This window comes from Sphingomonas sp. S-NIH.Pt15_0812 (assembly GCF_003951315.1).
GTDB lineage: Bacteria > Pseudomonadota > Alphaproteobacteria > Sphingomonadales > Sphingomonadaceae > Sphingomonas.
Genome location: NZ_QLJH01000022.1, coordinates 1 through 57,671 on the forward strand (window position 1 = coordinate 1; position 57,671 = coordinate 57,671).

Consider the following 57,671-nt stretch of genomic DNA (forward strand, 5'->3'; position numbering starts at 1 on the left):
GCCCGGCGAGGTGTTCGAGATCCGAAGCGAAGCCGATGCCCGGGGCGCTCGACCAATCGAACGTGGCTGGTGCATCTTCACGACCAGCGGGATAGCCGAAAAGCGCATTGCCGACCGCATAGAACCAGGTTGGTCGGATGACCGGTCGCGGCTGCTCGCTGTCGTCGACGGTTGGATCATGATCATAGGCGGATACGACATGGTAGGAGACGGTCAGCAACTCGCCTGGCGCGGACCGAATGCGCCAGCGACCATCACCGTTCCTTTCAACAGTAGTCGCCCCCGCAAACTTCAGGTTGTGCGCCCACTGCCAAAGTTTCCGCTCTCCTGCCCATCCATCAGGCCAGCCGAAGTTCGTCGTGCCCGAAGGATCGGCGTGGAAGCGAACCTGAACTCGCAATCCAGTAAGCGCACCGTCGGAAAGTTCAGGCGTGAGCGTAAATTGCACAGGTCTGCTTACTGGATCGGGCGGGGCGGCAGCGCCTAGGAGAACTAAAGAGAGGCTTAGCAAATGCAGACGCATATGGGCATCCTAGCGATCAATGAACGTCCGACAACCTGTCGAGCTCACCCAACTGGGAACGGCAAGCGAGACGGCTGAAGGCATTCCCATTGGTGTGGTGCCTTGGAAATGTCGGGCTGTGGGATGTTCGGAGGCAGCCAGCGATGATCAGGGTGTCTTCCCAAGTGGCATACGACGATCCCATGCCGCGCGCTGTTTCTCCTGCACAGCTAAAGGTGGAACATTGCTGGCCTTGCGAATGGCATCAGACAATAGGCCGCGTTGATACGGCTCCTGCGTGAAATTCGTAGCCGGCCGGGTAAACTGCGTGCCGTAGACCTGCGGACGGCCGCTGTACTGAAGATAACGGTCGAGTGTCGCCGCTCCGATCCACGTCGCGTCTGGGCGTCCGCGTGCAATGGCGATCATCGCCAGTGCGTGTGCCCTCATAAAGTCGTCGGGTTCATCACCATGCTGAAAGACAAACGCTGCATGATAGAAATCATCGCCGCTCGACAATTGCCCACTATCGAGCAGTGCTTGCGCCTGTTTTCGCCGGGAACGATCTGCGGCGGAGACGATCTTCCACTCAATGTGTGCCGGATCGAGGCGGTCGGCTTGATCTGCATTGAAGATGGCAGTCATGGCATCACTGGTCGATCGAACCATGTCAGGTATATACCCCCGATCAGGTTGCCACGGACCCAACTCAGTTCGTGACGCTACCCGCGTCAATTGATAACGGGTCGAATTGAAGGCTGCCCAATGCATGCTGGCGTGGCCCGTGTCATCTACACGAACGGTGATATGATCCGGCGCGCCCCCAGGCCAAGGATTATCGAAAACAAGCTCGATGCCATCCTTGATATTATGCACCTCACGAGAACGCCGCACGGTAGTACCAGCTTTGATGTCGTTGAAATACTCGCCGTTGGTGTCGTACCCGCTTGGCTGCGTCCACGATCCAGTCCAACCATCCCGGCTGCGCGACACCTCGAAAAGCATTAGCGTAGAGCCTTGTGCGCGGAGCGCCCATATACCGGCAACCTCCGCTGCACACGTGGGTGCGGCAGCCACAATCACTCCCAAGAGGATAACGTAAAATCGGATGATCATTTTCACAGGATAAATCTCGAACAAATCACCAAGACCGTCAACATCGATGCATCACTGCTGTTTCGCTTTGGAAGGCTGCTGAACGACCGCTTCCAGTATCCCGCGGTTCGTAAGCAACAACGACCGGAGACGGCGGGGAATGATTCGACGTCATTTTTCGGGAGCACAGTTTGCTCACTTCTGCATCAGGATCTGGGTGAGATCAGCCGCCCTGCTCCTTCACTGAGAAGACCCAAAATCGGTCATTCGCGGCGTCGGGTTGTTTATCCAAGTCCGGCCGCCCATTCATGTTGTGCGGAAGGCACTCAAGCGCGTTGAGCTTGTCTTCTGGCCATCACCACCTTTTCCAAAAACGATGGTGAAGCAGGGAACCCGAAAAGCGTGCACAATCGGTGCCGCTGCACGCCCCCGGTATTTCCGGGGGCGCTTCACGCTCACAGGCTCGGATGTAGGTTCCGCACGGTGCTGGCGCCTTCGAGCAGCGATGCCACATGCAGAATGGTCGACTCCGCCAACCAGCTACCGACGATCTGCACGTTGATCGGTAGGCCTTCCTTGCTGGTGCCGAAGCGCATCGAGATGCCAGGCAGGCCGGTGACATTGAGCGGCACGGTCGCGCCTTGGAGGTACATCGCATCAACGGTCTGCCCATCGATCACGAACTGATCGACGCCATGCTTGTGCGCCGGGATTGGCAAGACATGTGTGATAAGCGCGTCGAAGCCGCGGAAGTATTCTGCATATGTGCTAATGCTGACGCCGGGCAACGTCAGCGACGTGAAGGCCGCACCAGCCCTCCTCGAACGCGCTGGCGCATGCGCTATTTGCTCGGCGACAAAGGCTATGATGCCGACCGGCTGCGCCGCCTCGCCCGTGATGTGGGTGCCATCCCGGTTATCCTCGGCCGGCGGAACCGCAAGCGGGCAATCCGCTACGACAAGCAACGTTACGCCGGTCGCCACCTCATCGAGAATGCCTTCTGCCGCCTTAAGGATTTCCGCCGCGTGGCCACCCGCTATGACAAGCTTGCTGCCAACTTCCTCTCAGGCGTTGCCCTCGCCACCGCCTTGGCGTTCTGGCTCTGAATGAGTCTGGGCCCTACGACATCGTTTGCGTTGAACGCCTTTTACTGTACACTCTGAACAAGGCGGCTGCTATCTCAGTCTGCTGGTCCCTTGTTACGCCGGGTCAACAATCGGCAGCATTCGAGCGAAGAGAGTAGACCCTAGATGACAAAGGCTTCCGATGAGTTCGAACAGTTGAACACGCGCATCTACGAGCTAATCTCTGAGGCAGGCGCTAGCGTTGAGTGGAACGCCCAAATTTCGGACCCCGACAGTCCGACAGAACTGCGTCAAATTGATGTTCTGATCACCACGCCGGACGGCAGAAGGATTAGCGTCGAATGCCGTGACCGCGACAAGCCGCAGACCGTTATGTGGATCGAGGAATTGGCCGGTCGAAAACTCAGCATGGGTCTCGACGGCATGATCGCCGTTGCCAGGAAGGGGTTCACTTCCCTCGCAGCCAAGAAGGCCAAACGCTTCGGGATTGCGCTCTACGATCTCATCGCACTGTCGGATGACGAGATCCGGTCATGGTCCGGGTCGGCAGAGGTCTCCGCGAGCTTCATCGTCTTTGATCAACTTTCGATCGTGGCGGCTCTTCCAATGGCGATTGCCCAAAGCCTCCCCCCTGAGGCCGCGTTCTCGCGCAATGGCGCGGATGGCCTAGGGGCCGTGATGGTGGACGTGCGTGAGACACTGAAGGACGTGCCATTTCCGTGGAGCAAGACCCTCACGCTAAATTTGAAAGATTATGTCATCGGAGGGCATCAGCCTTTGATGATAGCCTGTGCCGTCAACGCCCACTTAGTGCAAATGTCCGCTACGTGCGACACGGTTCTCATGCACGATCACCCTGGGAAGCCGTCATTGCTCCGCGACACCAGCATCCAGCGTTTCGATCACTCGGTCCGGGAACTAATTTCCAACGGGAACGACCTTTATTTGCAGATTGCTGTGGACAACATTCAGCAACCCGAAAATTCGATCCTGCACGAGATCAATGTACATGCTCCGACAGTGTCTAACCTCAAGAAGTACGAGTTGGTAGGAGATCGCATGCTGAAGGCCGCAGTGACTTCTATCGACTTCGTCGTCACCGGAGTCTGAGGTGTCTGATGTTTCGTCGAAGCTGGCCACGCCCCTGCTCGGGGCAGGTTGAGCTGCTGCCGGTTTCCTGGACACCGAAATAAGGTGTTTTTGGAACCTGAGGATGGAGATGCAACGAGGGAAGTTCAGTCGTGAGTTCAAGCCCGAGGCGGTGAAGCTGGTCCGGGAACGCGGGGTGTCGGTGTCGCAAGCGGCACGCGATCTGGACCTGCACAAGAATGTTCTGCGCAAGTGGGTGCGGGAGCAGGCGGCGGACCCGGGGTCGGCGTTTCCCAGGCATGGCGTGATGAAACCGGAGCAGCAGTAGATTAAGCGGCTGTGCCGCAAGTTGACCAGGGTGAAGGCGGAGCGCGACATCCAAAAAAAGCGGAGGCCTACTTCGCCAAGGACTTGATATGAGGTTCGAGTTCATTGCGAAGCACCGAGAGATCTGGCCGGTGTCATGGATCTGCGAAGCGCTCGCTGTTTCGCGCAGCGGCTTTCACGCCTGGCTGGTTCGAGCACCCAGTGTCCGTGCTCGCAGCGACGAGGAGTTCAGTGCCAAGGTCCGCGCCAGCTTCATCTCCAGCTATCGGCCATAGGTGACCGCGTGAAGTACCGCTGGCGCAACCGCATCGAGCGGCTGTTCAACAAGCTCAAGAACTGGCGCCGCATCGCCACGCGCTACGACAAGACCGCCGAGTCCCACCTCGGCTTTGTCAACCTTGCCTCGGCACTGCTCTGGTTACCCTTTGTCCACGCAGCCTAGAGCAAGGCGAGTTCGCTTGAGAATTTACGCGCAGTCGCCGCCCAACTGTATCGGGCGCTTAGTGATTGGCGGATCTGCCCTGCCCGTTCAAAGGCTGCTGCACGGTCAGTCATCACTAATTCAACTTTGGTTTTCCAGTCCGCTATGTTTGCGTCCATTGTCAGGGTGACGGGTGCGATGCACGGCTCGATGAGCGCTTCTGCGAGAAACCCAGTCTTGGTCTCCGCGTCAAGAAATTCGGCCAGACCGCTTTGCGCGGACAGGATAACGGGTATCCCCGCGGCGAGGGCCTCTAATCCCGTCAGACCGAACCCTTCCGCCTTGGAAGGCATGACAAAAAGGACTGATCGCCCGAGCTCAACTTGAAGCATGGTGGCATCGGTTGAATAGCCGAGGGGAGTTGCAAAGCTCCCATATTCGCTTCTGAAATCCTCAATCTCCGCGATTTCGTCGTCGGCGTGCTCCAAACTGAACCCACGAAGAAGGAGTTTTGGATCTTCGCCGATAGGCCATCTTCGTCCCTCAGTCACAGCCTTCAGGACTTCACAGGCCAATCGGACTCCCTTCACACCGGCGTCTTCCATTCGGCCGATCATTAGGCATTGATTGACTTTGATCTCGTCTGGCTTCGGCCGAATTTTAAGCAGAGACTCGTTGAGCCCAGGAATAAAAGTGGTGATTTTCGGGCATCCAAATTCGACCTGGTCGAACATACGCCGGATGCGCGGCCCCACCGCGACCACAAGGTCGGATAACGACGCGAGCCTGATCTGGGCATCCGATTTTCTGTTGCCGGACAATATCGGGCGCGGAATGTCGCCGCGATTGCTCTTCATCCCCTCATTTTCCTGTGGGATTGTGTGAAGAAAATGAACATATTTTGAGTCGAACCGGGATGCGAGGGCGCGCCCGAACTGACCTGTGATGTGATCATGACCGATCACAACCTGAGGGGGCGTCGCGATGTGCCGCTCGTCGCACAGCAGGTAGGCGCTGCGCGGATCGATGCCTTCGGACGTCGGGCAGGCGATCAATGTGATCCCCATCGCTTTGGCTTCGTCAATCTCGAAGGTCGTTGCCGTTTGCACCAGACATGCGACACCGTGGCCTAAGGCCGCAAGAGCGACGCAGAGTTCCCGGTTTAGCGTCGAGATGCCGCCAGTCGCGGACGACCATTCGGTCGCGACCGCAAGGATGATGCGGCGATCCTTCTCGGGGAGTGGTCCCTCCGGCTCTGGCACCGGCGCTGCCAAGTCCAACTCGACAGAAACATCGTCGGTGTCGTCCTGAAAGACCGGCTCCGAAGTGTCCGGCAAAACCGCATCAGGTGCTGCGCTCTGCCCCATCGCGCCAATGTGGAGGAGGATGTCAGCCGGGTCCGGCCTTGTCGCTGTCCTTGCTCGAACATTGCGCCGCGCTTCGTTGATCCTCCAGCGCAGGGCCTCGCGATCGGCGGGGATCGCCGTTGCAATCCGTTCAAGCTGCTCGAGAGCGGCGTTCGTCCCCATAGCGACCAAGCGGCCGATAATCATCGCGCGAAGGCGTTCAACGTGATCGGCCACGCCTAGGACGCGCGCGCCGCTCTCGACCGGCGGCCGCTCCGGAAGCAGCTGGGCAAGATCGATATACCCTTGACCGAGCGAATAAGCATCAAGCAGGTCAAGCAGCGGCAGCTGATCGAATGCCGTCTCATCCGCAAGCGTATGCCAGATTTCGGTAGCTAAAGTGTCGTCCCGCCCGCGCAACTGGAGCAACAGCCCCCAGACTTTGAGCGAGCCGCGCAACACTAGCTCCGCTGCCGCGCGAGTAAGCGACGCCCTATCCGTGGGGGCGGAAACATCAATTTCAACGGGAGCACGCTCAAGCGCGGTCGTAACCTCGCCGACCGCCGCGGCGACCCCCATGCGGACCAAGAAGGAGAAGATCTCGGAGGCTGCACTGTCCCCGCGAAGGTTGGGATCAGTGCGCAGTTGCTCAAGCAGCTTCACGACGGCGGGTGACAGGATGCCTTCGAGCAGTTCGAAGATACGGGGGGTCAGCCCACGCGATCGCTCGCCCAGCGCGATGTCTCGAACTGCGCCCAAGACCGCGTCTGGAGCGCGCCGATAGGCTTCCTCCACCAGCTTGCACTGGGCTTCTCCGGTTTCGTGAAAGGCATTGTCGAAGAAGCCGAGAAGGGCGGGCGCCCATGCGGCCCAGGTTTCGGCAGGCAGCGCTGACAGCTGTTCGGGGGCCGTGTCGTGCATGAGGCTGAGCGCGCGCACGCCCGCATTAGCCGCCCGATTGCTAGTGTCGGATCCGAGCCAGCTCGTATCGGCGAGCGGGGCTCGGGTTAGATAGATGGGCGCTGTGGCGACGATGCGTTCGCGCGTTACGCCATCGAGCAGTTTCCAGCCCGGCGTCGCGTCAAGATCCGATCGGAACTCGAAGTCGGACCGATAGCCCGATGCGTCGCGCATGAGGTCGTAATTGACCCGCCACCAAAGATCGGGTTCCCCGGCCTCTATGCGATTGAGCAACGTGGTGATGTCCTCACGCCAGCGCGCCTCGGCTTCGGCGGAGCCTTCGCGTTCTGCCTCGCGTTCGCGGGCGCGCATGGCTTCCTCGCGCATGCGGTCAGCTTGTTCAGACGGCCATTCGACACTGTAGCGTCGCTTGAGCAAAACATGCAGCTCGGACTCGTGTGCCGCCACCTCCCAGACAGCCGTCAATTCGTTGATCGGAGACCGGTCGCACAGGAAGACGATGATTTGCGCGAGGGCTGTTCGAACCGCGCTGCTCTCGACCCCAGGCAACGCAACGAGGTAGTCGTCGAGGTCGTCGAGGCTTACGAGATCAGACAGAAAGTAGAGGATCGTGCTGGTCGTGCGCGCCGGATCAGCGCTGCGGCTGATCGTGTCGATGACCAGAGTTGATCGGGCATGAGGTTCTGGCGACCAACCCCTATCGTCGTCGCGGCCGGACACCAGCACATGGGGCAGGTCAGACCCGGCCTCCAAGATCAAATCGCCGAAAGCGGTCCGTACCTCGGCGAAATTAATCTTCGCTGCAGCGCTCCAGAACAAGCGGGTCGCGATCTCCTGAAGCCCACTGTCCCGCCTGCGGACGGACGCGATATGGTTCTGAAGCCAACGCACCGCGTCCACCGCCATTCCGGGCATCAGATCGACAAAACGGAGACGATGCAGGAAGAGGTGATAGGTGCCGATCTGGTTGCGCTGCTTAGGCGCGGTGAGCGCGTTCAGCAGTTTCTGAAACTCGAGATGGGCGGGCCAGCACAGCCGAAGCAGTGCACCGCGGAGCCGGTCGTCTTCATCGGCGCTTAGATCCGAGGTCAAGATTGGAGCCAACGCCCCGATATCATCGTCCGAGCCCAGCCGGCCGATCGCGCGCACCGCCCAGGTGCGCACCAGAATGTCCGCAAATTCGTCGCGCGCAACCGTTGAAAGAGACGGCACAAGCGTGGTTTTCCCGGTTAAACCGGCGATGTCGATCGCGGCCATACGCAGGCTGCTCGGTGCTTCCGCATCAGCGATGAGGGGCTTCAGTTGCTCGGCCAAGGCATCATGATCGAGGCGGAGGAAAAGCGGGACCAGCGTCGCGTGCTGGTCGAGCATGTCCTCGTTGGCGAACCGCTGCAGCACGGCCGCAGTGAGACGCGCCCGATCAGCCGCCGTCATCGCTGCAGTGTCCGACTTCAGCAAAATCGCAGGTTCACGCGCAATCAGGAGATCGAACAAGTCGGGCGCCATGGTGGCCGCCCAAGCCGCCACTTCCTGCAATTGCGGCGCCACGCCGCCCGGGCCGTTCAACTCCTGAACGGAGAGGAGCGACATCATCTGGTCGCCGGTCAATCGATGGTCGACGAGATAACGAGCGGTCAAATAGTCGCGGAAAGCGCGATGGCGAAATTCATAAGCGCCTCGGCTGATCTCGACAAAAAGGCCTGATCCGAGCACGTCGAGCAGGTCGACGGGCGTGACCGCGAAGCGTCCGCGTGATGAGCGCTCCGTCCCGCCGGCGATATGATTGACAATAAGGCTGTCGGCCGTGTCCGGCGTCAGGCTCGTTGCAATCCGCGTGTAACCGGAAAAGCTGCTCGCGGCTGCGATCCTCCCGGCAAGCAGGAGCTTCTGCGATACTGTCGGAGCCCCGTCGCGCTCGTCCCCACGGCTGAGCTGCGCGTCAATCACGCCTTGAAAGAGCGCGCTTTGCGTGACTGGCAGAACCTTCTCGGTGCGGTAGCGATCGAGAATCATGCCGAGCAGCAGAGGCCGACCGGCGATCGCGCCGAGATTGTCGTCGATAAGCAAGCTGGCCAGCTGCTCGCTTTTCACCGGATCGGGTTCGACCGAGGCAATCCCGATTCTAACATCGGTGTCGTCCAGGGGATCGAGCGCAAGTTTGCGGACGAGGTTCGACGGCCAGCGCGCATCGATCGCGGCGTCCATTTCCGTCGACCAGCTCGCCATCCTGCAGGACATCGCGACACACAAGATATGCCCCGGTCGGGCGCGCGCCTGCAGCTGGTCGAGCAACGCGCTGAGAAGAGAGGCCGCGGCCCCCTCGCCCGCACCGATCTCGTCGATGCCGTCGATAAGAACATGCCAGGGTCCGCCGTCGCGCTCCCAGCGCTGGAAGGCGCCGGACGGGAAGAGCCTGCTGAGATCAGGGTCGTGGCTGATCGCCCGCCCGGCGATCAGGTCAACCGACCGAGCGCTTTCTCGCAGCTTGCCCTGAAGGCGTTCGAGTTCCCAGCTTTTGCCAGATCCGGGTTCGCCCAGCAGGATTAGACAGGGCGTATCCGCGACGTCGAAAAGGTCGACATGGTCCGCCTCTCCCCGGCCGCCCGCCGCGAGCGCACGGTACCCCGCATGAGCATCGGCGGATGACCAGTGACGTGGATATCGAGAGGGAAACTCGCGGGTCTGATCGGGGCTATTGCTCATCGGTCAGCTGTTAGCCGATCGTTACGGACGGACAAACGACAGACCGCGCAATGACGGCTTGTCGAGGCGTTTCTTGCCAACGATCCGTCAGTCGCCCGATCATCTGCCGCTCAAACAAACGGCTCCGGAGTTGATTTGTGACGCGGACACGCATCGGCGAACTCATGATTGATGGTGATGCGCGATTGCGGGGGGACGGCCCACCCCCTCGTCGCACTCCAAATCGGCGATAAAGTGTCTGACGGACGCGTCCTCGATCCGGCCATTGTCGTGCAGTAGAAGACCAATCGGCCATTCTAGTTCGAGCCGATGGATACGGCCCGGAAGGCGATGCGTGCGTAGCTGGAGCGGCCCGGCGGCACGCTAGACGACTATGTCTTTCCTAGTCGCGACGACTACATGGGCCATATGGGCACCCGCCAGTATGCCGGCTTGTTTACGAGTGGATTGCCGGGATCGGCATCCAGCCCCACGATTACGGAACTCACTCGCTCCGACGAACAAAGCCTTCGATTATCTACAAGGCGACGGGCAACCTCAGAGCCGTCCAGATTCTGCTTGTTCACGCTAAAAGCGACAGCACGGTGCGTCATCTCGGGGTTGACGTGGAGGACGCGCCAAAGTTGGCGGAATGCACCGAGGTCTGAGCAGACCCAGGTCCAGCCTTAAAGCCGCCCAGCTGCCGGGGTCAGATCGGCGGGTCAGACCTCCCAGTCGCCTCTGATCCAAAGAGAGAACAACTCGTGGTCAGGAGACGAAGGCTGGCTGGGATCGCCGTACACGGCCGTCTCGACGTACGGAATGCCCACGTCCAGCCGCTGGCCTGGAACGTCGCCGAATCGGTGATCGTAGCAGGCGAGAAGCACGGCGATCGACAGGAGCTTGCTCGAGATCGGGGAGACGAAGGCCTTGCAGCCCTGCAATGGCCGAAGCGCTCGCCTGTACCGATCCATGGCCACGAAAATCTGCTTGTACGCCTCGAACGGATTGTACTCGCACGCCAGCAGGATGTTAGCGGGTTCCACATGGAAGTCGTCGAACAGGATCGCGCGGTGCTCGTCGACGATCTCATCGCCCCTCCGTGGCGCCCGGCTGGGGAACGGCACCACGGGACAAATCTCGTCCGGATCGATGAAGGTCTGGATCAGGTCGAGCCGTTCCTTCTGGTTCTCGCCGAGCACCGGAAACCAGATCCGCGGCCAGTTCTCGGTCGTCTGTGCGGTCAGCTGCCCCGAAAAGCCCACGACCTGCGTCACCGCTTCCCGAAGCGTACCCTTGGCGGCGCCCAGGTCGGCGGAAACGCTCTCGGCGACCTGCACATGGAGATTAACACTTCTTCCGCCCTCGGCCGCGGCAAGGATGTCCAGGCGTCGAAGGAGAACGGCGATGATCGTCAGCGCCACCATACGAGGCATGGCGCTGATGTCCACGACGATGTCGTCGAACTCGGCGAGATCGCCGGCATCGCGCAGTGCGCTCTGCGTGTTGCGCGACGTCATCGTCGAATTGGCCGGTCCACCGATCTCGACCGGCACCTCCTGGATGGCGTCTCGGGGGAGCAACCCGAGGAGTTGGCCATGGTTTGCCTCCGTCAGTGCCGCCCTCGCGAGGCTGTCGTCGAGTCCGTTGTCGAAGGCCAGCAGCCATACCCGCAGATCCGCACCGACCCCGACCAGTCCCTTCGCTGTCTCCAATGCGCGGACATCGAAGCCGCGCCCCATGACGAGCAGCACACGGCGCTTCCGCTGCGAAAGGTGGCGACGCCAGAACACGTCGACTTCCGCTCCCTGGGACAGGACGTACGGATCCCACCGCATCTTCGCACGATCGTCAGACAAGCGTCCTCTCCTCCGCCTTCGCCTCGGCTGCGGCGCCCACCTCCTGCCAGTGGATCAGATCGCGGAGCGACTTGGCCCGCCAGCCGCCATAGGCGAGCGGCAGGCCGAAGTGCACGCACAGAAGCCTGTTGAGATAGAACACGACGTAGGATCTGCCGTTGTTCTGGTGATCCAGCCTCGGAACCAAGAGGTTCTGCGACACGAGCGAGGTCAGCACATCGCGGAGCGGCAGCAACGGCCTGATCTCGTCGTCGGGACTGTCGATAAGCTGCTTCCGGTCGTCCATCGTGATGGCTATGCCGGTCACGCCGGGCGCATACGGAGCGTTCTCCTGGAACGTCTGGTTGCGGCAGAACGCTCCGATAGCCTCGAGCAGTCGCCTCGCCTCGTACCCCCGCGGCAGCCGTCGGACGAGTTCCTCCCACCTGCGCGCCGCGACCTGACGGATTAGGGCGTCCTGCCGTTCCGGCGAAAGAGGGATCACCGCGTCGCGCTGGAGGCGGATCTTCGCGCTCACCTCCTCGAACAGTTCGCCCGCCACCTCGAGATACTGGTCGACGTTGTAGGACGAGACGGCGCTCAGCGTCTCGCGACCGAAGTAGATCGGGGCCCCGATCTCGGTGCGCAGGAAGTGGTCCGCTGCGCGATCCACCCCGCTGCTGCCCCGCTTGCCGAGTTCGTCGCCAGCAAGCGCGTCGAAGTCGAACGACACCTGGGCCCGTCGGCCGTCGCGCGCTACCAGGATCCTGGTCGAACGCCAACGCAGCGCCTTCTCGTGCGCCGTCCCTCCACCCGCGCGGCACTCCGCGATCCAATTGTTGTAACGACTCCCCCGACCGTTCGCCGTCACGACTACGGCCTCGGACTCGGCTGCCGCGGCTTCGAACCTGCCCTGCCAAGCCGACATGTCGTCGACCTCGCCAATGAGCGAGAAGAAGTCGCGATCGCCGAACCCATCGGCTTTGCTCGCCCGCAGGTTCGCGATCGACTCCACGAACCTCGCGTACGTCCTCGCGCGAGCGCCGCTCCAACGCCGCTCCAGCTGGATGACGCCTTCGTAGTCGCGGTCCTTCAGGGCACCCTCGGAGAGGAGATCGCGATGCGTCAGCGCCTCCAGCCGCTCGGCGACCCAGATCCCGCACTGCTCCCTGGCATTGGTGACGAAGTCGAGCAGGGCGATGCGCTGCGGAGCCGCGAGCGTCTGCAGCTCGTCGAGCAGCAGCACACGGCGCACCTCCACCGGCCCATGTGGATCCGTGATCCGCGCCTGGGCGAACCACTTCAGGCCGTCCATCCGGGTCTGGCCGCCCGCGAGCGGCACGGGATCGTCCAGCGCGTCCATGCGCTCAAAGAATCCGCGCTCGATGGCGGACGCCCACTCGAAGAGCTGAGCACCGTCCGCCTTGGCGGGGATGGTCGCGCTGGATTCCGGCTGCCATTCGAAGGTGAGCTTCGCGAGATCGTCCGGGAAGGCCCGCTCGGCCCGATCCAACGCGGCACGGAGCGTCGCGATGACGATGCGGGAGTTCACCAGCTCGCGGAACAGGGCGTTCGCCTTGTCGAACTGAGCCAACTCGCGGTACTCGCTGGTGAACGAGACCATGGCCCCGAGGAGGCCCGGCCCGGCATCCCCGATCGCACCCGCCTCGCGCAGTGCGGACTGGGTCGGCTTGACCTGCTGGTGCGTCTCGGCGAGCTGGTTGGCGAGCTTGAGGGGACGCGGCGTGAGCAGCCTCAGGAAGGTGGTCTTGCCGCCGCCCGGGGCGCTTCGCAGCAGTACCAGCCCGCCCCAAGGGTCGCCGAGCTGCTGGACGAGGTCGAGGACGCCCGCGCTGAAGAGCTTCACGAACTCCTCGTCGTTGACCGCGCGCTGCGATGCCCGGATGCGGAACGGATTGCGCACCTACTGCCTCCTCCGGTGACGGCTCACACGTGGGAACAGGCCCCGGACCCGCTGCATGTCCTCGGCCCACAGCAGGAAGATGGAGTTGTTGGGGGTGTTGTGCGCGAGCACGAGGGGAAGTCGCCCCTCGGCATAGCCCAGGCGCTTGGACGTGCCGCCGACGGCCGCGTGCTCGTCATCGACCGTCTCATCGAAGTAGCGGTCCTGACCGGCCAGCCCAAGGATGCCGGCATCGCGGACGTCGTCAAGCGGCAGGTCCGGTCCCAGCCTGTGGACGACCGCGAAGTCGATCGTCCCCTTCGAGAAGGGGACCGAACCGATGCGCTGCTCGATGTGCGCGATCGCCTGGTCGGAAGCGATGTACAGCACGATCAGCACCTGCACGTCCCGGGAGGCAACGACCGCGCCAAGATTGTCGTCCCGTTCGAGCAGGGCGATGATCTTTGCGATCTTTCCCTTCCAACCGCCCTTGCCGTCCTCGCGGATGGCGCTCGTGCCGCTTGCCGAGAAGTCGTCCAGGAGCACCACGTACTGGAAGCCGGACTGGTCCTCGTGCGGTTCCCGACCGAGGATCCCCTTCAAGTCCTTCCCGAGTTCCGATGCCATGTCGTCGCTCTTGGCGTCCGATACGTCGTAGGCATGGAAGACCTGCTCGTTCGACATGTCGTCAGGATTTGCCCGCCTAAAACGATCGGTCCTCGCCCCGTCCGACATCCCTAGCACGAGCGTACGACGGAGCCGGGTCCGGTACTCGGGCGTCGACACGATGTGCTTGACCCTCGACGGGTCGACGCCCAACTCGGCTGCGGCATCCGACAGGAGGCGCGGGCGGATCACGGTGGGGAACGTAAGCTCCACCAGGTGATCCATCTCGTCGGCCGACACGAACAGCAGGCGGTCCCGCACGAACGAATAGGCCCGTTCCCGCTCGGCACCCGGGTCAAACTGCTCGAGCCAGAGCGCCAGGCTTTCGATGAAGCGCCGCCCCGGCGCGAACTGCTGATATTCGTCGTACTTGTAGCTGGCGAAGCTCTCCAAGCGTGCCCGTTCACTCGCCTTCTCGGCATCCGACCAGTCCATGATCTTGGCCAAGAGCGTTTCCGCCAGTTCCCTCTTCAACGAAAAACTCCACCGTACCGGCCCCTGGGACCGTCATGGCATGACCGGCCGCCCTGTGCACGTCGCTTTTGGCGCAGTTGAAGGCCTCCGGCGAAGGGTTCAGGCACGTTCCGCATCCGGCACATCCGGCGCTCCACGCAGATCGGCGACGGCATCGAGGATGCGCGCCAGCCGGTCGGCCCCTTCCGGAGTGCGGTCCCACGCGCGACGCATGGATGTCTCCAGCCGGGCCCATTCGGGATCCGCTTCGTCGACCAAGCGACCATCTCCTTCGAGAGCAACGCCCAGCGTCTTGCAAACTTGCACGACGCCCGTGCCAAACCGCTTGAAACGACCAGCCATGATCTTACTGACCTGGCTCGGGTCGAGCCTAGCCCTCGACGCGATCTCCGCTTGTGTAAGAGCAGCGCTTCGCTGAGCGTCGGCAAGCCGCCGAATCAGGTCCCGCAAGGTGCTTTCGGTTGGCGTCATGCGAATTTGCATGATACAAGCATCGTCGGAGCGCAAGACGGAGGCGAGTGCGATGGAAGACATCCGGTTCTACAGGGCAAGCGAGAAGCCCTACGGCGCCTTCAGCAATCTCCACCGACGGCCGGTGGAGTTCGAGGGCGAGACGTTCCCGACCAGCGAACACGCCTACCAGGCCGGAAAGCCCAGGAAAGCGGAGGTGCGGCGTTGGCTAATGGCGGCTCCCTCGCCGGCCCTTCTGGCCATGGCCGCACACGGACTGTACTATTGGGACGTGACGCCGGGTTGGTCCCGCACCAAATTCGACCGGATGCGCGGCGTGCTGTACGCCAAGTTCACGCAGCACGAGGATCTGAGGACGCTCCTGCTGTCCACCGGCGACGCCAGGCTGGTCGAGACTGCGACCGTCGACAACGAGGTCAACCGTCTCTGGGGCGAGGTCAACGGCCAGGGGCGCAACATGCTCGGCGAACTGCTCATGGAGCTGCGCACGCGACTCCGGCTGGAGGAGGCGTCCCAGGACGATCGGGCGGCCGCCTGAGCGGCCGGATCAGCCTTCCGTCAGCACCCGCCGCGCGTACGAGGCGCCGCAGGCCTTGAAGAGACCACGCGCACCTTCGAAGGCGCAGTTCTCGGCCGCGAGCCGCTGGCCGGCCATGACGCCTTTCAGGACGTCCGCGACGTCGGGGCCCGCGCCGTGGCCCGTTCGTGAAGCGACCAGCCAGTCGATCAGGCCGACGCTCACCATGTCTCCGGAGCCGCAGGTGTCCCGAACCGCCGGGGCAGGATAAGGCGCGCACCAGCGTCGATCCGATCCGCGTCGCACCTCCAGTCCCGCCTCTCCATGCGTCACGATGACCACGGCATCCTGGGACACACCCGCCAGATCACCGTTCCCGTCCAATCGATCGGCGGAGAACTTCATGATCGCCGCGGCGGCCGCGGCCCGAGCAAACAGTTCGGAGTCGGACACGTCTGACGGTTCAAAGAAGACGATGGCCCCCGATGACGCGGCCGTCTCCATCGCTTCGACGATCGCGTCCGATATGCGGTCGGTGTAGAAGATGGTGCAGTTCGTCAGAAGGGGCCGCGCATCGTCGAGATCCGAACGATCGATCGGCTGATATCGAGGAAGCTCCTCGTGCGTCTCGGGGCAGGTAAAGGTGAACGAGTGCCGCCCGAGACGCGTGTCGAGATGCTGCGCCAACACCGGCGATCGCAGCGCGGGGCTTCTGCGGATGTACGTCGTCGTCGCTCCTGCGACCGCGAATTCCTCGACCAGCCGGTTGCCGATCTCATCGAGCCCCAATGCGAGCACCGGCGCCACCTCGTGGTGTAGCATGGCCAATGAGATGAGTACGTTCCCGCACGAGCCGCCGAGTGCCTCCTGCCGGGTACTCTCGGGCTCGACGTAGATCCGATCCATGACGGTGAAGCCGGTACCGACGATCGCGACTGGTGCCACATGCCCTCCGAAACGGGATTTGTTCCCAATTTGTACCATCACTGATCGCCTGCGTCGAGGCCCAAGCGTTCAATCGCCAGCCTTGCCCGCCCGTTCTCCACCTCCAAGGCCCCCAGGATCAGGAGGAGCGCGTCGGGACCGGCGCTTGCATCGCCGAACAACGACCAGGCACCGTCGCTCGTACCGCAGCCGCTGCCGACGCTGATCCCGAACGGACCTGCGAGCATCTCGCTGTCGTTGCCGTCCTCGCCACCGCTGTCTCCGATCCGCAGCACGCAACCGTCGTCGGAGGAGAGACCGCTCACGAGGTTTTCAATGACGGCGAGCTTGCTGCATGAGCGGGCGACGACGTCGTGGCTGTGCCCGGAGGTACGGATGAGGACGCCGCCGGAGACCACCGCGGGACAAAGGGCCATCGTCCCCGCGAACGACGCCGGATCGGCGAGCTTCGCCTTGTCGAGCGCGATCTGCAGCCTTCCCACCTTGAGCGTCGCCTCCGGTGCGAGTATGCCCCGTTCCTCGATCCAGCGCCCCGCTTCCAGGACGTTCTCGTCCTGGACCGGCGCGTCGTGATCGATGTCGACATCTAAGGTGCGCAGATGCCCTCCGTTGTAGTAGCCGATCACCACATCGCGATGTAGGTGATCGGGCAGCACCTTCCGCAGCATTTCGCCTGCCGAGCCTCCCCGACCGGTGGCTATGCCGATGCGTATGCCGGCCTCTGCCAAGCGAACCAGTTCGTCGACGATCTTCGTGTCGGGGGCGTCCAGCCGCCTCTCGGTGTCGACCAGGGTACCGTCGTAGTCGAGAACGATGGCATCGAACTCGGCATCGCGGAGTGAATCGAGCCTGCCACGGGCGGCGACGCAGAGCGAGCCGTCCTGGCGGTCTTCCGCCGCGTCAACGGCGAGCCGGGTTCTGAGCTTCTGGCGGACCTGAGGCGTCATGGCCTTCGCCAGATCGTCGAGTGCCCGGCTGCCGTAGACCGCCTCCGCGAAGTCGCCCCGACCGGGTCTGCCCGGATCAATGCCGGCGACCCCGCCGAGATCGGCGATCAGATGCAGTCCGCTCGCTATTCCCTTGGCTACCCGAAGCCGGCCGCCTTGGCCGAATTCGAGAGCGAGCTTGCGAAGCTCGGGCGGCAGAGCCTCGCCCACGGCCGACCAGACGGGCGCGGCATCCAAAGTGGTGAGAGCGGCGACCAGCGTCCGGTCTAGGTGCTTTGCCATCCAGACGTGACGACCGTGGGCGAAGTTGCGGAAGTCGGTGCGCTGAACCGGCGCGATGCCCGTCTCCCATAGCGAGGTCTCTAGCAGCACCGCCACAGCTCTGGTGAAGGCATCGTGGAGGATGATGACGGTGTCGTCGCGCCGGAAAGGCACCGGCTTTCCGAATCGGGCGGAACCTTGCCGGGTGTATGCCGCGCCTTCAGCCAGCTCTTCGATCAGGCGATCACGTCGATCCCACGACCCCGTGACGGATCCGTCAAAGGCGGTCAGGAGCGCGGTCACCATGGCCATCATAGAATGCGTGGCGAGGAAGCCGTCCTTGCGGTCGGCCACCGGAAGCACGTGCACGTCGTCGCCAGCATCCTGCGCCACAGCCGTCACCGCGCCCTCTGCGTTCGTCGTCATCAAGACGATCTGGCTCGGCTTCAACGCCTTCGCTGCGCGATGCGCGGCCATGATGTCGGGGTTGTCGGCTCCGGCACTGAAGAGCCAAATTGAAGCATTATGCAGCTGCAGATCGGACATCACGAGGTCCATGGGCGTCATGACCATGGTCAGCCCATGTCCGGCGGTGCGCCGACAATGCGAAAGAAACTCGGCTGCGACGGCCGACCCACCGGAGCCGATGGCGATGGCCGGACGATCGGCGGCCTTGGTCACGACAGTAGCAAGTGCAGCCGTGGGTACATCGACAGACAAGCGGATCGTCTCCGGAATTCGGCTCAGCTTTTCTTCGAAGACGGTCATCATGCTATCATAGCCGTCCTACCTTGAGGAGGCGAGACGTCGGATCCCAATCCGAAAATGTTCACGCCAAGTGACCAGTCAAGCCGCCAGAACGGCGCGGCACGGCACTCGCGAGAGCGGCTTCCGCAGTGACCATCATGATTGCTCGCGCAATGAGGAACCCGCATCGAACACCGCCTCGACCCCGCTCTCCACCTCGATCTGCAACTACCCGTCCAAACGGTGAGCTCAGCTGCCGACCACCTGAGCCTGAATGAATGGCCGCTTATGTCGATTTAGTGCTCCGAAGCGGCCGGGCCGTAATCCACCGGACGCGGACAGGCGATTGGGTAAGACAAGGTAATCATGCCGTTTCACGAAGGTTGATAAAGTTTGCGTTCACCGGTTCAGCAAACTTCGTCCCCATTCGACGCATCAGCCAAGCGTCGGCCCGCTGAATGCCATCGGCCGTATCGTCGGTCGGCTTGCCGTCGATGTGAATCAGTTCGCGAGGAGACAAGCGGAAGTGGCCGCGCGATTTCGGCTGCGGCAAGATCACAGCGCGGTTTCCCGCCTTGCTCAGCCAGAAGCTGCAGTTGGCGTATACGCGGCAAGAACCGTCGCGTGGCAGGTAGATCGTGATGCCCGTCCGGCCGAATTGACCGTTTGCCGTGATGCCGAACTCCAGCGCGACCATGTCGAGGTTCGATCGCAGTACCGCATGTGCCATCTCCGTCCGCGCTTCGAAATCGAGTTCTTCGCCACCCGTGACGACGACGCCGTGTCGCATTTTGCGCGTGCCGAGCAGAAGCCGGGTCGCTGCGACGGTGTGAGCCTGGAGGATGGCGTCGTCGTCTTGAGTCATGGTGACTTGCTCCTATTTTCATCCCGCAATCCGGGATCGCATTCACCTCCTCCCCATCAAGGCGGGCGGTCAGTGACCGACCCGCCACCATTTAATTGTGGGTGCGGCGACAGTGTCGATCGCACTGCGCAGTTCGCGCAGGTCCTCGAGGCTGCCGCCAAGTCGGTCGGCAGGTGCTGCGCCGCCCAACGCATCGAGCGGTAGGTTCAAGGCATGGCGGATCGCGCGGCTGTCGTGGTTGAGGCGCCATTCCAGGCGTATAAGGATGTTGATGAACAGCCGCAGCCGCTCTGCGCGAACAACCCCTGCTGGCGACCACAGTCGACCAAGATGGATCATATCCTCCGCTTCAGCCCTTTCGATGCCGAGCAGGCGCATGGCGTGGTCCGGATCGATGCCGTGGGTCAGCATGATCCGGCCGGCAAGATCGACCAGCACGGCATGGTCTTCGTCCTGCAGGCCGGTCACCGGAAGCTCGCCAGGTGGTCGGCCCACATCGTCTCGATGATCGCCTGTCCGCGATCATGGATCATATCCTCGTCATATAGGCCCTGCCGGATGCCGAGGCCTGTCACGCGCCTCGGAACGATCAGGGCGTGCGCATGCAGCGGGAAGGCCGCGTTGATCGTCCCTGGTGCGTGCAGGATCAGGACCGATGCGAGATCGCGATCGCGAGCGAACCGTTCGCGCAGGAAGGCTCGCGCGCGTTCCCAGCCGATATGCACCCGGTCGACGTCGCCCAGCGGCAGCGTCAGATAGGTGAGCAGCGCCTTCTCGCGCTCGACGGCATGCGCGTCCATTTGACCCAGCAGTGTTGCCGGATCGGCAAGGCTATCGTCGGCACCTGCGGGGAGAAGCACTTCGATCCGCTCGACATTCGGCGACCAGACGGTGGTGTCTGCACTCGCGAGGACGGCACCGAGATGCGCCTTGCGATAGCCGAACTCCAGCGCACTATTGGTCCGACCGGCATAGGCACGGCGCAGGACGGCGAAGACGGTGCCCAACGGGGAAGGCCCGGACGGGTTGAGATAGAGCCAGCTCTGCGGATCGACGTCGGTGGGCGTCGGCTTGCTTGGCAGCTTGCGGGGCTTGCGCGTAGCCATGTCAGCGGCCTCGCCGGCCGGTCACGATGCAGACGATCTCGCCCGCCGCGCGACAGATTCCGTCGCAACGCTCATCCCAAGTGACGAATGGGGGCGCCGTGTGTAGCGCCAGCCCTTTGCTACTGATCTCGACGAACGCACCAGCCTGGTCTGGCACCAGCCACAGGCCGCCGTCGCATTGCCGCATGAAGGTGAGGCCCTTGATCGTGAATGGCCCGTCGGGCCCGACCAGTGCGATGTCGACCGTGACGGGGTTCAGAGTCTCCGGAAACAACCCGGTCCGTACCAGCATGACGTCACGTTTGAAGCGGGCGCAGGCTGCCTCTACATTGATGTCGAACAGCGGCGCGTCGCACGGCGTCGCTGCCATCAGGAGATTGGCCGAAGCGATATCCAGTGCTCCGGCAGGCAGGCCGGCCAACGCGCCGATCGGCAGGGGTGCCTCGTTAAGGGCAGCGAGGGGCAACGACAGGACACGCAACGAGGGATCGAGCGACGGCTCGATCGGGGACGTCAACATCTTGGGTACTTTCGGCGAGAGGATCACCGGCCCGTCGCGGGTCCGGATCAGGCCGCCTGACTTTTCCTTTGGTCAGCAGCTTCGCTGCACCCCTCATTTGCCCTATATCCTTGACCGCGCTGCTGGCAGCTCGGGCCACATTCACCCACGACGTCCAGCACCGGGCGAGTGCATAAGTTGCTGATTTAGAAAGATACCGGCTCAAAATTCGACTTGCGTGTGTTTTGCGTGAAAAGGACCGCTATTCACCGCCTGTTCTTGTCTCGTTCTATTGTATTTGCACGTTCGGACGAAGCAAAATCAATAACTTAGGCCATCCCATCTTCGTTGACATCGCAGGGGTCGCAAGTTCAATCCTTGCCACGCCCACCAGCTAAGTGGTTCTACCCGGTCACTTTTATCTCCTTGATGAAACGACCGGGTAGAGCCTCTTCGGCGCACTTTCAGCGCGAAGCATCAAGAGCTCTTCCCGCTTCCATCCAATCCCACCGTCAGTGCCCACGCGATCTTTTCGGGTGCGCCCATGTCGCGTGCTATCCGACTGTTCGGTCCGGCACCGGTGAAATCAGCCGGGTGGCAGGGTCATGCGAAACAGCGTCGGCCTGCCGGCCCCCAGGGTCAGCGTGCCGCCATGCGCCAGTGCGATCTGCCGCGCGAGGCTGAGGCCGATGCCCGTCCCCTCCGGCTTGCTGGTGTGGAAGGGACGAAAGATGCGCGCGGCGGCCTCCGGCGGTACGCCCGGTCCGTGATCCTCCACCTCGATCGCCAGGTCGACGCCGCTGCCATGCATCCGCAAGGCCACCCGGGCGCCGCCGTCCGCCGCCTCGACGGCATTCTGGAGCAGCGCCCAAAGGGCCTGGCCGATCTGGTCGCGGTCGAGCGACCAGTCGAGCGCCGGCTCCACCGCGATCGTCAGCGATGCGTCCGGCCAGCGCCCCGCGAACAGCCGCGCCAGATCCTCCGCCAGCGCGCCGAGCCGTACCGCTTGCCGGGACGGCTCGGGCAGTCGCGCCAGCGCGCGATAGGCTTCGGTGAAGCGTTGCAGCCCCTCCGCCCGACGCGCCAGCGTGCCGAGGATCTCGCGCAGCAAATGGCTGTCCAGCTCCGGTCGGGCGACCGCCGCCGCACCGCTTTCCGCCAGCGAGACGATCGGGGCCAGACCGTTGAGCAGTTCATGGCCCAGCACCTGGATCATGTCCGCACTCGCCCGCGCCTCGGCGACCCGCTCTTCCTGTTCGATGTCGATCAGCGCCGCGACGCTCCGCCCGTCCGTCACCAGCACCCGGTCGATCCGCCATCCCCGGCCCTCATGGTGCAGCCGGGCCGCGACGGGATCGGTCAAGGCGGCGGGCGGCGGCAGGATCCGGTCGTCGGTCGCGAACAGGCGGCGCGCCGCGCGATTGAGCGTCCGCGCGGTGGTCCCCTCGATCCCGACCAACGGGGTCGGCGCGGCATCGAGCAGCAGGCGCACCGCCCGCGCGTCGGCATCCGCCCGCGTGACCGTGGCCGGCGGAGTGACGGCCCGCGGCCGGATCGCCGTCCAGGCGTTCAGCGCCGCCAGCCACAGCGCCGCGACCATTGCCCCGGTCAGCAGTCCCCACAGGCCATTGCGCCACGCCACCGCGCCCGCCACGCCGCAGATCACCAGCCCCAGGCTGGCGGCGACCGGGGACAGGCCGCGTCTAAAGCCCATAGCGGGCCATGCGGCGATAGAGCGCCCCCCGGCTCAACCCCAGCGCGGCGGCGGCATGGGTGACATTGTGGCGATGCTCGCGCAGCGCCGCCTCGATCATCGCACGCTCGGCGTCGCTCAGGTCGAAGCCGGTCTCCGCCATGGCGGCGGCCGGTTCGATCGCGACGCTCGGCAGGGCGAGCGCCGCCGCATCGATCCGGCCATCGGTCGACAGCAGCACCGCCCGTTCGATCGCCAGCGCCAGCCCGCGCACCTCGTCGGGCCAGTTCGTCGTGCCGAGCAACGCCTCCGCCGCCGCGCTCAACCGTATCTCGGGCCGCCCGAACCGCGCCGCCGCGTCGCGGGCGAAATGGCGGGCGAGGAGCAGCGCATCGTCGCCGCGCCGGGCCAGCGGCGGCACCGCCACCTCGATCGTCGCCAGGCGTCGCCGCAGCGCCGGTGACAGCGCCGCGATATCGTCGCCGATGGCGATGCAGCGGGCCGCGACCGGGATATGGTCGAGCAGCCGCGCCTGTGCGACGGAATCGAGCCGATCCGGATGACGCAGGATCAGCGTGCCATCGGCCCGGTCCAACCGGTCCCAGGCCACCGGATCGCGCAGATCGACTTTCATGGGCGCATCCGGGGCGTGGCGCGAGGCGGCGTGGATCGCCTGGGCGGTCAACATCCGGCCGCTGCCCGACGGGCCGGTGACCGTGACGCCCGCCGGCGTGGGGCCGACCCGGCGGATCAGGTCGCGCAACGCCTGCATCGCGGGACTGTCCCCCAATAACCGTACCGGCTCCGCCGCGACCGGCGCAGGGGTGGCCGGCATCGACGCGGCGATGGCCCCGCGCGCCGCCGCCGCCTCGACCTTGGCGATCAGCTCGGCATTGCGCCACGGCTTCATCATGAAGTCGCACGCCCCCGCCTGCATCGCCGCCACCGCGATGCGGATGCCGCTATGCGCGGTGATGACGATGACGCACGCCCCCGCATCCTCGGCGACGATCCGGCGGAGACAGGCCAGCCCCTCCTCACCGCGCGATTCCCCGGCGGTGAAGTTCATGTCGAGCAGGATCGCGTCGTAGCGGCGCAGCGCCAACCGCGAGAACGCCTCCTCCGGCCCGTTCGCCGTGTCGAGGCCATGGCCGGCCATGCGGAAGGCGATCGCCATCGCCTGGGTGACGGTCGGATTGTCGTCGATCAGCAGGATTGTCAGCGCGCTTGACGCCCCATCCGGCCGTCCATTTGCGGACACCGTGTCCGCAGCTGGACGGTCACCCGATCGCGTTTCCATGGGAAATGGCTGTTTCATGGTGGTTTAGGCTTTTCGGCTGGTTCCGGCGACACTGTCCGCATGATGACCGAACAGCCCGTACACGCAACCGCTTCTCCCGGTGCCTCGATGGATCGCCGGATCGAGCGGCCGCCGACGCCCTGGTGGCGTCGTCGCGCGGTGGTGCTGGCGGCGGCGGCGATCGTGGCGGCGTTGCTGATCTGGCGGATGCTGCCCGCCGCCGGATCGACCGACATCGCCACCGCCGATATCGAGACCGGCCAGGTCGAACGCGCGCCCTTTGCCGACTACCTGCCGGTCCGCGCGACCGTCGCGCCGCGCGTCACCACGCTGGTCGGGGTGCTGTCGGGCGGACAGGTCGAGAAGCTGCTGGTGCAGGACGGCGCGATGGTGACCGAGGGCCAGCCGCTCGCCACGCTCGCCAATCCCACGCTGAAGCTCGACGTGCTGACCCGCGAGGCGCAGATCGCCAGCCAGCTCGGCAGCGTCGCGGGCGAGAATCTGGGGATCGAGCGCAATCGCCTCGACCGCGCCGGCCAGATCGCCCAGGCCAATTACGACCTGATCAAGGCGCGTCGCGAACTCTCCATCCGCCAGCAGCTGCACGACAAGGGCTTCGTGTCGGACGCCGGGATCAAGAGCTTCGCCGAGGAGGCCGCCTATCAGGAAAAGCGGCTCGCCCAGCTCCAGGCGGGCGGCGCGGCGGAAGCACGGATCACCGCGACGCAGGGGCAGCGGCTCGACGATACGCGGGGCCGGCTGGAGAACAACCTGGCGGCGGTGCGCGCGGGGCTGGATGCGCTGGTCGTCCGCGCCCCCTCCACCGGGCGGCTGACCAACTTCACCATCCAGCCGGGCCAGACGCTGAAGCCGGGCGACCCGGCGGGCCAGGTCGACAGCGAGGGATCGTGGAAGCTGACCGCCGATGTCGACGAATATTATCTCGGGCGGGTGGCGGTCGGGCAGACGGCGCGCACCGCCGATGGCGCGCCGCTGACCGTGTCCAAGGTACTGCCGGCGGTGAAGGACGGCCGGTTCCGGGTCGAGCTGACCTTCGACCGCGCCGCCCCCGCCGGGCTCAACCGCGGGCAGACGATCGACATCCGCATCACCCTGGGCAGCACCGCGCCCGCGCTGGTCGCGCCGGTCGGCGGCTGGCTGGAGGCGGGCGGCGGCACCTCCGCCTTCGTGCTCGACGGCGACGGCGCCCATGCCCGCCGCCGGATGGTGAAGACCGGCCGGCGCAACCCTGAACAGGTCGAGATCCTGTCCGGCCTCCAGCCCGGCGACCGCATCGTCACCTCCAACACCGCGTCCGTGAAGGGCGACATCCTCAACCTCCGATAACAGGGACCTGCCATGATCCGTCTGCAAGGCATCCAGCGCCGCTATGTCTCCGACGAGGTGGAGACGACCGCGCTCCACGATATCGACCTGCATGTCGCGGCCGGCGAGTTCGTCGCGATCATGGGGCCGTCGGGCTGCGGCAAGTCGACGCTGCTCAACACGCTGGGCACGGTCGATCGGCCGACCGCCGGCCGCTATCTGTTCGGCGACCGCGACCTGGCGACGCTGGACGAGAAGGAACTCGCGAAGTTCCGGGGCGCGACGCTGGGCTTCGTGTTCCAGAGCTTCAACCTGATCGACGAGCTGACGATCGAGGAGAATGTCGCGCTCGGCCTCGCCTATCGCAAGGATGCGGGCGGCCAGAAGGGGGGGCGCCGGGCGCGGGTCGCGGCGGCGATGGACAAGGTCGGCATCGCCCATCGCGCGCGCCATTATCCGCATCAATTGTCGGGTGGCCAGCAGCAGCGCGCCGCCATCGCCCGCGCCATCGTGGGCGATCCCAAGCTGATCCTGGCCGACGAGCCGACCGGCAATCTCGACACCGCCAATGGCGAGCAGGTGATGAACATCCTGACCGGCCTGAACGACGAGGGCGCGACCATCGTGATGGTCACCCACTCGCCCAGCCATGCCGACCTGGCGAAGCGCCGCATCGACATGCTCGATGGCCGCATCGTCGCCAACGCCATGCGCGCGATCTGAACGACCGAAGAAAAGGGGAATGACGATGATGAAGCGGATGATGGGCGCGGCACTGTGCGCGATGCTGGGCGGCTGCGTGATCACGGTCGGATCAGGCGGCGCGGCGGAGGCGCAGGGTGTCGGGACGAAGCGTTTCGCGGTCGCGGGTTTCGATGCGGTCGATCTGGCGGGGAGCGACAATGTGCGGGTCGTGCGCAGCGACAGCGTGTCGGTGGTCGCCAGCGGCGATCCGCGGGCGGTGGCGGCATTGATGGTGACGGTCGATCGCGGCACGCTGCGCATCAGCCGCAAGCCGGGGCGCTGGCAGGATCGCGGCGCGACGGTGACGGTCACCGTCCCGTCGCTGCGCGCGGCGACGCTGAGCGGTTCGGGCGCAATGGACGTCGGGGCGATGGCGCCGACGTTCGACGCACGGCTGCCGGGATCGGGCGAATTGACGCTACGCGACCTGCATGGCGAGACGGTGCGGATGGAGCTAGCCGGATCGGGCGACCTGACCGCCAGCGGCACCGTGCGCCAGGCCGATATCCGGCTGGCGGGGTCCGGCGATATCGATGCCCGGGCGCTGGCGGTGCGCGACCTGAGCGTCGACCTGGGCGGCAGCGGCACCGTCCGCGCCCAGGCATCGGACACGGCCAGCCTGTCGATCGGGGGTTCGGGAGACGTCACGGTCGCCGGCCATCCGCGCTGCACCGTCCGCAAGAGCGGCAGCGGCACCGTGCGCTGCGGCTGATCCGATGACCGACCGCTACGCCCTGCTGTCGCTCTATCGTTCGTTGACGCGGCACAAGCTCCATGCCGCGCTCAACATCGGTGGGCTGGCCGTCGGCGTGGCGGTGTTCCTGGTGCTCGGCCTCTATGTCCGGTTCGAGACCAGCTTCGAACGCTGGCTGCCGCATCACGACCGGATCTATCTGATCCAGACCGAGCTGCACCTGCCCGGCAGCCCGTTCAACGGCGCCTATCCGGGCAGCATGGCCGGGATGCTGGAGCAGTTGCGCCAGGACTTTCCCGGCCTGGCCGGCACGCGCATCCGGGGCGGGGCCGGCGCCGGCAGCGTGATGCGGGGCGGCATCGCGCAGCGCGAGGATGTGGCGCAGGTCGATGCGTCCTTCTTCGACGTGTTCGACCTGCCGATGGTGGCGGGCGACGGGCGGCGGGCCCTGGCCGATCCGTCGGCGGCGCTGGTCAGCCGGTCGGCGGCGCAGCGATATTTCGGCAGCGCCGATCCGATCGGGCAGACGATGACGATCGGCTTCGACGGGCCGCAGGTGTTCCGCGTCGCCGGCGTGTTCGAGGATCTGCCCGCCAACACCGATCTGCGCGCGGCGATCCTGACCCCGATCCCGCGCACGCCGCCGCCGATGCGCTGGGACTGGTATCGCTGGGGCACGGCGGCGCTGTCGACCTTCGTCCGCTTCCCGACGCCCGCCGCCGCCCAAGCCTTCGCGGCGAAGCTGCCCGCCTTCCTCCGGCGGCGGGTGGGTCACGATTTCGGGCCGGACCCGAACGCGATCCTGTCGCTGCCGCTGCTGCCGCTGACCGACCTGCACCTGCAACCGCCCGGCGCGGAGAGCGCCAGCCGCGTCGCGACGCTGGTGACGCTGGGGATCGTCGCGGTGCTGGCGCTGCTGATCGCGATCGTCAATTACGTGAACCTCGCCACGGCACGCGCGGGGTTGCGCGCCCGCGAGGTGGCGATGCGCAAGGTCGTCGGAGCCAGCCGCGCCACGCTGGTCGCGCAGTTCATGGCGGAAGCGATCCTGGCGAGCGCGCTGGCGACGCTGGGCGGGCTGATCCTGACCGAGCTGGCGCTGCCGTTCGTCAACGCCACCGCCGGCCTGTCGATCCGCCTTTCCTATCCCACGCTCCTGCCGTGGCTGATCGGCCTGACGATCCTGGTCGGGCTGGTCGCGGGCGTCTATCCGGCGCTGCTGCTGTCGCGCTTCCCGGCCGCATCGGTGCTGGCCAGCGCGCGGATGCCCGGCGGCGGACGCGCGGGCCGGCGGCTGCGCGAGATGCTGGTGGTCGTGCAGTTCGGCCTCGCCACCGCGCTGCTGACCGGCACGCTCGTCCTGACCGCCCAGACCCGGCATCTGCGCCAGGCCGATCTCGGCTTCCGACGCGACGGGTTGCTGGCGCTGCCGTCCTTCGCCGCCGACGATCTCGCGCGCGAGCAGCGGCAGGCGCTGCTGGCGGCGTTCCGCGCGATCCCCGGCGTGGTCGCGGTCGGCACGGCGGATGCGACGCCCGGAAACGGGGTGGGGAACGCGTCCGAACAGGGCGGCGCCGGGGTCGACATCATCGCGATGCCCGGCCGCTCCGGCCCCGGCCTGTCCGTCCTGCGCATCAATACCGGCCCCGACTTCTTCCGCGTCTATGCCCCGCGCCTGCTCGCCGGGCGGCTGCTCGACGACGCGCACCGCCGCGACGACGCGACCGACTGGACCAGGGGCCAGGACGGCTTCAACGTCGTCGTCGACCGCACCGCCGCGGCCGCGCTCGGCTTCCGCTCGGCACAGGCGGCGATCGGCCGGACGGTCGGCGGCGCGCAACCGCGCACGATCGTCGGCGTGATCGAACCGCTCCGCTTCTTCTCGCCGCGCCGCCCGCAGAGCCCGACCCTCTATTTCTATTATCCGGCGACGCCGCCGCGCGGCCTGGCGACGCTGCGCTACACGGGCGACGCGCGCGCCACCCAGATGGCGGTGGCGGCGGCCTGGCACCGGATCGCGCCGCAGGTGCCGCTGGTCGCCGAGCCGGTCGATCGCCGGCTGCGCGAATTCTATGCCGCCGACGATCGCGCCGCGCGGTTGCTGGCGGCGGGCGCGCTGCTGGCGGTGGCGATCGCCTGTATCGGCCTATGGGGCCTCGCCGCCTTCAACGCCGCGCGGCGGATGCACGAGATCGGCATCCGCAAGGTGCTGGGCGCGTCGTCGGCCGACATCGCGCGGCTGCTGACCGGGCAGTTCCTGCGTCCGGTCGTCATCGCCAACCTGATCGCCTGGCCGCTGGCCTTTGTCGGGCTGCGGCTGTGGCTGGCGGGATTCTCCGACCGCATCGCCCTGTCCCCGCTCTACTTCCTCAGCGCCAGCCTGCTCGCGCTGCTGATCGCGGTCGCCACCATCCTGGTCCAGTCGCTGCGCGCCAGCCGCGCCGCCCCCGCATGGGCGCTCCGCCATGACTGACCGGTCCCCCTTCCCTCGCACGGATGCCATCGCATGAACCGCTTCGCCCTGTTGTCGCTCTATCGGTCGCTCACCCGCCACAAAGTCTATGCCGCGCTCAACATCGGCGGGCTGGCGGTCGGCGTCGCCGTGTTCCTGGTGCTCGGCCTCTATGTCCGGTTCGAGACCAGCTTCGAGAAATGGCTGCCGGACCATGACAAGATCTATGTCGTGCAGACGGTGTGGAACCTGCCGGGCAGTCCGTTCAACGGGCGATATCCCGATACGATGGGCGGCCTGCTGGAACAATTGCAGGAGGATTTCCCGGGCACCGTCGGCACGCGCATCTGGGGTGGCGAAGGGGCCGGCAGCGTCCTGCGACGCGGGGTGGCGACCAAGGAGGACGTGGCCGAGGTCGATCCGTCATTCTTCGACGTCTTCGATCTGCCGATGGTGAGCGGTGACGGCCGCCGCGCGCTGGCGGACCCATCGGGCGCGATCATCAGCGAAAGCCTGGCGCACAAATATTTCGGAACCAGCAACCCGATCGGACAAACGATCACCGCGTCATATCAGGGACCACAGACCTACCGGATCGGCGGCGTCTTCCGCGATCTGCCCACCAACAGCGACATGAAGCTGTCCCTGCTCCTCCCCCTTATCAAGGGCGTCGAGCGGGACAATTGGTTCCATTGGGGCAGCACGCACCTGACCACCTATCTCCGCTTCGCCACAGCCGGGGCGGCGCGGACCTATGCACAGAAATTTTCGGCCTTCGTCGATCGTCGCGCGCTGAAGGATTCGGGGCCGAACGCGTCGAAGACCGAGACCCTCGCGCTCCTGCCCCTGACCGAGCAGCATCTCGCCTCGCCCACCGGGAGCGTGTCGAGCAAGAAGCTGACGGTGGTGACCTTGGGGCTGGTCGGCGTGCTGACGCTGCTGATCGCGATCATCAATTACGTGAACCTCGCCACCGCGCGCGCCGGGCTGCGCGCCCGCGAGGTCGCGATGCGCAAGGTTTTGGGCGCAGGTCGCCAGACGCTGGTCACCCAATTCCTGGGCGAGGCGATGCTCATGGTCGGCATCGCCGCGCTCGTCGGTCTGATCCTCGCCGAACTGGGACTACCGCTGGTCAATGCCGCAGGCGGGCTGTCGCTGACCATTCCGTACATGGTGGTCGTGCCCGCCTTGGCGGTGCTGGTGGCGGTGGTCGGCGCGCTGGCGGGCTTCTACCCCGCCCTGCTGTTGTCGCGCGTTCCCGCCGCCGCCGTGCTGGCGTCGTCACGCTCGCCCGGCGGCGGACGGGCCGGGACACGCGTGCGTGAGGCGTTGGTGGTGTTCCAGTTCGGGCTCGCGATCGCGTTCATGATCGGAACGGCCGTGCTGCTGACGCAGGTCCGCCACGTCCGGCAAGCCGATCTCGGCTATCAACGCGATGGTCTCGTCGTCATCCGATCGATCGCGGACGGGAATGTCGCCCCGGCCCAGCGTCGCGCGATGGTGGAGGCGATCCGCGCGCTGCCCGGCGTGCAGCAAGTCGCGCTCGGTGGCGACGGCCCGGGTGGCAGCGGGACGACGAACGCCGACAACGTTCCGCTGCCCGGCGTTCCCGGCGAGGGACCGAGCCTGCGCTGGGTCAGTACGGGCCCGGGCTTTTTCCAGGTCTATGGCGCGCGATTGATGGCGGGACGGATGTTCGACCCGGCACGGCGCGAGGATGACCATCAGCTGATGGATGCGGCACGGAACCACAATATCATCATCAACCGGCTCGGCGTGAAGCAATTGGGGTTCGCCTCGCCCGACGCGGCGATCGGCAAGGTCGTTGGCGGCAACCGCCCGCGCACGATCATCGGAGTCGTGGAGAACCTCCGCTTCGACACGCCGCGCACCCCCGTCGCCCCGACCTACTTCTATTATTCCGGCGATCCTGCGAAAAGCTATCCCATGATCGCCGCCATCCGGTACACCGGCGATCCACGCACCATGCTGGCCCAAATCCGCGCGATTTGGCAGCGGATGGTGCCGCAGGTGCCGTTCGAAGGTGACACCGCCGACAATCGGCTGGCGCGCTATTACAAGGCCGACGAGCAGACGACACGGATGTTCGGGATCGGCGCGGGGCTGGCGGTGCTGATCGGCTGTGTCGGACTCTGGGGCCTCGCCTCGTTCAACACCGCCCGGCGGGTGAGGGAGATCGGCATCCGCAAGACGCTGGGCGCGTCCGCCACCGACATCGTCCGGCTGCTGGTCGGGCAGTTCCTGCGGCCGGTGCTGCTCGCCAATCTGATCGCCTGGCCGCTCGCCTTCGTCGCGATGCGGACATGGCTGGCCGGGTTCGATGATCGGGTGGCGCTGTCGCCGCTGTTCTTCGTCGGGGCCAGCCTGGTGGCGACCGCGATCGCGGTGCTGACCGTGCTCGGCCAGTCGCTGCGCGCCAGCCGCGCCGCCCCCGCCTGGGCGCTGCGCCATGACTAGGCGTTTCGCCATCCTGGTCGCGCTGCTGCTCGCCACCCCCGCCCCGGCGGAGACGTTGCGGGACGCGATCGCGGCGGCCTATGCCGGCAATCCGCAACTCGCCGCCGCCCGCGCCCGGCAGGAGGCGCTGGCCGAGACCCCGGAACAGGCGCGGGCGCTCGGCCGCCCGATTCTCTCCACCGGCGCGAGTTCCGGCTATGACCGGCTGGGTTACGGCACGTCCGGCGCGGCCACGATCGACGCCGCGCTGCCGATCTGGACGGGCGGGCGCGTCCGCTCGGCGGTCCGCGCCGCCGATCGCGACGTCGCCGCCGGGGCGGAGGGGTTGCGCGACGTGGAGGCGGCGGTACTGCAAGGCGTCGTGCTCGCCTATGCCGACCTGCTCTACAACCAGCAGGCGGTGGAGGTCGCCCGCGTCGGCATCGAACGGCTCGACCGGCAGGTGGCGGAGGCCCGCGCTCGCTTCGGCCTGGGACAGGCGACGCGCACCGACGTCGCGCAACTGGAGGCGCAGCGCGCCACCGTCGTCGCCAATCTGGCGGATGCGGAGGGCGCGCTGGCCGCCGCCGAGGCCGCGTATCGCGCCGTCGTCGGACGGGATGCCGGCGTCCTGTCGCCGGAGATACCACCGCCCGCCGCCCTGCCCGAGGATCGCGCGCAGGCGCGTCGCGCGGCCGAGACGGCCAACCCGCTCCTCCTCCAGCAGCGTCGGCTGGTCGAGGCGTCGGCCGCCCGCATCGACCAGGCGCGCGCGGACGGCGCGCCGGCGCTGGACCTGGCGGGCGGTTATGGCCGGGGCGTGCGGATCGGGTCGGGTGACGGGCGCGGCTATCCGGTGGCGGGATCGGTGGGGCTGGCGCTGCGCGTCCCGCTGCTGACCGGTGGCCTGATCCCCGCGCGCATCCGCCAGGCGCAGGCGACCAACCGTGCCGAGCGGTTCCAGGCGGACGCCAGTCTGCGCGAGGCGGTGCGTGCCGCCGATACGGCCTGGGCGTCGCTGACGGCGGCGCAGGCGCGGTTGCGCGCGAATATCGATGGTCTCGCCGCCGCCGACCTGGCGCTGCGCGGCGTGCGGGCGGAATATGGCTTCGGCCTGCGCTCGACCATCGACCTATTGGTGGCCGACCAGAGCTTCCGCGCGGCGCAGCTCGCCGTGGCGTCGGCCCGCGCCGACATGCTGGTCGCGCAAGCCGCGCTGCTGCGCGCGACGGGGCGACTGACGGGCAGCGCCTATGGCTGAGCGGAACCGGGCGACGGCATCGTCACGGTCGCGAAAAACCCGCCGCCCGGCCTCCCAGGCGGTGGGTTTCCCCATCCCGTCCGACGGTGATCAGCCGGTGCGGCGGCCCGACAGGGGGAAGCTGCCGAACGCGCCCGCGCCGACCGAGCCGGTCACCGTGTCGCCATCGATCGTGGCTTCGCAGTCGAGCGTCATCGGCATCGGCACGGTCATGCTCTGCTTCCAGGCGATGGTGTCGCCGTCGACCGTGCCGTTGACGTCCATGCCGCCCATCGCACCGGACACGTCGCCGGTGAAGGTCGCGCCGTCGCTGCGCACGGTCAGCGTCATGTTCTGATCGCCCAGCGGCGACTTGACGGTGCAATCATAGGTGCCGTCGACATTGGCCATGTGCATCTCTCCTTGAGTCCGAAAGCGTCGGTCCGAACGATTCACTTCGCCTTGGGTGCCGTGCCGGACTCCGGGGACGAAGCGACCGACGCCGCCGGCACCACCTCCACCGGCAGGCCGATGGCGTCAAGCTGCGGCTTCACCGTCGCGGCATTGCCGACCACGACCCAGATCGCCTTGGCCGGATCGATCGCCTTCCCGATCGCCTGGTTCAGCTCGGGCAGCGTCAGCGCCCGATAGCGCGCGGTGATCGTGGAATAATAATTGTCCGGCCGCTTGAACAGGTCGTTCGCCTGCATCGCCGACAGCACCGCGCCCGAGGTTTCGAAATTGCCGCTGAGCGAGCGGATGCCCCCCTGGATCGCACGATCGAACTCGACCTGGGTCATCGGCTTGGCCCCCAGGAAATCGGCGATGTCGCTGCGCAGCGCCGCGACCGACGGACCGGTCTGGTCGGCCTGGACCGGGGCGGAGATGCTGTAGGGCGCGGCGAATTCCTGCGTGCGGAACCCGCCCCGGACGCCATAGGACCAGTGCTTGCTCTCGCGCAGGTCCATGTTCATCCGCGACAGGAAGCTGCCACCCAGCGCATCGTTGGCGGTCTCGAGGGGCAGCATGGCCTGGGTGCCGGTCAGCGTGGTGGGGATGGCGCCGACGATGACCGATTGCGGGCTGTCCGGCCGGTCTACCAGCACGATGCGCGGCGACGCGGCGTCGCTGCCCGGCGCGGGGAAGCGCTTCACCCCCGCCGGCGTGGCCGGCGCGCGCCAGTCGCCCAGCGTCCGTTCCAGCGCCGCCTTCACCTCGGCCAGCGGACGGTCGCTGACCACGAAGATCTTGGCCTTGTCGGGCCGCAGCCACGCCTGCTGGAAGGCGACCAGATCGGCACGGGTCAGCGCCGCCACCGCTTGCGGGTCGCCCGCGCCGCGCTGGCGGGAATAGGGCGACTCGGCGCCGTAGAGCAGCGGCGGCATCACCCGCGACGCCAGTCCCGACGGATTGGTCAGCTCCTGCCCGATCTGCGCCAGCTGCTGGGTGCGCACGCGCGTCACCTCCGCCTCGTCGAAGGCGGGATTGCGGACGATATCGGCGAACAAGGCCAGCGCGGGCGCGAGGTTCGCACTCGGCACGCCCAGGCCGACCTGGGTGCGGTCGCCGTTGAACCCGCTGTCGATGCTCGCGCCCAGCCGCTCGCGCGTCTCGGCGATCTGGACCGAGCCCAGCGTCTTGGTCCCCTCGTCCAGCATGTTGAGCGCCAGTTGCTGGGTGCCGAGCTTGGTGGGCACATCCGCCGCCACGCCGGCGTCGAACGACAGCGCCAGTTGCGTGACCGGCACGGCGGTGCGCTGCGCGTAGATCAGCTCGATGCCGTTCGCCAGCCGGCTGCGCTCGACGGCGGGGAAGCTGAGCGTCCCGACCTCGCCCATCGCCGGCAATCCCCCGCGCGTCCCCTTGACCGGCGTTTCCGGCGCGGCCGCGACCTCCGCCTTGGGCGGCACCTTCGCCTCCTCATAGGCGTCGCGCGGGCCGGGCACGACGGTCAGCGTATAGGAAGGCTTGCCCAGCCACTGATCGGCCGCCGCCTTGACGCTCGCCGGGGTCTGGGCGGCAAGCTGCTCCAGTTCCTTCTTGTAGAAGCCGGGATCGTTGGAGAAGAGCGCGCCCTGCGCCAGCGCCACGGCCTTGCCGCCGAAGCCGCCGACCGATTCCAGGCCGCGGATACGGCCCGCCGCCTCGGTGGTGGCGACGCGGCGCACCTCGTCGGCGGTGGGGCCGGTGCGCAGGAAGTCGGCGACGATCTGGTCGATCCGCTTCGTCACCAGCGCCGGATCGACGCCGGGGCGGACCAGCACGCGGATGCCGAACTGGCCGATCTGCGCCGAACTCCAATTATAGGCCGAGGCGCTGACCGCGAGCTTCTCCTGCTTGACCAGGATGGTGTTGAGCCGCGAGCTGGACAGGCCGCCCAGCGCCCCCGCCGCCACGTCGAGTGCGCGGGTCTGCGGGTCGTTGAGGCCGGGCACGGTCCAGTTGCGCACGATCATCACCTGCGCCACCCGATCCGTCATCGTCTCCACCTTGGGCGCGGCGAGCGTCACCACCGGGGCGATGGCCGGCGCGGTCTTCGGACCGGCGGGGATGCCGCCGAAATATTTCGTCACCAGCCGTCTGGCCGTCGCCAGGTCGACATCGCCGGCCAGCACCAGCACCGCATTGTTGGGCGCATAATGGCTGCGGAACCAGTCCTTGACGGTATCCAGCGTCGCCGCGTCCAGATCGGCCATCGACCCGATCGTGTCATGGCCATAGGGGTGGGTTTCGGGCAGCAGGCCGGCCGTCACCTTATAGTCGACCAGGCCATAGGGCTGGTTGTCGCCCTGGCGCTTCTCGTTCTGGACGACGCCGCGCTGCTCGTCGAGCTTCGCCTGGGTCACCGCGCCGAGCAAATAGCCCATGCGGTCCGATTCCAGGAACAGCGCGCGGTCGAGCGCGGCGGTCGGCACCGTCTCGAAATAATTGGTGCGGTCCTGGTTGGTAGTGCCGTTGAAGTCGGTCGCGCCCACCTGCTTCAGCGGCTCGAAAAAGTCGTTCGGGGCGTTTTCGGAACCGTTGAACATCAGATGTTCGAACAGATGCGCGAAGCCCGTCTTGCCCTTGGGTTCGTGCTTGGCGCCGACATCGTACCAGACGCTGACCGCGACGATCGGCGCCTTGCGATCGGTATGGACGATCACGCGCAGCCCATTGGGCAAGGTGAAGCTCTGATAGGGGATGTCGACCGCCTTGACGAGCGTCGCGACGGGCGCGGGTGCCTGTTGCTGCGCGGCGACGGGCGCGGCAAGCGCGACGATGGCGACCCCGGCCAGTGCCGTGATGCGAATGGTCATGATGATCGTCCCCCAATTTTCTCCCCTGGAGCATAGCCATGGCCGGGGCGGACGCAACACGTCACGAAAGGGGCACGCCCTGCCCCCTTGTGTTGCCGATCGGCAACACCATCTTCGCGAATAAGACGAACAGGGATCAGCCATGAACCTAGAGAAATTCACCGACCGCGCGAAAGGCTTCCTTCAATCCGCGCAGACCGTCGCCATCCGCCTCAACCATCAGCGGATCGCTCCCGAACATCTGTTGAAGGCGCTGCTTGAGGATGAGCAGGGCATGGCCGCCGGCCTAATCCAGGCGGCGGGCGGCGACGCCAAGCGCGCGGTCGCCGAGACCGACCTCGCCTTGTCCAAGATCCCGGCCGTGTCCGGATCGGGCGCGCAGTCCAGCCCCGGCCTGGACAATGACGCGGTGCGCGTGCTCGATCAGGCCGAGCAGATCGCGACCAAGGCGGGCGACAGCTTCGTTACGGTCGAGCGGTTGCTGGTGGCGCTCGCCCTCTCGCTCAACACGGCCGCCGGCAAGGCGCTGAAGACGGCGGGCGTGACGCCGGAAGGGCTGAACGGCGCGATCAACCAATTGCGCCAGGGCCGCACCGCCGACACGGCGGGCGCGGAGGACCGCTATGACGCGCTGAAGAAATTCGCGCGCGACCTGACCCAGGCGGCGCGCGACGGCAAGCTCGACCCGGTGATCGGCCGCGACGAGGAGATCCGCCGCACCATCCAGATCCTGGCCCGCCGGACCAAGAACAATCCGGCGCTGATCGGCGAACCCGGCGTCGGCAAGACTGCGATCGCCGAGGGGCTGGCGCTGCGCATCGCCAATGGCGACGTGCCCGACACGCTGAAGGACCGCCGGCTGATGGCGCTCGACATGGGCGCGCTGATCGCCGGGGCGAAATATCGCGGCGAGTTCGAGGAGCGGCTGAAGGGCGTGCTCGACGAGGTGAAGGCCGCCGATGGCGAGGTCGTGCTGTTCATCGACGAGATGCACACGCTGATCGGCGCGGGTAAATCCGAAGGCGCGATGGATGCGGGCAATCTGCTCAAGCCCGCCTTGGCGCGCGGCGAACTGCACTGTGTCGGCGCGACCACGCTCGACGAGTATCGCAAATATGTCGAGAAGGACCCGGCGCTCCAGCGGCGCTTCCAGCCCGTCTTCGTCGGCGAGCCGACCGTGGAAGACACGATCTCGATCCTGCGCGGTCTGAAGGATGTGTACGAGCTGCATCACGGCGTGCGCATCACCGATGGCGCGATCGTGTCGGCGGCGACCTTGTCCAACCGCTACATCACCGACCGATTCCTGCCCGACAAGGCGATCGACCTGATGGACGAGGCCGCCAGCCGCATCCGCATGGAGGTGGAGTCGAAGCCGGAGGAGATCGAGACGCTCGACCGCCGCATCATCCAGCTCAAGATCGAGCGCGAGGCGCTGAAAAAGGAAAGCGATGCCGCCAGCCGCGATCGCCTCGCGACGCTGGAGGGCGACCTGGCCAATCTCGAGCAGCAATCGGCCGAGCTGACCCAGCGCTGGCAGGCGGAGAAGGACAAGATCGGCGCCGAGGCCAAGCTGAAGGAACAGCTGGACCAGGCGCGCGTCGCGCTCGACCAGGCGCAGCGCCAAGGCGACCTGGCCCGCGCGGGCGAGCTGTCCTACGGCACCATCCCCCAGTTGATGAAGCAGCTGGAGGAGGCGCAGGGCCAGACCCAGGGCGCGATGCTGCGCGAGGAGGTGACCGCCGACGATATCGCCGGCGTGGTCAGCCGCTGGACCGGCGTGCCCGTCGACCGGATGCTCCAGGGCGAGCGCGACAAGCTCTTGCGCATGGAAGAGGTGCTGGGCCAGCGCGTGATCGGCCAGGCGGATGCGGTGCGCGCCGTCTCCACCGCCGTGCGGCGTGCGCGGGCCGGACTCCAGGACCCGAACCGGCCGCTGGGCTCGTTCCTGTTCCTGGGGCCGACCGGCGTCGGCAAGACCGAGCTGACCAAGGCACTGGCCGAATTCCTGTTCGACGATCCCAACGCCATGGTCCGCATCGACATGTCCGAGTTCATGGAGAAACATGCCGTGTCGCGGCTGATCGGCGCCCCGCCGGGCTATGTCGGCTATGAGGAAGGCGGCGTGCTGACCGAGGCGGTGCGGCGGCGGCCCTATCAGGTCGTGCTGTTCGACGAGGTGGAGAAGGCGCATGGCGACGTGTTCAACGTGCTGCTCCAGGTGCTGGACGACGGCCGGCTGACCGATGGCCAGGGGCGGACGGTGGATTTCAGCAACACGCTGATCGTGCTGACCTCGAATCTCGGCAGCCAGTTCCTGGCCAATATGGCCGACGACCAGGATGTCGCGACCGTCGAGCCGCAGGTGATGGACATCGTCCGCGCCCATTTCCGCCCGGAATTTCTCAACCGGCTGGACGAGATCATCCTGTTCCACCGGCTGGGCCAGGCGCATATGGGGCCGATCGTCGATATCCAGGTCGGCCGGGTCCAGCGGCTGCTGGCGGACCGCAAGATCACGCTGGAGCTGACCGACGCGGCGCGGGCGTGGCTGGGCCGGGTCGGCTACGACCCCGTCTATGGCGCACGACCGCTACGCCGGGCGGTGCAGCGCCACCTGCAGGACCCGCTCGCCGAACTGATCCTGCGCGGCGAGGTGAAGGACGGCAGCATCGTCCGGGTCGATGAGGGCGACGGGAAGCTGGCGCTGGCGGTGGAATAAGGCCTTGTACCTTGGTCAGAATGTAGGAGCCGGTGGGGACCGGCTCCCCACATTCTGACCAGAGTCGACCATTTGCAAGTCGATGCCCTGCCGAATCCCTGCGTAGCGTCGCGTCTAACAGATGGTGGCTGATCGATACGCGAATTGCGGCAGGCCGCATCCCATGCGCCGTCCCGGTCGCGCTCGATGATCCACCGCTGACCGAACTTGTAGCTCCACACCCAAATTCAACCATGAGGCCACCCGATACGACCCGTACGCCTTGATAGTGGCGACCGTCGATCGGCAGGTGATCATAGGTATAGACCGTCAGGCCGGCTGGCCGAACATGGTGGTCAGGCCGGAATCTCGTTACCCAGGCTCATGCGAATGCCTGCTCTGATGTTGCCGATGTACTTGGCCAGGACCAAAAAAAGCGCGCCCGGTTGCCCGGACGCGCCCTTGGTCGTCGGTGGTTCGTCGACTTAGAAGTTGCCGCGCACGATGAAGGAGAAGCGGCGGTCGTTCATGAAATAGCTGCGCGGGGCCAGCTGGCTGGGATCGCCGGTATAGGCCTGCAGCGTCTTGGTCGTGGTGTTGGTCAGGTTGACGCCCTGCACACCGATCTTGACGTATTTGTTGAGGTTCAGGAACGCCGAGGCGTCGAGCGTGCCCGTGTCGGCCTGGAAGATCGACGTATAGGGGAAGATCACGTCGGCCGCCGTCAACAGATATTTCGACCGCCAGTTATACGCCGCCCGCAGCGACACCGGCCCCTTCTCATAGAAGATCGTCGCGTTGACATTGTGCTTCGACAGACCCTCGAACGGCAAGTTGCCCGGCTTGATCGTCGAGACGTTGGACGGCGCGCCGGTGTTCAGGAAGCTGTTGGGCAGGCCCGAGCTGTCGATAAACGAATAGTTGGCGTTGACGCCGAAGCCACTCAGCAAGCCCGGCAGGAAGTCGAAGGTCTGCTGGTAGGCGACCTCGACGCCCTTGATCTTGCCCTTGCCGGTGAAGTTCTCCGGATAGCGGAACTGCACCGATTCGGTGACACCGTTGCTGGTGACGTTGCGCGGCAGGATCGATTGGTAGAAGAAGTTCGACACTTCCTTGTAGAAGGCATCGACCGTCAGCGAACCGACCCGCGCGAAATACCATTCCAGCGTGGCGTCGAACTGCCAGGCGGTGGCGGGCTTCAGGTACGGATTGCCCGAAGTCGCGATCGGCTGGCCGCTGGCCGCATCGGTGCCATAGGTCTGGTAGTTGCGGATGTTCGCCGAATCCGGCCGGGTCAGCACCTTGGAGGCGGCGAGACGCACGATCAGGTCGCGCGACAGGCCCAGCTTCAGGTTCGCGCTCGGCAACCAATAGGTATAGCCGGTGCGCGCCACGTCCGGCGTGGTCGCGCCGGTCGCGAACTGCTGGAGCGCGGCATAGGCGGATGCGCCCAGGCGACAGATGCCGCCCGGCGTCTGCGGCGTTCCACCGGGCGGGGTCACCGCCGCGCATCGACCGGCATAGTCTTGCACGATGCCGAAGGCTTCGCGGGTTGGGATGGTGAAGGCGCCAGCCGAGGCCACGTCGGTATGGACGAAGCGCACGCCGACATTGCCGTCGACGCGGACACCGGCGAACAGCGGATCGTTCGACCCGAAATTCACCATCGCATAGGCGTTGGTGTCCTGCTGGTTCACATCCTGGATTTCACCCGGCAGGTAGTAGGAACCGGGGATCGCCCCTCCACGCTGGGCGGCACCGACGAAACGGTTGGTCGCACCCGCACCGTTGGTGGTACGCCAGATATCGTTCAACGACTGGAAAAACGCCACCGACTGGTCGTAATTCTTCAGCAGGTCACCATTATAATAATAACCCCCGACCGGCCCCGGCGTCTGGCCACGGAAAAAGTTGGGGAAGGTATAAAAGTCGGTGTTCTGAACGCCGCCCTGCTGGATCGTCACCGGCGCGCCCGACCAGACTTCGCTGATCGCGCCCCAGTTATAGGCCGAGTAGCGCACCGTCTGCTGGCGCTCGGCATAGCGCGCGCCGAACTTGATGCGCTTCAGGAAATTGGCATCGTCGTTGAAGTTGTACGCGAAGTCGGCCTTCAGCGCATATTCCGAACCGCTGCTTTCCTCGAAATGGTCCATCGCCGCGCGCCAGAAAGTAGCGCGGGGATCTTTGAAATAGGTCGCATCGTCCTGGCCGGCATAGATGCTCGATCCACCCAGATTGACCGGGCGATGTGGTATAACGACCGGCAGGCTGCCAGTCAGGTCCAGTTCCTGGTCGGCAAAGGTCGAACCGAAGACCGCGAAGTCCTTCTGCGTCCGCTTCGCCATCGTATAATCGGCGTCGAGGTTGACCGCCCAATGTTCGTCCGGGTTGAACTTCAGATTGAAGCCGATGTCCTGGACGATATTGGATTCGTAGACCTGGCGACGCGACAGCGACTGCTGGATGCCGCCGGCTGGAACCGTGTCGCTGGCCGAACGCCAGCCCGTGCCCGGCAGAGTGACGATGCCCTTCTGGAACAGACCGCTATCGTCATATTCATAGTTCTGGAACTGGCCCACCGGGCATTCAGCGCGCGTCCCGGGGTTGCTGGTCAGGGGCGGCGAGGTGCTGGGGTCGTCGATGCGCGGCGAGCCGTTCGCATTGGGCAGACAGCCCGTAGGATAGGTGTTGTATTCCGACAGGTCGGGCGCGGTCTCGAACGTGTGCTCGCCCCAGCTCTGCGTCGAGTGCGAGCGCAGGAACTGGAGGGTGGCGACGGTCTGCTTGTCGGTGCTCTCCCACTGCGCGGCGAGCGCGATGCCGCGCCGCTTGCGGTCGAAATCCTGGCTGCGGAACTGGCCGCCGATCGGCGCATAGGCGTTGGGCCGGAAATCGGCGAAGCCGTCCGCCCCCGGCGTCCCCGTCGCACCGCACAGCGAATTAGCGGCGGGCAGCGTCACCGTGTCGCTGCTGCCGGGCAGCGGGTTGCGGCAGAGCTGCGACAGCACGTTGCCGGCGGTCAGGTTGCCCGACGGCGCGAACTGGTTGTCGCGCGTCTGGAAGTTGGTGATCTGGATGCCGTCCGCCCGGCTCTTCAGCCGCGAATAGGAGGCGCTGCCGAGCAGGCCGAGGCGACCGATGCCCGTATCCCAGGTGTCACTGAGCAACACCGAGCCGGTCGGCGTCCACTTCTTGCGGAAATCGCCGTAATTGGCCTCGGCGTTGAGGCTGGCATGGAGGCCGGGATTGTCGAACGGCTTGCGCGTGTTGAGGTTGACCGTGCCGGCCAGGCCGCCCTCGATCAGTTCGGCGGTGGCGTTCTTGTACACCTCGACCGAACCGAGCAGTTCGGCCGGCACGTCGGCGAAGTTCAGCGCCTGGCCACCGACGCCCGCGGCGAAGGCGTCACGCCCGTTGAACTCCGACCGGACGAAGTTCAGGCCGCGCACCACGACGCCCGAACCCTCGACCGAGAAGTGGTCCGGGTCGTTCGAGCCGGCGAAGCGGTTGATCGACACGCCGGGAACGCGCTGCAGCGCCTCGGTGACCGAGCGGTCGGGCAGCGCGCCGATGTCCGACGCGGTGATCGCGTCGACGACGGTGTCGGAATTGCGCTTGATGTTCTGGGCATTGGCCAGGCTCTGGCGGATGCCGGTGACGACGATCTCGCCCTCGTTCGACTCGCTCGGCGGCGTGGTGCCGTCCTGCGGGGGCAGGGTGTCGCCGCGCGCCACCTCGGGCGAGGGCGCGGTGCCGGTGTTGTTGGTCGCCGCCGGATCGGTCGCGGTGCTGGCCGGGCTGGCGGTGCCGGCCGTCCCCTGGCCCGCGACCGCGCCCGTCTGCGCCTGGGCCGGCGCGGCGAGCGCGACGACGCACAAGGCTGTTGCCGATACGCCGCAGTGCAGCAGTCTGGCGATGTTGAATGCAGTGGCGCCGCCCGTCGGCGCGGCAGATCGATACCCCATGACCCTCTTCCCTGGTTAGCGCTGCCATTACAGCTGCCGCTTGATCTTCGATTTGGTTATGCACGGAAAATCACTGGAGCAAGGAGATTTGTTTGCGGTATCATTGATCTGAAACACATGGCGTGACGATGGTGGACAAGCGTTGCAAAAAGGCAACGAGGCCAAATCATGGCGTGTCTTTAAATCTTATCATTGGAACCGGTTTCAGCCGGTCGGATCGAAATGGAGCGGATGAAAGGATGACCGAGACACCCCCTATCCGGGTCGTGATCGTCGGCGGCGGCACGTCGGGCTGGATGGCGGCGGCGGCGCTCGCCAAGCTGTTGCCGCGCCGCTGCACCGTCCACCTGGTCGAGTCGGAAGCAATCGGCATCGTCGGCGTCGGCGAGGCGACGCTGCCGCATATCCGCGCCTTCAACGAGCGGCTGGGCATCCGCGAGGCCGACTTCATGGCCTGGACGCGTGCGACCTTCAAACTGGGCATCGAGTTCCGCGACTGGGGGCGGATCGGCGACAGCTATATCCACCCCTTCGGCACCTTCGGGCGCGGGCAGAGCGAGGTGGACTTCCACCATTATTGGGCGCGGCTGATGCAGGCCGGCGTCGATGTGCCGCCGATCGAGCAATTCTCCATGGCCTGCACCATGGCGCGCGAGGGCCGGTTCGCGCTGCCGACCACCGACCCGCGCCAGATCACCACCACCTTCGGCTATGCCTATCAGTTCGATGCGGTGCTGTTCGCCCCCTATCTGCGCGCGCTGGCGGAGGACATGGGCGCGGTGCGGAGCGAAGGCATCGTCGTCGATGTCGAGCGCGACGGCGAGGGCGGCGACCTGACCGCGATCCGGCTGGCCGACGGGCGGCGGATCGAGGGTGACCTGTTCGTCGACTGTTCGGGCTTCCGCTCGCTGCTCTTGGGCGGCGCGATGGGCGAGCCGTTCCAGGACTGGTCGCGCTGGCTGCCCGCCGACCGGGCGGTGGCGATGCCGTGCCGCACCGAAACGGCGCTGACGCCCTATACCAGCGCGATCGCCATGCCGGCGGGCTGGCGCTGGCGCATCCCGCTCCAGCATCGCACCGGCAATGGCTATGTCTATGCGAGCGGCTTCACCGCCGACGACGCGGCGCGCGACGCGCTGGTCGCGGCGGTGGAGGGCGAGCCGATCGCCGACCCGCGCCTGTTGCGCTTCACCGCCGGGCGGCGCGAGCGAAGCTGGGTGGGTAATTGCGTCGCCATCGGCCTGGCCAGCGGGTTTCTGGAGCCGCTGGAGTCGACCAGCATCTATCTGGTGCAGCAGGCGATCACCGCGCTGATCGAACTCTTCCCCCAGGGCCGCGTCCGCGGCGTCGACCGCGACGAGTTCAACCGCGTCATCGACCTGGAATATGAGCGGATCCGCGATTTCCTGATCCTGCATTATCATGCGACCGAGCGCGACGATTCCGAATTCTGGCGCTATGTCAGGACCATGACCATTCCGGACAGCTTGGCGGAGAAGATGGAGCTGTTCCGTCGGCGCGGCCGGATCGTGAAGTATCGCGAGGGCGTGTTCCTGGATGCGAGCTGGGTCGCGGTCTATCTGGGCCAGCGCGTCCGCCCGGAGGGGCGCGACCCGCGCGCCGACCTGCCGGCGATGGACGTGCTGATGCGGGGCATGACGAACCTGCGCGACGAGGTCGCCGCCACCGCCGCCGCGATGCCGGGCCACCTTGCCTTTATCGATCGCTATTGCCCGATGAGCCCGACCGCATGAGCGATCGGCACGGACCGATCCGCCGGGTGCTGGTGGCCGGCGGCGGACTGGTCGGCTGGTCGGCGGCGGCGGCCCTGCAGCGACGGCTGCCCTGGCTGGAGGTGGTGATCCTGCCGATCGCGCCACCGGCCGATGCGATCGCCGACCGGATGCGCGCCACCCTGCCCTCGATCCTGGGCTTTCACGAGGATCTGGGCCTGTCGGACGCTGATGCGGTGGTCCGCACTGGCAGCAATATCCGGCTGGGGACGCTGTTCGAGGGTTGGACGACGGGGCGGGCCGGACACCTCACCGATTATGTGCACGCCTATGGCCGGCACGGGCGGCCGTTCGAGGGCGGCTCCTTCCACCTCCATTGGGCCCGTGCGGCGCGGCACCAGGTCCCAGCGCCGTTCGACCGCTTCTCCGCGGCGGCGGTGATGGCGCGCGCCGGCCGGTTCGCGGTGCCCGCCGATGATCCGGAGGCGCTGGTCGGCGGCTTCGAGCATGGGCTGCATATCGATCCCGTCCGCTATGCGGCGATGCTGCGCGCCTTCGCGCTCCATTGCGGGGTGCGCGAACGGGCGGGCGACCTGACCGGCGTGGAGATCGGCGAGGATGGCTTCGTCGCGGCGGCGCTGCTGGCGGAGGGCGACCGGGTCGAGGCCAATCTGTTCGTCGACGCCACCGGCCCGGCGGCGCGGCTGCGGAGCGCCCTGGACGATGCGCGCATCTCCTGGGCATCGTGGCTGCCCTGCGACCGGCTGATCCTGGAGGACGCGGCGGCGATGCCCGCCGATCCGCTCGACCGGGTGACGGCGCATGGCTGCGGCTGGCGCTGGACAGGCGGCGGATCGCAGGGGCTGGTCTATGCCAGTGCCTCTGCCGGGGCGGCCGAATGGGGCGGCCAGGGGGTCGCGATCGATCCCGGCACGCGGCCCCGCCCCTGGCTGCGCAACTGCGTCGCGATCGGCGATGCCGCGACCGCCGTGGAGCCACTGGAATGGACCAACCTCCATCTGGCGCACAGCGCGATCGACCGGATCGTCGCGATGCTGCCGGGTCGCGATTGCGCGCCCGTGGAGCTGGCCGAATATAACCGCCAATGCGCCGCCGAGGCGGAGCGGGTGCGCGACTTCCTGGCGCTGCATTATGCGGTGTCCGACCGGCCCGAGCCGTTCTGGCGCGCGGTGGCCGACGTCGCGCCGCCGCCCTCGCTGGCGCACAGCCTGGCGCAGTTCCGCGCGCGGGGGCGCCTGCCCTTCTACGAAGAGGAGACCTTCGCCAAGGACAGTTGGCTCGCCGTGCTGATCGGCCAGAACGTGCTGCCCGAGCGCGACGATCCGCTGATCGCGCTGGTGCCGCCCGACCGGGCTACCGCCGCCATGACCCATCATGCCCAGGCGCTCGCCGCCGCCATCGCCGCGCTGCCTCCGGCCGGCGCCGCCCATCCCATTCTGCAGAGGTCCCGATCCCGATGAACGAACATGCGATCCGCGACGTGGTGATCGTCGGCGGCGGCACCGCCGGCTGGATGGCCGCCGCCGCCTTCTCGCGCTTCCTCAACAACGGCCATACCCGCATCACGCTGATCGAGTCGGAGGAGATCGGCACGATCGGCGTCGGCGAGGCGACGATCCCGCCGCTGGTCAGCTTCAACCAGATGCTCGGCATCAACGAGAACGACTTCCTGCGCGAGACGGCGGGCACGTTCAAACTGGGCATCGAGTTCGTCGACTGGGGCCGGCTCGGCGACCGGTATTTCCACCCCTTCGGCAGCCACGGCCATGACCTGCAGGGCGTGCATTTCCACCAGCTCTACCTGCGCGAGCGACAGCGCCAGGCGCTGCCGCCGATCGCCACCTGGTCGATGAGCGCGGTGGCGGCGGCGGCGGGCAAGTTCGGCCGCCCCTCGCCCGAGGCGCAGTCGCCGATCCGCGAACTCCTCTATGCCTTCCATTTCGACGCCGGCCTCTATGCCCGCTTCCTGCGTCGCTATGCGGAAGCGAATGGCGTGACCCGGATCGAGGGCAAGGTCGCGGACGTCACGCTCCGGCCGGAGGACGGGCATGTCGCCGCGGTGACGCTGGCGGACGGGCGGCAGGTCGCGGGCGACCTGTTCATCGACTGTTCGGGCTTTCGCGGCCTGCTGATCGAGGAGGCGCTGGAGACGGGCTATGAACCCTGGGGCCAGTGGCTGCCCTGCGACCGTGCGGTCGCGGTGCCGAGCGCGCTGACCGGCGAGCCCGATCCCTTCACCCGCGCCACCGCGCACAAGGCCGGCTGGCAGTGGCGCATCCCGCTCCAGCACCGGATGGGCAACGGCCTGGTCTATGCCAGCCAGTTCCTCGACGACGATGCGGCGGAGCGCGAACTGCTCAGCCGGCTGGAGGGCGCGCCGCTCGCCGAGCCGCGCCGCCTGTCCTTCACCACCGGGCGGCGGCGCGAATGCTGGAGCCGCAACGTCGTCGCGCTCGGCCTGTCGAGCGGCTTCATCGAACCGCTGGAATCGACCAGCATCCACTTCATCCAGTCCGGCATCGCCCGGCTGATCGCGCTGTTCCCGGACAAGCGCTTCGACCCGGTCGAGCGCACCGAATTTAACCGCCAGATGCGCGAACTGTACGAGGATGTCCGCGACTTCGTGATCCTCCACTACAAGGCGACCGAGCGCACCGACTCGCCCTTCTGGGATCGGTGCCGGACGATGGAGGTGCCGGACTCGCTGCGGCGCAAGATGGACCTGTTCCGCGCCAAGGGCCGCGTCTTCCGCGATTCGATGGAGCTGTTCGCGACGACCAGCTGGGTCGCGGTGGCGTTCGGCCAGCATCTCTGGCCCGAGCATCACGAGCCGGCGGTGGACGCGCTGGACGAAGACCGCGTCGCCGCCGCCCTGGCGCAGATGCACCAGGGCTATGCGCAGGTCGCACAGCAACTGCCCAGCCACGGCGCCTTCCTGCGCCAGACCGCGCTGTCGCCGCTCGCCTCGGGAGCCGCGCCCACCCCTGTCCCGGCGTCTGCGCCCGCGCCCGCCGACGCGCTGCCGCGCTTCTCGTTCGAGTCGGATTCGCCCTTCACCGGCACGATGGGCTCGCCGGTATGAGCGAGGCGGCGATCCGCGACATCGTCATCGTCGGCGGCGGCACCGCCGGCTGGATGGCGGCGGCGGGCATCGCGCGGCTGGCGGGGGCGCTGCCCGGCGCGACGATCACCCTGATCGAGTCGGACGCGATCGGCACGGTGGGCGTCGGCGAGGCGACCATCCCGCAGATCACGCTGTTCAACACGCTGCTCGGCATCGACGAGGCGGAGTTCGTGCGGGCGACGCGGGCGACGTACAAGCTCGGCATCGAGTTCGTCGACTGGACGCGGATCGGCCATCGCTATGTCCATCCCTTCGGCCTGTACGGCATCGACATGGCGGGGGTGGAGTTCCACCATCACTGGCTGCGCGGCGCGGCGCTGGGCGACGCGGCGCCGCTCGACGCCTATTCGCTGGCGGTGGTCGGCGGGCTGGACGGGCGCTTCGCCCATCCCCGGCCTGACCAGCCCAATTCGCCGCTGGCGAAACTCGCCTATGCCTTCCAGTTCGATGCCGGCCTTTATGCCCGCTTCCTGCGCGCCCGCGCCGAAGGCTGGGGCGTGGTGCGGCGCGAGGGGCGGATCACCCAGGTCCACCGGCACGCCGAGAGCGGGCATGTCGCCTCGGTCGAACTGGCCGACGGCGCGACCATCGCGGGCGACCTGTTCATCGACTGTTCGGGCTTTCGCGGCCTGCTGATCGAGGAGACGATGGGTGCCGGGTTCGAGGATTGGACCGACTGGCTGCCCTGCGACCGCGCCTGGGCGGTGCCGTGCGAACCGGGCGGCGACCGCCAGCCGCTGACCCGCTCCACCGCGCGTCCCGCCGGCTGGCAATGGCGAATCCCGCTCCAGCACCGGATCGGTAATGGCTATGTCTATAGCAGTGCGCATATCTCGGACGACGAGGCGGCGGCGCTGCTGCTGGCCAATCTGGACGGGCGGCCGATCGCCGATCCCAAGCCCTTGCGCTTCACCGCCGGGCATCGCCGCCGCGCCTGGGTCGGCAATGTCGTGGCGCTGGGCCTGGCCGGCGGGTTCCTGGAGCCGCTGGAATCGACCAGCATCCATCTGGTCCAGTCGGGCATCGCCCGGCTGATGGCGCTGTTCCCCGATCGCGGCTTCGACCCGCTGCTGGCGGAGCGGTTCAATGCGGAGACGGAGCGGGAATATCGCGACATCCGCGACTTCCTGGTGCTGCACTACAAGGCGACCGAGCGCGACGATTCGCCATTCTGGGACTATTGCCGCACCCTGCCGCCGCCGCCGGGGCTGGCGGAGAAGCTGGCGATGTTCGCGACGAACGGCCGCATCCACCGCGAGAATAACGAGCTGTTCACCGAGACGAGCTGGCTGTCGGTGATGATCGGCCAGGGCGTGATGCCCCGGCGTCACCATCCGATCGCCGACACGCTGCCCCCGGCCGAGCTGCTGCACCGGCTGGGGCATATCCGCAGCGTCGTCACCGACACCGCGCGCGCGATGCCGCGCCAGGACGATTATCTCCGCCAGATCGGCTGCGATCTCGGCACATAAGGCGCCTTTCCATGTCCCTCCCCGCTCCCGCACCGCTGCCCGAATATCACGGCGTCGACCGCGCCCGCTTCGAGGCCGAGATCCGCCCCGCCGGGGTCCCTGCGATCCTGCGCGGGGTCGGCAAGGGCTGGCCGGCGGTGCGGGCGGCGGAGCAGTCGGACGAGGCGATCATCGCCTATCTCAAGCGGTTCAGCCATGCCGAGCCGGTCGGCGCGGTCGTCGGACCGCCGGAGATCGACGGGCGGTTCTTCTACACGCCCGACCTGTCCGCCTTGAACTTCACGCGCGGCCAGTCGCCGCTCGGGCCGTTCCTCGACCGGCTGCTGCGCGACCGGGGGGCGGAGCGGCCCTATGCCATGGCGGTCCAGTCGGTGCCGCTGCCCGAATTGCTGCCCGGCTTCACCGCCGAACAGTCGACCGACCTGGTCGATGCCGATGTCGTTCCGCGCCTGTGGCTGGGCAATGCGATCCGCGTCGCGCCGCATTACGACCTGGCGGAGAATATCGGCGTGGTCGTCGCCGGCCGCCGCCGCTTCACCCTGTTCCCGCCCGACCAGCTCGCCAATCTCTATATGGGGCCGCTGGAACTGACCCCGGCGGGCACGCCGGTCAGCATGGTCGACCCCGCCGCGCCCGACCTGGACCGCTATCCCCGCTTCGCCGAGGCGATGGCGGTGGCGCAAAGCGGGGTGCTGGCGCCGGGCGACGCGATCTACATCCCCTTCCACTGGTGGCACGCGGTCGACTCGCTCGACCCGGTCAGCATCTTCATGAACTATTGGTGGAATCCCGCGCCCAAGGCGATGGGCAGCCCGTACCATGCGCTGCTGCTGTCGCTGTTCGCGCTGCGCACCCTGCCCGACGACCAGCGGGCCGCGTGGCGGCTGATGTTCGACCATCTGGTGTTCCGCACCGGCGGCGATCCGGTCGCGCACCTGCCGCAATCGGCGCAGGGGGTGCTGGGCCCGGTCGATGCCGACATGGCCGAGCGGATGCGCGCGACCCTGCTCCAGAATCTGGGACGCTGAGCAATCGGGCTCCTGTTCGTGCAGGAGCCCGATACGGGATCAGTCGCGCAGCAGGTCGTTGACGCTGGTCTTGGAGCGGGTCTGCGCATCGACGCGCTTGACGATCACCGCGCAATAGAGCGCCGGCTTGCCGTCGCCGCCGCCCAGCGAGCCGGGCACCACCACGCTGTAGGGCGGCACATGGCCGCGGAAGATCTCGCCCGTCTCGCGGTCGACGATCTTGGTCGACGCGCCCAGATAGACGCCCATCGACAAGACCGCACCCTCGCCGACGCGCACGCCCTCCGCCACCTCGGCGCGGGCGCCGATGAACGCGCCGTCCTCGATGACGACCGGATCGGCCTGGAGCGGCTCCAGCACGCCGCCGATCCCGGCCCCGCCCGACAGATGGACGTTGCGGCCGATCTGCGCGCAACTGCCCACCGTCGCCCAGGTGTCGACCATCGTACCCTCGCCGACATGCGCGCCGATATTGACGAAGCTGGGCATCAGGATCGCACTCTTGCCGATGAACGCGCCGCGCCGCACCACCGACCCCGGCACCGCGCGGAAGCCGGCCTGGCGGAATGCCGCCTCGTCCCAGCCGCTGAACTTGGACGGCACCTTGTCGAACCAGTGGCCGGCCCCCGGTCCATTGTCGATCAGGCTGTTGTCGTTGAGGCGGAAGGACAGCAGCACCGCCTTCTTCAGCCACTGGTTGACGCGCCAGCCGCCCTCGCCGTCCGGCTCGGCCACCCGCGCCGTGCCGGCATCCAGCATCGCCAGCGCCTGTTCCACCGCCTCGCGCACCGCGCCGCCGGTGGTGAAGCCCAGCTCGGTCCGGTTGTCCCAGGCGGTGTCGATGGTGGTGGACAGGTCGTTCATGGCGTCTCCAGGATCTGTTCGAGCCACGGCGCGAGCGCGTGGATGTGGAAATCGATGTAGCTGCGATCGGCGTCGGGGGCCTGTTCGGACCCATTGTCGACCCAGACGGTGGTCATGCCGATCGCCTTGGCCGGCTTCAGGTTGCGCGCCATGTCCTCGACGAACAGGCTTTCCCGGGGGTCGAGGTCGAAGGCGGCGCATAGGCCGGCATAGGCCTCGGGCTGCGGCTTGGGGCGGAGGTTCATCGCGTGGATGTCGTGCACCGCCTCGAAACTGCCGCCCAGCCCCAGCCGCTCCAGCACCTTGAGCGCATAGGGCCCGTCGCCATTGGTGAAGACCAGCTTGCGCCCCGGCAGGCGGGCAAGGGCCGCGACCAGCGGCGCGTCCGCCTGCAACACGTCCATCTCGATATCGTGGACATAGGCGAGGAAGGCGTGCGGATCGACCTGATGCTCGGCCATCAGCCCGGCCAGCGTCGTGCCATGGCCGATGAAATAGGCCTTCTGGATGCGATGCGCCTGGACCAGGTCGACCGACAGCAGCTCGGCGATGAACGCGGTCATCCGCCGGTCGATATGCGCGAACAGATCGGCGCTCGCCGGATAGAGCGTGTTGTCGAGGTCGAAGATCCAGTTGCGGACATGGGAAAGCCGGTCGATCATCGCGGCGGGTCTGTAGGCAAGGCCAGCCTCCGGAGCAAGCGCCGGGACCGTGTCGGCCCTGCTTGGATCGGACGCGCAAATGCTGTAGCGGCGATCCCTTGACGCGAAGGCGCGGGGGCGGTCGGCGGATGGGGTTCAATCAGGCAGGATCGCGCCGCCCGGCCCGCATCGCGCGGCTCGGCCTGGCATCCGTCCTGTGCCCGATGCTGGCGGCCTGTGGCGGGGCGGGCGGGTCGTCGCCGGTGGTGACGCCGCCGCCGATCATCACCCCCGCACCCAGCCCGACTCCGTCGCCCGGTCCCTCGCCCACCCCCAGCAGCTACGAGACGAGCGAATATCGCGCGACCGTGGGCGCGGTGTCGATGAACGCGCTGGCCGCCTATAGCAGGGGCGCGACCGGTGCCGGGGTCGGCGTCGCGGTGATCGACACCGGCATCGACACGCGCAGCGACCAGTTCGCCGGGCGCATCGCCGCCAGCTCCGCCTCGGTGTCCGGAACCGAGGGCATCACCGACCAGAGCGGCCATGGCACCGCCGTCGCCTTCACCATCGCCGGGCGACGCGACGGCCAGGGGACGCAAGGGGTGGCGTTCGATTCGTCGCTGATCGTGCTGCGCGCCGACCGGCCGGGCAGTTGCGCCGCCGGCTCCGGCGCCAATGGCGACAGCGGCTGCAAATTCGCCACCGACGCGATCGCGCGCGGTGTCGATGCGGCGCGGATGGCCGGCGCCCGCGTCATCAACATCTCGCTCGGCGGATCGGACATGCCCGCCAACCTCCAGGCGGCGATCGCGCGCGCCACCGCCGCCGGCATCGTGCTGGTCATGGCCGCCGGCAATGAGGGCGCGGCCAATCCGGATGCGTTCAGCGCCATCGCCAACAATGCCGCGGTCGCGCGCAACCAGGTCATCATCGCCGGCTGGGTCGATTCGCGCGACCAGATCGCCGAGCGCAGCAACCGCGCCGGCAGCGCCGCCGCCCATTATCTGAGCGCGATGGGATCGAACGTGCGCGCGCCCGACCAGAATGGGATCGATTATCTCTGGTCCGGCACCTCCTTCGCCGCGCCGCAGATTTCCGGCGCGGTGGCGCTGCTGGCCCAGGCCTTTCCCAATCTCAGCGGCGCGCAGATCGTCGAGCTGCTGTTCCGCACCGCGCGCGATGCCGGCGCGGCGGGCGTCGACGGCATCTATGGCCAGGGCGTGCTGGACCTGACCCGCGCCTTCCAGCCGGTCGGCGCCAGTTCGGTCGCGGGCAGCACCGCCGCCGTCTCGCTCACCGCCAACGGCACGCTGTCCGCGGTGATGGGCGACGCCGCGCAGACCGGATTGGGGGCGGTGATCCTGGACGGCTTTAGCCGCGCCTTCGCGATCGACCTGGCGCGGACGCTGGCCCATGCCCGGCCGCAGCCGGCGCTCGCCAACGCCCTGGGCCTGGGCGGCCGGTCCGTGGCGGTGGCGCGGGGCGAGACCAGCCTGTCGATGACGCTGTCGGCGCGGGCGTCCGGCGACGCGATCCTGCAACGCAGCGCCCTGTCGGCCGGCGACGCGTCGCGCGCGCGGGTGCTCGCCGGGCTGGTGACGCAGCGGATGGGGCCGGACCTGAGCGTCGGGCTGGGCTTCGCGCAGGGGGCGCAGGCGGTCACCACCAGCCTGACCGGCATGGGCGAGCCCGGCTTCCTGATCGCGGGCGCGACGCTGCCCGGAATTGATGGCGGCGCGCGCCAGAGCGCGGCGGTCCGCCAGCGGCTGGGCGGCTGGGGGGTGACCGGCGCGATCGAGTCCGGGCGGATGCTGGCGCCCGGCACGCTCCCATGGGCCGAGGGCGACCGTGCCGGAACGGGCGGCTACGACCGCGCCCTGTTCGCGCTCGACCGCCGGTTCGGCGCGCTGGCGACGATGATCACCGCCACACGGCTGCACGAGGACGACACGATCCTGGGCGCGCGGCTGGGTCCGGGGCTCGGCGCGACGCGGGCGACGAGCTGGTTCGGCGAGGCGAGCGCGCGGGTCGATGCGGGTGGCGGCTGGTCGCTGGGGGGCCGCTGGCGCCAGGGCTGGACGATCGCGGCGGTGCGCGGCGGGATGCGCGGCGGCGGGCATATCCGCACCACCGCCTTCGCCGCCGACCTGGGCAAGGACGGTGTGTTCGGCGGCGATTCCTTCGGCCTGCGCATCGCCCAGCCGCTGCGCGTCGCCGGAGGCGGCGTCGATCTGGCGCTGCCGACCGGCTATGACTATGCGCGCGGCGCGGTGACCGACTGGACGGTGCAGCGGCTCAACATGACCCCGCGCGGGCGCGAGCTGGACGTGGAGGCGCGCTATGCGGTCGGCGTGGGGATAGGGTGGCTGGAGGCCAATGCCTTCCACCGCCGCGATCCCGGCCATATCGCCGCATTGCCCGCCGATACCGGCGTCGCGCTACGCTATGGGTTCGGCTTCTGATCCAGCGGTCCGCCAGCGCGGCGGGCCAGGGCGGCGATCGCGGTGCGGGTCGGCGTGGTCAGCGATGCGGGCAGCGCGTCCAGCGCGAACCAGCCGATCGCGGCATGTTTGCCCGGCTCGCGATTGACCGGCTCGCCCTGGTAGCGATCGACCCGATAGACCGGTGACAACCAGTGCATGCCCGTCGCCCGATCGATCTGATCGACGACGCAGAGCAGGTCGACCGGGTCGATCGCGATCCCCACCTCCTCGGCGATCTCGCGGCGCACCGCGTCGGCGGCGGGTTCGAACAGGTCGACCTTGCCGCCGGGCAGGCCCCAGCACCCCGCCTCCGGGTCGGTCCGGCGTTGCACCAGCAGCAACCGGCCGTCGACCACGATCGCGGCGCCACAGCCCAGGCGAGGTTCGTTCTGCATGGCAGCGCTCCTGCCCACCGGAACGATCGGCGGCAAGGGAGCCTATGCAAAGCACCAATACGCCTGCCTGCGCAGGCGCCCAGGGTTACCGCATCGCCTTCTTCAGCCGCGCATGGGCCGATGCCTTGATCTGGCAGATGCGCGCCGCGCCGACGCCCAGCACCAGCCCGATTTCCTCCAGATTCAGTTCCTCGACATAATAGAGCTGGATCACCTGCGCCTCGCGCTCGGGCAAGGCGGTGATCGCGGCGATCAGCCGGTCGCGCGTCTGCCCGTCCGACAGTTGCGCGAAGGCGTCCGGCCCATCGTCGGCGAACCAGGGCAGGTCGTCGGCATAGACCTCGTCGATCGAATCGAACCGCACCGCATCGGCGGTCGCATAGTCGGCGCGCAGCCGCTCGACCGACACGCCGATCCGTGCCGCCACCGCCGCTTCCTCGGGAGGGCGGCCGGTCGGATCGGTCAGCGCCGCCACGGCCTGCGCATAGTGCCGCCGCCGCTTCATCGCGCCGCGCGTCGTCGTTGCCTGGCGGCGGAGTTCGTCGATCATCGCGCCGCGCAGCCGCGTCGCGCAATATTGCCGGAAGCTGACCAGCCCGCGATCCTCGAACGTCGCCGCCGCCTCGACCAGCGCGATCAGACCGACCTGCACCAGATCCTCGACCTCGACGATCGTCGACATCGATCCGTGCACATGCCAGGCGATGCGGCGGACCAGCGGCAGATGCTCGCGCACCAGCCGGTCGCGGTCGTCGCCCGGCCGCCGCTTGGGCGCGTAGGTGAGCGGCTGGCCGTCCAGCGCCTGCGCATTCGCGAAGGCCTGGCGCATCGGCTCCGCGCTCATGCCGCCAGCGCCTGGGGCTGGGGCGCGCCGATGATCGCGACGACCTCGACCGCCTTGTCCTCGGGCACCTCGAAGAAGGACAGGACCGGCGTGTCGGGCAGGCAGGTGCGGATCAGCTTGCGGATGGCGACGCGGATCGTCGGCTGCACGACCAGCGCGAAGGGCTTGGCCTCGGCGATCAGCGGCTGCGCCGCCTGGGTCAGCGCGTCGACGATGCGGCGGCCGAGATCGGGTTCGATGACATGGCGGCGGGATGCGTCGGCGCGCATCGCCTGGCCCAGCAAGGCTTCCAAATGTCCCTCCAGCGTCATGACGCGCAGCGGCTCGCGCACGCCGCAGAGCTTCTGGATGATGAGCGGTCCCAGCGCGGGGCGGATCAGCTCGACCAGCTCCTCGGGATCGTTGCTGCGTTGCGCCGCCGTGGCGATCGCCGAGGCGATGCGGCGGAATTCGCGCAACGAGATGTTCTCGGCGAGCAGGCCCTTCAGCACCTGGGTCAGCGCGGTCAGCGATACCGGCTGCGGGCAGAGCGCGGCGACGAGCTGGCCGGCGCGATCCTTCAGCCCGTCGAGCAGCGCCTGCACCTCGTCCGGTCCCAGCAGGTCGGCGGCATGGCTGCCCAGCACATGGTTGAGGTGCGTCGCCATCACCGTGCCGGGATCGACCACCAGATAGCCCGCGCCCGTCGCCGCATCGGCATCGCCCGATGCGATCCAGGTGGCGTCCAGGCCGAAGGTGGGGTCCTTGGCGGGCTTGCCCTGGAGCAGGCCGACCGCCTGGCCGGTGTCCAGCGCCAGCATCTCGTCCGGCGACACCTGGTCCTCGCCGACGACGACGCCGTTGACCAGGATGCGGTAGTGATAGGGCGACAGGTTGATGTCGTCGCGCACGCGGCATTGCGGCACGACGAAGCCCAGTTCCTTGGACAGCTGTCGCCGCACGCCGGTGATCCTGCCCATCAGCGGCGCGCCACGCCGTTCGTCGACCAGCGGCACCAGGCCGTAGCCGATGTCGATATGCACCTGCATCCCGTCGCTCACCTCGTCCCAGCCGATCCGCGACGGGTCGACGGGGGGGACGGCGGCGGGCATCGGTACGGCGACCGGGCGGCGCTCGATCTGGCGCAGCTTCCACGCGGCGAAGCCGGCGATGGCGGCGGCGGGCAGCAGCACCAGATGCGGCATCCCCGGCAGCACGCCGAGCAGCGCCAGGATCACCGCCACCGGCGTCCAGGTCCGCGCGCTGCCGAACTGCGATCCGATCTGGCCGGCCAGATCCTTGTCCGACGCGACGCGGGTGACGATCGCGGCGGCGGCGATCGACAGCATCAGCGACGGGAGCTGCGCGACCAGCGCGTCGCCGATCGCCAGCAGGATGTAGTTATGCGCGGCATCGCCGATCGACATGCCGTGGCTGACCGGGCCCAGGATCAGGCCGCCGACGACGTTCGCCGCCAGGATCATCAGCGCGGCGATCGCGTCGCCCTTCACGAACTTGGACGAACCGTCCATCGATCCGTAGAAATCCGCCTCGGTCGCCACCTCGACGCGGCGGGTCTTGGCCTCGTCGGGGGTGATGAGGCCGGCATTGAGGTCGGCGTCGATCGCCATCTGCTTGCCCGGCAAGGCGTCGAGCGTGAAGCGCGCCGACACTTCGGACACGCGGCCCGCGCCCTTGGTCACCACGATCAGGTTGATGATCATCAGGATCGCGAAGACGAACAGGCCGACCACATAGTCGCCGCCGATCAGGAAGGTGCCGAACGCCTCGATCACATGGCCGGCTGCGCCCTCGCCCTCATGGCCATGGACCAGCACGATCCGGGTCGAGGCGACGTTGAGGCCGAGGCGGAACAGCGTCGCGAACAGGAGGACGGTCGGGAAGGCGCTGAAATCGAGGGGCTTCTGGGCGTTGAGCGCGACCATCAGCACCGCCAAGCTGATCGCGATGTTGGCCACGAAGAAGATGTCGAGCAGCGCCGCCGGGATCGGCACCACCATGACCAGCACGAGCAGCAGGATGGCGAGCGGCAAGGCGCTGCCGCGTGCGGTGGCGAGCAGCTTCATCTCAGCCTCCCATCCGGGCGAGCATCATATAGGCGAGGCGCGCATGATCGGGCCGGGGCCGGAGCAGGCTGTCGCCAGCCGCCGCCCTCTTGCCGTTCAGCTGTCCCAGCGTCGAACGGGCCCAGGTCAGCGCGCTGTCGGCGGTCTCGTTCGCGCCGGTGACGACGGTGGTGTCGTCGCCCATCGCCAAGGCCTGCGCGGCGAAGGCGAGATTGGCGCCCCGCGTCTCCCCGACGCTGTCGCCGCCCGCGCCCAGCTTGTCGGCGAAGCGCTGGTAGATGGCCGATAGCGAGCGCGGCCGGCCGCCATCATCATAGAAGACGCTGCGATTGGTGCGCGCCGCGCCGGGGAACAGGCTGGCGCCGCTGGCCTGCGGATCGGCCCGCATCGCCGACAGGAACTTGTTCGCGCCACCCAGC

Annotated in this window: 41 protein-coding genes and 2 pseudogenes (1 of these 43 running past the window's edge); 18 read left to right on the plus strand and 25 right to left on the minus strand. The window is 67.1% G+C overall.

Going from position 1 to position 57,671, the window contains the following annotated elements:
* From BRX43_RS14105 to BRX43_RS14115, 3 genes are all read right to left on the minus strand, one after another.
* Positions 1 to 448 (minus strand): hypothetical protein (locus BRX43_RS14105; RefSeq protein WP_164523613.1); only part of this gene is annotated, 448 nt, incomplete at its 3' end.
* Positions 449 to 670: 222 nt separating this feature from the next.
* Positions 671 to 1,642, minus strand: coding sequence for a hypothetical protein (locus BRX43_RS14110; protein ID WP_125995739.1), 972 nt, complete (start codon positions 1,640 to 1,642; stop codon positions 671 to 673).
* A 410-nt stretch (positions 1,643 to 2,052) separates the two neighbouring features.
* Positions 2,053 to 2,385 carry an amidase family protein gene (locus tag BRX43_RS14115; protein WP_206433223.1) on the minus strand — a complete coding sequence of 111 codons (333 nt, stop codon included), beginning with the start codon at positions 2,383 to 2,385 and terminating at the stop codon, positions 2,053 to 2,055.
* On the opposite strand from BRX43_RS14115, the pseudogene BRX43_RS14120 reads away from it, so the two are divergent.
* From BRX43_RS14120 to BRX43_RS14140, 4 genes and pseudogenes are all read left to right on the plus strand, one after another.
* Positions 2,363 to 2,703: pseudogene (locus BRX43_RS14120) on the plus strand (transposase); the annotation flags it as partial. The gene BRX43_RS14115 and the pseudogene BRX43_RS14120 overlap by 23 nt on opposite strands.
* A gap of 144 nt (positions 2,704 to 2,847) precedes the next feature.
* The gene (locus BRX43_RS14125) at positions 2,848 to 3,792 is read left to right on the plus strand and encodes a restriction endonuclease (protein ID WP_125995740.1); all 945 of its coding nucleotides are present in this window, start codon (positions 2,848 to 2,850) and stop codon (positions 3,790 to 3,792) included.
* Between the two features lie 109 nt (positions 3,793 to 3,901).
* Positions 3,902 to 4,367: pseudogene (locus BRX43_RS20925) on the plus strand (transposase); the annotation flags it as partial.
* Between the two features lie 2 nt (positions 4,368 to 4,369).
* Complete coding sequence (locus BRX43_RS14140) at positions 4,370 to 4,540, plus strand: transposase (protein WP_346962864.1); 171 nt, start codon at positions 4,370 to 4,372, stop codon at positions 4,538 to 4,540.
* On the opposite strand, the gene BRX43_RS14145 is transcribed toward BRX43_RS14140, so the two are convergent.
* From BRX43_RS14145 to BRX43_RS14170, 5 genes are all read right to left on the minus strand, one after another.
* Complete coding sequence (locus BRX43_RS14145) at positions 4,537 to 9,489, minus strand: glycosyltransferase (RefSeq protein ID WP_125995743.1); 4,953 nt, start codon at positions 9,487 to 9,489, stop codon at positions 4,537 to 4,539. The genes BRX43_RS14140 and BRX43_RS14145 overlap by 4 nt on opposite strands.
* 701 nt (positions 9,490 to 10,190) lie before the next feature.
* Positions 10,191 to 11,327, minus strand: a complete 1,137-nt coding sequence (locus BRX43_RS14155; RefSeq protein WP_125995744.1) for a hypothetical protein — start codon at positions 11,325 to 11,327, stop codon at positions 10,191 to 10,193.
* Complete coding sequence (locus BRX43_RS14160; protein ID WP_125995745.1) at positions 11,320 to 13,230, minus strand: hypothetical protein; 1,911 nt, start codon at positions 13,228 to 13,230, stop codon at positions 11,320 to 11,322. The genes BRX43_RS14155 and BRX43_RS14160 overlap by 8 nt, the downstream gene beginning before the upstream one ends.
* Positions 13,231 to 14,349 carry a hypothetical protein gene (locus BRX43_RS14165; RefSeq protein ID WP_125995746.1) on the minus strand — a complete coding sequence of 373 codons (1,119 nt, stop codon included), beginning with the start codon at positions 14,347 to 14,349 and terminating at the stop codon, positions 13,231 to 13,233.
* 99 nt (positions 14,350 to 14,448) lie between these two features.
* The gene (locus BRX43_RS14170; RefSeq protein ID WP_125995747.1) at positions 14,449 to 14,832 is read right to left on the minus strand and encodes a helix-turn-helix transcriptional regulator; all 384 of its coding nucleotides are present in this window, start codon (positions 14,830 to 14,832) and stop codon (positions 14,449 to 14,451) included.
* A 40-nt stretch (positions 14,833 to 14,872) separates the two neighbouring features.
* Here BRX43_RS14170 and BRX43_RS14175 point away from each other — a divergent pair, with 40 nt between their 5' ends.
* Positions 14,873 to 15,358 carry an NADAR family protein gene (locus BRX43_RS14175; RefSeq protein ID WP_125995748.1) on the plus strand — a complete coding sequence of 162 codons (486 nt, stop codon included), beginning with the start codon at positions 14,873 to 14,875 and terminating at the stop codon, positions 15,356 to 15,358.
* Between the two features lie 9 nt (positions 15,359 to 15,367).
* Here BRX43_RS14175 and BRX43_RS14180 read toward each other — a convergent pair whose 3' ends face one another.
* From BRX43_RS14180 to BRX43_RS14215, 8 genes are all read right to left on the minus strand, one after another.
* A complete protein-coding gene (locus BRX43_RS14180) occupies positions 15,368 to 16,282 on the minus strand; it encodes a PfkB family carbohydrate kinase (RefSeq protein WP_164523615.1) in 915 nt (304 codons plus the stop codon).
* Between the two features lie 38 nt (positions 16,283 to 16,320).
* Positions 16,321 to 18,258, minus strand: coding sequence for an HAD hydrolase family protein (locus BRX43_RS14185; RefSeq protein WP_164523616.1), 1,938 nt, complete (start codon positions 18,256 to 18,258; stop codon positions 16,321 to 16,323).
* Positions 18,259 to 18,601: 343 nt separating this feature from the next.
* Positions 18,602 to 19,102, minus strand: coding sequence for a hypothetical protein (locus tag BRX43_RS14190; RefSeq protein WP_125995751.1), 501 nt, complete (start codon positions 19,100 to 19,102; stop codon positions 18,602 to 18,604).
* Between the two features lie 69 nt (positions 19,103 to 19,171).
* On the minus strand, positions 19,172 to 19,570 hold the full coding sequence (locus tag BRX43_RS14195) for a hypothetical protein (protein ID WP_125995752.1): 399 nt from the start codon (positions 19,568 to 19,570) through the stop codon (positions 19,172 to 19,174).
* The gene (locus BRX43_RS14200) at positions 19,567 to 20,109 is read right to left on the minus strand and encodes a hypothetical protein (protein ID WP_125995753.1); all 543 of its coding nucleotides are present in this window, start codon (positions 20,107 to 20,109) and stop codon (positions 19,567 to 19,569) included. Before BRX43_RS14200 ends, BRX43_RS14195 begins: the two co-directional genes overlap by 4 nt.
* 100 nt (positions 20,110 to 20,209) lie before the next feature.
* Positions 20,210 to 20,728, minus strand: coding sequence for a hypothetical protein (locus tag BRX43_RS14205; RefSeq protein ID WP_125995754.1), 519 nt, complete (start codon positions 20,726 to 20,728; stop codon positions 20,210 to 20,212).
* A 565-nt stretch (positions 20,729 to 21,293) separates the two neighbouring features.
* Positions 21,294 to 22,421: a HAMP domain-containing sensor histidine kinase gene (locus tag BRX43_RS14210; protein WP_125995755.1), complete on the minus strand. Its 1,128-nt coding sequence runs from the start codon at positions 22,419 to 22,421 to the stop codon at positions 21,294 to 21,296.
* Positions 22,411 to 23,661: a response regulator gene (locus BRX43_RS14215; protein WP_241214962.1), complete on the minus strand. Its 1,251-nt coding sequence runs from the start codon at positions 23,659 to 23,661 to the stop codon at positions 22,411 to 22,413. Before BRX43_RS14215 ends, BRX43_RS14210 begins: the two co-directional genes overlap by 11 nt.
* Positions 23,662 to 23,760: 99 nt before the next feature.
* Here BRX43_RS14215 and BRX43_RS14220 point away from each other — a divergent pair, with 99 nt between their 5' ends.
* Genes BRX43_RS14220 through BRX43_RS14245 form a run of 6 tightly spaced genes read left to right on the plus strand, consistent with a single transcriptional unit; the run spans position 23,761 to position 32,634 of the window.
* Positions 23,761 to 25,047 (plus strand): HlyD family efflux transporter periplasmic adaptor subunit, encoded by a 1,287-nt coding sequence (locus tag BRX43_RS14220; RefSeq protein ID WP_241214963.1) that lies wholly within the window; start codon positions 23,761 to 23,763, stop codon positions 25,045 to 25,047.
* Between the two features lie 12 nt (positions 25,048 to 25,059).
* Positions 25,060 to 25,749 (plus strand): ABC transporter ATP-binding protein, encoded by a 690-nt coding sequence (locus BRX43_RS14225; RefSeq protein ID WP_125995757.1) that lies wholly within the window; start codon positions 25,060 to 25,062, stop codon positions 25,747 to 25,749.
* Between the two features lie 19 nt (positions 25,750 to 25,768).
* Positions 25,769 to 26,482, plus strand: a complete 714-nt coding sequence (locus BRX43_RS14230) for a head GIN domain-containing protein (protein ID WP_206433225.1) — start codon at positions 25,769 to 25,771, stop codon at positions 26,480 to 26,482.
* 4 nt (positions 26,483 to 26,486) lie between these two features.
* Positions 26,487 to 28,937, plus strand: coding sequence for an ABC transporter permease (locus BRX43_RS14235; RefSeq protein WP_125995759.1), 2,451 nt, complete (start codon positions 26,487 to 26,489; stop codon positions 28,935 to 28,937).
* Between the two features lie 33 nt (positions 28,938 to 28,970).
* A complete protein-coding gene (locus BRX43_RS14240) occupies positions 28,971 to 31,394 on the plus strand; it encodes an ABC transporter permease (protein ID WP_125995760.1) in 2,424 nt (807 codons plus the stop codon).
* Complete coding sequence (locus tag BRX43_RS14245; protein WP_125995761.1) at positions 31,387 to 32,634, plus strand: TolC family outer membrane protein; 1,248 nt, start codon at positions 31,387 to 31,389, stop codon at positions 32,632 to 32,634. Before BRX43_RS14240 ends, BRX43_RS14245 begins: the two co-directional genes overlap by 8 nt.
* Positions 32,635 to 32,724: 90 nt before the next feature.
* On the opposite strand, the gene BRX43_RS14250 is transcribed toward BRX43_RS14245, so the two are convergent.
* Positions 32,725 to 33,024 carry a hypothetical protein gene (locus BRX43_RS14250; RefSeq protein WP_125995762.1) on the minus strand — a complete coding sequence of 100 codons (300 nt, stop codon included), beginning with the start codon at positions 33,022 to 33,024 and terminating at the stop codon, positions 32,725 to 32,727.
* A 41-nt stretch (positions 33,025 to 33,065) separates the two neighbouring features.
* Positions 33,066 to 35,912: a pitrilysin family protein gene (locus BRX43_RS14255; RefSeq protein ID WP_206433226.1), complete on the minus strand. Its 2,847-nt coding sequence runs from the start codon at positions 35,910 to 35,912 to the stop codon at positions 33,066 to 33,068.
* A gap of 142 nt (positions 35,913 to 36,054) precedes the next feature.
* Here BRX43_RS14255 and clpB point away from each other — a divergent pair, with 142 nt between their 5' ends.
* Positions 36,055 to 38,634, plus strand: a complete 2,580-nt coding sequence (gene clpB / locus BRX43_RS14260) for an ATP-dependent chaperone ClpB (RefSeq protein WP_125995763.1) — start codon at positions 36,055 to 36,057, stop codon at positions 38,632 to 38,634.
* 464 nt (positions 38,635 to 39,098) lie between these two features.
* On the opposite strand, the gene BRX43_RS14265 is transcribed toward clpB, so the two are convergent.
* On the minus strand, positions 39,099 to 42,578 hold the full coding sequence (locus BRX43_RS14265; protein WP_125995764.1) for a TonB-dependent receptor: 3,480 nt from the start codon (positions 42,576 to 42,578) through the stop codon (positions 39,099 to 39,101).
* A 239-nt stretch (positions 42,579 to 42,817) separates the two neighbouring features.
* On the opposite strand from BRX43_RS14265, the gene BRX43_RS14270 reads away from it, so the two are divergent.
* Genes BRX43_RS14270 through BRX43_RS14290 form a run of 5 tightly spaced genes read left to right on the plus strand, consistent with a single transcriptional unit; the run spans position 42,818 to position 49,956 of the window.
* Positions 42,818 to 44,332 carry a tryptophan halogenase family protein gene (locus tag BRX43_RS14270; RefSeq protein ID WP_125995765.1) on the plus strand — a complete coding sequence of 505 codons (1,515 nt, stop codon included), beginning with the start codon at positions 42,818 to 42,820 and terminating at the stop codon, positions 44,330 to 44,332.
* On the plus strand, positions 44,329 to 45,792 hold the full coding sequence (locus BRX43_RS14275) for a tryptophan halogenase family protein (RefSeq protein WP_125995766.1): 1,464 nt from the start codon (positions 44,329 to 44,331) through the stop codon (positions 45,790 to 45,792). Before BRX43_RS14270 ends, BRX43_RS14275 begins: the two co-directional genes overlap by 4 nt.
* Complete coding sequence (locus tag BRX43_RS14280) at positions 45,789 to 47,414, plus strand: tryptophan halogenase family protein (protein ID WP_125995767.1); 1,626 nt, start codon at positions 45,789 to 45,791, stop codon at positions 47,412 to 47,414. The genes BRX43_RS14275 and BRX43_RS14280 overlap by 4 nt, the downstream gene beginning before the upstream one ends.
* Complete coding sequence (locus tag BRX43_RS14285; RefSeq protein ID WP_125995768.1) at positions 47,411 to 48,928, plus strand: tryptophan halogenase family protein; 1,518 nt, start codon at positions 47,411 to 47,413, stop codon at positions 48,926 to 48,928. Before BRX43_RS14280 ends, BRX43_RS14285 begins: the two co-directional genes overlap by 4 nt.
* An 11-nt stretch (positions 48,929 to 48,939) precedes the next feature.
* On the plus strand, positions 48,940 to 49,956 hold the full coding sequence (locus tag BRX43_RS14290; protein ID WP_125995769.1) for a cupin-like domain-containing protein: 1,017 nt from the start codon (positions 48,940 to 48,942) through the stop codon (positions 49,954 to 49,956).
* A gap of 39 nt (positions 49,957 to 49,995) precedes the next feature.
* On the opposite strand, the gene dapD is transcribed toward BRX43_RS14290, so the two are convergent.
* Complete coding sequence (gene dapD, locus BRX43_RS14295; RefSeq protein WP_125995770.1) at positions 49,996 to 50,820, minus strand: 2,3,4,5-tetrahydropyridine-2,6-dicarboxylate N-succinyltransferase; 825 nt, start codon at positions 50,818 to 50,820, stop codon at positions 49,996 to 49,998.
* Positions 50,817 to 51,482 carry a pyrimidine 5'-nucleotidase gene (locus BRX43_RS14300; protein ID WP_125995771.1) on the minus strand — a complete coding sequence of 222 codons (666 nt, stop codon included), beginning with the start codon at positions 51,480 to 51,482 and terminating at the stop codon, positions 50,817 to 50,819. The genes dapD and BRX43_RS14300 overlap by 4 nt, the downstream gene beginning before the upstream one ends.
* Before the next feature lie 128 nt (positions 51,483 to 51,610).
* On the opposite strand from BRX43_RS14300, the gene BRX43_RS14305 reads away from it, so the two are divergent.
* Positions 51,611 to 53,926, plus strand: a complete 2,316-nt coding sequence (locus tag BRX43_RS14305; protein ID WP_125995772.1) for a S8 family peptidase — start codon at positions 51,611 to 51,613, stop codon at positions 53,924 to 53,926.
* Here BRX43_RS14305 and BRX43_RS14310 read toward each other — a convergent pair.
* The 4 genes from BRX43_RS14310 to BRX43_RS14325 form a co-directional block, all read right to left on the minus strand.
* Positions 53,908 to 54,342, minus strand: a complete 435-nt coding sequence (locus tag BRX43_RS14310; protein ID WP_125995773.1) for an NUDIX domain-containing protein — start codon at positions 54,340 to 54,342, stop codon at positions 53,908 to 53,910. The two genes, BRX43_RS14305 and BRX43_RS14310, sit on opposite strands and share 19 nt — an antisense overlap.
* An 85-nt stretch (positions 54,343 to 54,427) precedes the next feature.
* Positions 54,428 to 55,186, minus strand: a complete 759-nt coding sequence (locus BRX43_RS14315) for a FliA/WhiG family RNA polymerase sigma factor (RefSeq protein ID WP_125995774.1) — start codon at positions 55,184 to 55,186, stop codon at positions 54,428 to 54,430.
* Entirely contained in the window at positions 55,183 to 57,252 is a 2,070-nt protein-coding gene (gene flhA / locus BRX43_RS14320; RefSeq protein WP_125995775.1) for a flagellar biosynthesis protein FlhA, read from the minus strand. Before flhA ends, BRX43_RS14315 begins: the two co-directional genes overlap by 4 nt.
* A 1-nt stretch (position 57,253) precedes the next feature.
* On the minus strand, positions 57,254 to 57,671 hold the 3' end of the coding sequence (locus BRX43_RS14325) for a lytic transglycosylase domain-containing protein (RefSeq protein WP_125995776.1). 431 nt of this gene lie beyond the right edge of the window; 418 of the gene's 849 nt are visible here — the last part of the coding sequence; its start codon lies off the right edge, out of view — the gene reads right to left on this strand; the stop codon is at positions 57,254 to 57,256.

What these genes read in the sequence shown, in the direction of transcription:
- BRX43_RS14125 (WP_125995740.1), top strand. Translation starts at nt 2,848, where the DNA reads ATGACAAAGGCTTCCGATGAGTTCGAACAGTTGAACACGCGCATCTAC.
- BRX43_RS14145 (WP_125995743.1), bottom strand. Translation starts at nt 9,489, where the DNA reads ATGAGCAATAGCCCCGATCAGACCCGCGAGTTTCCCTCTCGATATCCA.
- BRX43_RS14170 (WP_125995747.1), bottom strand. Translation starts at nt 14,832, where the DNA reads ATGCAAATTCGCATGACGCCAACCGAAAGCACCTTGCGGGACCTGATT.
- BRX43_RS14175 (WP_125995748.1), top strand. Translation starts at nt 14,873, where the DNA reads ATGGAAGACATCCGGTTCTACAGGGCAAGCGAGAAGCCCTACGGCGCC.
- BRX43_RS14185 (WP_164523616.1), bottom strand. Translation starts at nt 18,258, where the DNA reads ATGACCGTCTTCGAAGAAAAGCTGAGCCGAATTCCGGAGACGATCCGC.
- BRX43_RS14190 (WP_125995751.1), bottom strand. Translation starts at nt 19,102, where the DNA reads ATGACTCAAGACGACGACGCCATCCTCCAGGCTCACACCGTCGCAGCG.
- BRX43_RS14205 (WP_125995754.1), bottom strand. Translation starts at nt 20,728, where the DNA reads ATGTTGACGTCCCCGATCGAGCCGTCGCTCGATCCCTCGTTGCGTGTC.
- BRX43_RS14210 (WP_125995755.1), bottom strand. Translation starts at nt 22,421, where the DNA reads ATGGGCTTTAGACGCGGCCTGTCCCCGGTCGCCGCCAGCCTGGGGCTG.
- BRX43_RS14220 (WP_241214963.1), top strand. Translation starts at nt 23,761, where the DNA reads ATGATGACCGAACAGCCCGTACACGCAACCGCTTCTCCCGGTGCCTCG.
- BRX43_RS14225 (WP_125995757.1), top strand. Translation starts at nt 25,060, where the DNA reads ATGATCCGTCTGCAAGGCATCCAGCGCCGCTATGTCTCCGACGAGGTG.
- BRX43_RS14230 (WP_206433225.1), top strand. Translation starts at nt 25,769, where the DNA reads ATGACGATGATGAAGCGGATGATGGGCGCGGCACTGTGCGCGATGCTG.
- BRX43_RS14235 (WP_125995759.1), top strand. Translation starts at nt 26,487, where the DNA reads ATGACCGACCGCTACGCCCTGCTGTCGCTCTATCGTTCGTTGACGCGG.
- BRX43_RS14240 (WP_125995760.1), top strand. Translation starts at nt 28,971, where the DNA reads ATGAACCGCTTCGCCCTGTTGTCGCTCTATCGGTCGCTCACCCGCCAC.
- BRX43_RS14245 (WP_125995761.1), top strand. Translation starts at nt 31,387, where the DNA reads ATGACTAGGCGTTTCGCCATCCTGGTCGCGCTGCTGCTCGCCACCCCC.
- BRX43_RS14250 (WP_125995762.1), bottom strand. Translation starts at nt 33,024, where the DNA reads ATGGCCAATGTCGACGGCACCTATGATTGCACCGTCAAGTCGCCGCTG.
- BRX43_RS14255 (WP_206433226.1), bottom strand. Translation starts at nt 35,912, where the DNA reads ATGACCATTCGCATCACGGCACTGGCCGGGGTCGCCATCGTCGCGCTT.
- clpB (WP_125995763.1), top strand. Translation starts at nt 36,055, where the DNA reads ATGAACCTAGAGAAATTCACCGACCGCGCGAAAGGCTTCCTTCAATCC.
- BRX43_RS14265 (WP_125995764.1), bottom strand. Translation starts at nt 42,578, where the DNA reads ATGGGGTATCGATCTGCCGCGCCGACGGGCGGCGCCACTGCATTCAAC.
- BRX43_RS14270 (WP_125995765.1), top strand. Translation starts at nt 42,818, where the DNA reads ATGACCGAGACACCCCCTATCCGGGTCGTGATCGTCGGCGGCGGCACG.
- BRX43_RS14275 (WP_125995766.1), top strand. Translation starts at nt 44,329, where the DNA reads ATGAGCGATCGGCACGGACCGATCCGCCGGGTGCTGGTGGCCGGCGGC.
- BRX43_RS14280 (WP_125995767.1), top strand. Translation starts at nt 45,789, where the DNA reads ATGAACGAACATGCGATCCGCGACGTGGTGATCGTCGGCGGCGGCACC.
- BRX43_RS14285 (WP_125995768.1), top strand. Translation starts at nt 47,411, where the DNA reads ATGAGCGAGGCGGCGATCCGCGACATCGTCATCGTCGGCGGCGGCACC.
- BRX43_RS14290 (WP_125995769.1), top strand. Translation starts at nt 48,940, where the DNA reads ATGTCCCTCCCCGCTCCCGCACCGCTGCCCGAATATCACGGCGTCGAC.
- dapD (WP_125995770.1), bottom strand. Translation starts at nt 50,820, where the DNA reads ATGAACGACCTGTCCACCACCATCGACACCGCCTGGGACAACCGGACC.
- BRX43_RS14300 (WP_125995771.1), bottom strand. Translation starts at nt 51,482, where the DNA reads ATGATCGACCGGCTTTCCCATGTCCGCAACTGGATCTTCGACCTCGAC.
- BRX43_RS14305 (WP_125995772.1), top strand. Translation starts at nt 51,611, where the DNA reads ATGGGGTTCAATCAGGCAGGATCGCGCCGCCCGGCCCGCATCGCGCGG.
- BRX43_RS14310 (WP_125995773.1), bottom strand. Translation starts at nt 54,342, where the DNA reads ATGCAGAACGAACCTCGCCTGGGCTGTGGCGCCGCGATCGTGGTCGAC.
- BRX43_RS14315 (WP_125995774.1), bottom strand. Translation starts at nt 55,186, where the DNA reads ATGAGCGCGGAGCCGATGCGCCAGGCCTTCGCGAATGCGCAGGCGCTG.
- flhA (WP_125995775.1), bottom strand. Translation starts at nt 57,252, where the DNA reads ATGAAGCTGCTCGCCACCGCACGCGGCAGCGCCTTGCCGCTCGCCATC.